Below are 56,613 nucleotides of genomic sequence, written 5' to 3'. Positions count from 1 at the left end.
CGGTGATTGTTTCGGTGTTGAATGCTATCACAGACCGGCATTTACGCTGGGGCTTTCCTAAATGTTTTAATCGTATCAGAAAGCTCGGCTATCAATGGAATCATAAACGGGTATATCGGGTGTATTGTGAATTAAAGCTTAATCTCAGGGTAAAGCGTAAAAAACGCATTCCTCCACGATGCCCGGAAAGGTTATTAGTCCCCAATAAACAAGGTGAATGTTGGTCAATGGATTTTATGAGTGACAGTAGTCGTAATCAACGTCGCTTTAGGACATTCAATGTTATCGATGACTTTAATCGTAAGGCGTTAGGTATTGATATTGCAGTAAGCTTACTGGCAGGAAGGATTACCCGTTACTTAGATAAACTGGCCGAATATCATGGTTATCCATTAAAAATACGGGTCGATAATGGGCCAGAATTTACAGGAAAAACCTTTATAAACTGGGCTAAATCACATGATATAACCATTGATTATATCCAGCCCGGTAGCCCATATCAAAATGGCTATATTGAACGATTTAATCGTACCTATCGCACTGAGGTACTCGATTTATATCTTTTTAACAACTTAGCTCAAGCAAGGAGAATAACCGAAGAATGGTTAACGATTTATAATACCGAAAGACCGCATGAGGCATTAAATAACATGACACCGATTGAATACAAAACACTAAAACAAGCAGCTTAATTTTCTACGTGAGTTGTGTACTAAGTTTGGGGTATTTACACTTGAATTATGGCATCTGACTTGATGGAATGAATATAACGAGCATTTAATTTCAATGCTGCCGCAGCTAAATAAGCATTCTGACTCATTGCGCCAACAGCAGTATAATTAAAGTGAGTACTTTCTTCGGGATTTATATCAGCCAATACATTAGCATCTGACACAAAAATTAATGAATAGGCGGCTCGCTTAGTAAAATTTTGCAAACCAATGTCGGCGCGAATATCTTTATTATTAATTTCTCTTAAATAATGACCTTCCCACTCATATAAAAAAGTGCCTTTTTCACCAGCAATATAAATTCGTACATAAGGTGGCTTACCTTTAACCATTGGTACTGTCCATCCTGTTTTACCTCGGTTCAACCCACTTGCTGCCCAAAGCACTTGTGAAAGTTCCTCATCAGAAATCTTACCAGTAGGAAACCCGCCACCAGATGTTGAAGCACGTTTTTTTAAGCTTTCAAATAAGCTCATTCCATCTTTTATTTGTGGCTTAGGTAATGAAATATCGGCATAACATAACGCGAAAGGAATCAACGATGATAATAGAATTAAAGCTAATTTTCGTACATAACACGACATAGTAATACCTAATTATTTGACATTATTGGCGATATCTTATTGCTAACGGTTTCAATTATCAACATCAAATGCTAATAATTATCATTTGATATATGAAAAGTCTGCTTTTGCCATTAGCACTTTTCAAGTTAGGCTATGAAGATAATGTGATAAATTAAACAGCATTAAGCGATATTTTTATTTTTTTATGTATTGAGTATATACTTTAGCAAAATTGATTTTTGAGAAATTGAGTAACAAATCTTATGCCATTATCGACATTCATTGTTTTACCTCTTTTTATTATCACAATTGTTTTTGCCTCGCTCTTTAAAAAGAAAAAATGGCAATTTTTAAACGTAACTTTATTAACGATTTTTATTGTAATGGAGCTAACTTCTATCTACTTTAGTGGTGGATTTATTGATTATCAGTTTTATGTGAATTTAAATATAAATGATATTATAGAAGGGCTATTTATTTTTAAATTGCAAGCCGTTCTGGTCATTGTAGTCTTTTTTTCTTTCATTTTTTTACTATTAAAACTCGCTAATTGGTGTAAAGGAAAATACCGATTATTGCCTCGCATATTACTCGCTGTTATCGCTATATTTTCAATTAGTTACCACAATGGACCATTAAGCCGGTTATATGAAATATATCAGGTTACTAGTGCTCCGCGCGAACCATTTGAGCAAGCATTGCAATCACTCAATATGACTAATTACATCAATAAAAACCAGCTTGTTAGCCAACAAGGTAAAAATATTATTGTGTTATCATTAGAATCGTTTGAACAAGGTTTTCTCGACTTTGAAGATATTACACCTAATTTACGACATCTTTGCCAAGATTATACTTTTTTTGCCAATATGCCAATGAGCACTGGAAGCACTTGGACGACTGCTTCCATGTATACTTATATGACCGGCATGCCATTTTTAATTGGCGGTTACACAACATCCCCATTAATGCGTGCAAACCAAACAAACTTAGTTAGTTTGGGTGATGTGCTAAAACAAGCTGGGTATCAAACCCGTTATGTGATGCCTAGTCCTGATTTTGCTGGTATTGGGCATACTGCTGAGCTTTTGGGTATGCAAGTCATTTCGGAAAAAAATTACGTTGGGCAATACCCAACAGCACCATTTGGATTATATGACAAAGATATTTTTGATGTTGCGCAAAAACAGATTACGCAAATGCGTCAAAATAACCAACCATTTGCCTTATTTGTATCAACCGTTTCAACTCATGCTCCAAATGGTTTTGATGACGAAAGAATGAAATCAATTATTTCACCCAAACCAGATAATATGTCTTTTGTTGCTGCTTCATTAGATCATAATTTAGGGTTATTTATTCAACAATTAAAAGATGAAGGGGTATTAGAAAACACTGTATTTTATATTTTCCCAGATCATTTAATGATGGGATCTGGCACGCCAACCATTAATCGCCTTTCACAAAAAGAGCGCAAGCTTTATCTATTAACTAACGCAAGTATACAAGATCTACAAAAAACACCCGATCAAACCATTTACCAAATTGATTTGCCTCGTTTAATTTTAAATGGGGCACAAGTTGCAAGTAATGGCAAATTTCTAACTGACTATTTATCTGCCCCTAATTTTGATAAAAAACAGTTTATTGAAAAAAATAAAGCCAATATCGCAACGATCAATAATTCAGCACAGGTATTTAAATAGGTACCGAAAATGGAGTTGGATACATTGCTTTTAGTTGGCTCGACCTGTTTTTTGGGGATGATTCCGTCTGGACCTGATTTCTTTTTAGTGTTAAAAACAGTTTAAATTATCGCCGAAAAACAGCATTATTTACTTGTTTAGATGTGATCACTGCTATTTTGATTCATATGAGCTATTGCGTTGCTGGTCTTGCGGTGTTGATTGGCACCATTCCATTGCTCTATAACACGCTATGCTATGCCAGTGCCGCTTTCCTTATATGGCTTGGCTTTAAAGCATTATTTGCCTCTAATGCGACCACTTGCTTAGTTGGCAAACAACCAATTAAGCAGCTAATTTCAACAAAATTGGCTTTTACGCAAGGTTTTTTATGTAATTTACTTAACCCTAAAGCAACGTTATTTTTTCTAGCAATTTTTACGCAAATGCTTGATGCTGAATCATCAACGATTGGTAAACTTATCATTGCATTTATCATTTGGATTGAAGCCTTTTTTTGGTGGCCTTTTGTGGTGTTTGTTTTTCAAAATCAAACAATACAACGGCGTTATTTTAAAATTCAAACTATTTTCGATAAATTATTAGGTACCATTTTAACTACATTAGGCGTAAAAGTTGCTTTCGGACTTTAAGTTACTCTAATGTTGTGAACTCATATTTACTTTCAAGCACCTGTTTACCTGAAAAGTTTTGATAAAAAGACTTTCTTTTTTTGAATATTCGATCGTTAATTGTTAAACTGATAATAGTTTAGCTTTTATAATCGATTACTTTTATTTACCGATTATACATTCACTGGACACTGATTTTTTTATTCGACAGGCTAATTGAAAATGGATAAATTATTACAATATGGTCGAGAAGTTCTTGAACTAGAGTTACAAGAAGCGGAAAAGTTACCTAATCGGCTTGGCAAAGATTTTATTAATGCATGCCAACTTATCTTAACCACCAAAGGTAAGGTTGTTGTTTCAGGTATTGGGAAATCAGGACATATTGGGAAAAAAATTGCTGCATCGTTAGCAAGCACGGGCAGCCCCGCTTTTTTTATGCATCCTTCGGAAGCATTGCATGGCGATTTAGGCATGGTAACAGCCAATGATGTGGCTATTTTAATTTCTTATTCCGGACGGGCAAAAGAATTTAATATTATTCTGCCGATCCTCGCTACAATGAATGTACCCGTAATTGCAATTACGGGCGGAGTTGATTCGCCATTGGCTAAATCAGCTCAAGCTATTTTAAATATCTCGATAGAAAAAGAAGCATGCCCAATGGGATTAGCGCCAACATCAAGTTCAACCAACACATTATTGATGGGTGATGCGCTAGCGATTGCTGTAATGCGAGCTCGAGGCTTTAGAGAAGAAGATTTTGCTCGCTCCCACCCAGCAGGTAGTTTAGGTGCTAAATTACTTAATCATGTCAGAGATGTGATGCGAACAGGCGATCGAATACCTAAAGTTCCACAAACAGCAACGGTTCTTGATGCTATGCTAGAATTAAGTCGAACAGGTGTAGGTTTAGTTGCAATCTGTCAGAATAATAATAAAATAATTGGAGTATTTACCGATGGCGATTTACGTCGGTTATTATTGAAAAATGGTACATTACAAGATAGTATTTTGGATGTTATGACCAGCCCAGGATACCTTATCCCTGATAATTGGAAAGCGGTTGAAGCATTAAAATCCTTTAATGATCACAATATTACCGCTGCACCAGTCGTTAACAATGAGGGTGAATTAGTCGGTGCTTTAAATATTCATGATTTGCATCAAGCTGGTATTAGCTAAAACTATTAATAAATACCTATTGCCAAAAGGTGCTATCTATTGAGATAATTACCGACCTAAATTTTTGTCGTTAGACGGAGATCAAAGGAAAAGTTACACAATTGAATTTTGTATGATTTTTAATCAACTAAAATTGATGTTGTGTTGTATATTTTAACCAAAATTAATAGATGATGAAACTACAATGGCAGAAAAGCGAAATATCTTTCTAATTGGCCCTATGGGGGCAGGAAAAAGCACAATAGGCCGACAAATTGCGCAACAGTTAGGCATGGATTTTTTTGACTCAGATCAAGAGATTGAGAAACGTACTGGAGCCGATATTGCATGGATTTTTGACCTAGAAGGAGAAGAGGGATTCCGTGCCAGAGAAGAAAAAGTCATTAACGAATTGACTGAAAAACAAGGCGTAGTTCTGGCAACTGGTGGTGGTTCTGTCTTATCAAAAGAGACACGCAACCGATTGTCAGCACGTGGAATTGTTGTTTATCTTGAAACAACCATTGAAAAGCAAATGGCAAGAACACAAAAAGATAAACGCCGTCCATTACTGCAAGGTGGTAACACACCTCGTGAGCTTTATGAAGAACTTGCAGGTGAACGTGAACCTCTTTACAAAGAAATTGCCGATATTACCATTAAAACTGATGAACAAAGTGCCAAAGGTGTTGCCAGTTATATTATTGATAAAATAGAACAGATTTAAGCAACTTATTTTGGATGTAATAGCTATTAATGAAGTAATAAACCTTTTTATAGGTTAAGGAGTAAGTATGCGTGTAGATAAAGATGACCGTTATATTTTAGAGCAACCGAGTAAGGACTCTACGCCTTCATTAAAGTTGCTAAACCTTCTTCAAAATTTTCCAAAGAAAAAATTAGTTATCTTCGGTTCGGTAGCCATTATTTTTCTATTATTGCTTGGCTTGATTATTTTTTACTCTTCTCGCAAAAATGAAGTAACAGCATTAACATCACCTACCGTTAATGATGTTACGACAACAGAAGAAACTAACAGTTTGATTTCAAATGGGCAAAGTGGCGCAGTTGTTAATGGATCTCAAACTGAAAGTTCTGATAATACAGATGATAGTTTAAGCTCAATAGATAATCTAAATTCTGAGGTTAAGGGACACTCTAATACTATTACAACACAAAATAGAAGAACTAACGCTAGTATTTCTAATAATATAAATATTTCACAATCAACTAATACTAAGAAAAATAATAATGATCATGATAAGAAAACAGTTAATCGTAAAGAAGAAAAAGCTGATTTAGGAAAAAAAATTAAAATAAGTAATGATCATTATGTTATTCAGCTAAGTGCATCCAAATCAGTTGAGGGGTTGAAAAAATTTATTAAACAAAACAATATAACTAATTACCATATATATAAAACTGAATATAGTTCAGGAACGTGGTTTATTTTAGTAAAAGGTGATTATTCATCAGCTAATGAAGCACGTAAAGCTATTAAATCTTTACCATCAGCACTCTTAAAAGATAAACCATGGGTTAAATCGGGTGCGGTTGTTAATAAAGAAAAAATAGAAAAATAATAAGTAATATCGTTTATTTATCCAATCAACGACAAATAGGAGTATCCGTTGAAGAAGCAACGAGCCTTTTTAAAATGGGCTGGAGGAAAGTATGAGCTTGTGGACACAATCAAACGGTATCTTCCAGAAGGCGATCTATTGATTGAGCCTTTTGTCGGAGCTGGTTCTGTGTTTTTAAATACAAACTACGAAAACTATATTTTAGCGGATATCAATCAAGACTTAATTTCACTATATACCTTGTTACAATCAACTCCAGATCAATTTATTCGTGATCTCAGATTGCTTTTTACTACTCAAAATAATCAACCTGATGCGTTTTATCAGCTTAGAGATGTATTTAATCATAGTAAAGATCGATATTTTAGATCATTATTATTTGTTTATTTAAACCGACATTGTTATAACGGCCTATGTCGTTATAACAATAGTGGATTATTTAATGTGCCATTTGGGCGTTATAAAACCATTTATTTTCCTGAAAAAGAACTTTATTTTTTTGCAGAAAAAGCACAAAAAGCGAAATTTATTTGCGCACCTTATCATGAGGTCATGAAGAAGGCAGAAAGAAATTCGGTTATTTATTGTGATCCGCCCTACATACCCCCAAATCAATCAGTAGGGTTTACAGCTTATTATTCAAATATTTTTGGATTTGAAGAACATAAAAACTTGTCGAAATTGGCTGAAACTATAGCATATAAAAAGAATATACCCGTGCTAGTATCTAATCATTATACTGATTACACAATGACTCTTTATAGCAAAGCAAGCGAGCTTTATCGCGCAGAAATGCGTCGTTCAATTAGCTGTGCAGGTGAGGGTCGTAAAAAAATTGATGAGATTTTAGCTCTCTATAAAAAGTCATAATCAGGCTTGAATATAAAATGGGTTATCATGAGGTAGGTTATGAAAAAATTTATTATTGCTCCATCAATATTGTCAGCTGATTTTGCGCGCCTTGGTGAAGATGCGCAAAAGGTCATTGACGCCGGAGCCGATGTTATCCATTTTGATGTTATGGATAACCATTTTGTACCTAATCTAACAATGGGGGCGATGTTTTGTAAAGCACTGCGAGATTATGGCATTAGCGTACCTATTGATGTGCATTTGATGGTATCCCCTGTTGAAGAGCTAATAGCCTCATTTGCTAAAGCTGGTGCTACTAATATCTCTATTCATCCAGAAGCGACGATTCATTTAGATCGCTCATTACAATTAATTAAAGATCATGGTTGCACGGCAGGTATTGTATTAAATCCAGCCACTCCGCTGGATTATTTAGATTATGTCATGGACAAAATTGATATTATTTTGTTGATGAGCGTTAATCCTGGCTTTGGGGGGCAATCTTTTATTCCCGCAACCTTGAAAAAATTACACCAAGTTAAACAACGTATAATTGCATCAGGATTAAATATTCGTTTAGAAATTGACGGTGGGGTAAAAGTAGAAAATATTGCTGAAATAGCTAAAGCAGGTGCAGATATGTTTGTTGCTGGCTCCGCCATATTTAGCCAGCCTGATTATAAAACCGTCATTGATGCCATGCGTAAAGAGTTAGCAGGAGTGATACATGAATAAACTAAAAGATATTCAAGCAATCGCATTTGATTTAGATGGTACATTGGTTGATAGTGTGCCGGGACTGGCACTGGCTACACAAAATATGTTGGCAGAGTTGAATTTACCAACGATCAGCAATGAGCAGATCAAAAATTTCGTTGGTAATGGCATTGATATCATGCTAGAACGCGTTTTTAAAGCCATTACTATTGAGCCATCAAAAGAACAATTTGCCAAAGCCAAGATATTATTTAACCAACATTATGATAAAGTTATTGATGTCGAAACTAGGCTGTTTCCGAATGTTAAAGAAACTTTAAAAGTGCTTTATGATAATCATTATCCACTTGCATTAGTGACCAATAAGCCAGCCCAATTTTTACCTGCATTACTAGCGTCACTAGGCATAAAAGAGTTCTTTTCGCTAGTACTTGGCGGTGGCGATGTGATCAAATTAAAACCACACCCAGCTCCTTTGTATCAAGTAATGGCGAAATTTGGATTGTTTAGCGATCAGTTACTTTTTGTTGGTGATTCGAAAAACGATATCACTGCTGCGCAAAATGCTAACTGCCCAACTGTTGCCTTAAGCTATGGCTATAACTATGGCGTTTCAATTGCTACTAGTAATCCCGATTTTTTATTTGACGATTTTAAAGATATATTAACAATTCTACCTCAGCCAAAAGCTGATGCAAAAAAATAATGAGTATAAATTAGGAAGAAATTATGAGTAAACCGATTGTATTTAGTGGCGCTCAGCCATCAGGGGAACTAACACTTGGCAACTACTTAGGTGCTTTAAAAAATTGGGTGTCTTTGCAAAACGAATATGATTGCGTTTATTGTATTGTTAATCAGCATGCAATTACCGTACGTCAAGATCCAAACAAATTACGTAAAGCCACATTAGATACACTAGCCCTTTATTTAGCTTGTGGTATTGATCCGCAAAAAAGCACTATTTTTGTACAATCGCATGTGCCTGCACATGCAGAGTTAGGCTGGGCTTTAAATTGCTACACCTATTTTGGTGAGCTTAGCCGTATGACGCAATTTAAAGATAAGTCATCACGCCATTCAGAGAATATCAATGCAGGGCTATTTGATTATCCTGTACTTATGGCTGCTGATATTTTACTCTATCAAGCAAACTTAGTTCCTGTTGGTGATGATCAAAAACAGCATCTTGAATTATCGCGTGATATTGCTATGCGTTTTAATGCGCTTTATGGTGATATTTTTACTGTTCCCGAGCCGTTCATTGCCAGGGTTGGTGCGCGCGTTATGTCATTGCAAGAGCCGACTAAGAAAATGTCCAAATCAGATGAAAACCGTAATAATGTGATTGGTTTACTCGAAAATCCAAAAGATATTGAGAAGAAAATCAAACGTGCAATGACTGATTCTGATGAGCCACCAGTAGTACGCTATGATGTTAAAAATAAAGTTGGTGTTTCAAATCTACTTGATATTTTAACTGGTGTGACAGGTAAGCCTATTGCCGAGCTTGAAAAAGAGTTTGAAGGTAAAATGTATGGTCACCTCAAAACAGAAGTTGCAACGCAAGTCATTGATATGTTAACTACCTTGCAAGCTAAATATCATGAGTATCGTGACGATGAACATTATCTATTTTCAATCATGCAAGATGGAGCTGAAAAAGCACGTTCAAAAGCCGAGCCAACGTTGAAAAAAGTCTATGATGCAATCGGGTTTGTATAATTGCAAAATCAATAACAGATTGCGACTAAAAAATGAATGATATGCAATGGCTTTAATATACTAAGTAAATGGATAATGGTTAAAGCCATCTAAATATATAGGCTAGTTATGAAGATTATTATTCTTGGTGCAGGACAAACAGGTAGTGCACTTGCGGAATATCTTGTTACCGAAAAACAAAACGATATTACTGTGGTGGATGAAGATCATGATAGATTGCAATCGCTACAAGAGCGTTTTGATTTACAGGTAATTTGTGGAAAATCATCCTATCCTCAGGTATTAGAAAGTGCTGGCGCTGAATCGGCCGATATGCTTGTTGCTGTAACTAACTCTGATGAAGTCAATATGATGGCCTGCCAAATTGGTCATGTCTTATTTAGTATTCCACAAAAAGTGGCTCGCATTAGAGCGCCTGAATATAATGATGAAAATTATCCTTTTTTCAATAAAGACTGTATTAATATCGATCATATCATTGCCCCAGAAAATCTTATCACCAATCATATAAGTCAATTAGTTCAATACCCTGGCTCATTGCAATTTGCTTCTTTTTATGATAACCGAGTGTGTCTAGTGGCGGTAACGGCTTATTATGGCGGTGCTTTAGTTGGCAGTGAATTATCCGAGCTCAAAGAACATTTACCTCATGTTGAAGCGCGAGTGGTTGCTATTTATCGTAAAAACCGCTTTATTCGTCCGCTTGGCTCAACCTTGGTTGAAGCGGGAGATATGGTGTATTTTATTACGCCACCAGTTAATATCAAAGCTGTAACCAGCGAACTACAACGATTAGAAAAACCTTATAAGCGAATCATTATTAGTGGTGGTGGTAGTGTTGCTGTCGCTTTAGCAAAGCGTTTGGAAAATGATTACCAAGTCAAGTTAATTGAACGCAATGCTGAGCGAGCCGAACTCATTGCCGAGCAACTGGTTAATACCACAGTGTTGCATGGTGAGTCATCTGATCAAGAATTACTTTCACAAGAGCAAGTTGAGCTTACCGATCTTTTTATTGCAGTCACAGGTGACGATGAATCCAATATCATGTCATCTATGCTTGCCAAAAGAATGGGCGCAAAAAAAGTGATCGTACTAATTCAACGCCAAGCCTACCTTGAATTGATTAATGATAGTGTGATTGATATCGCAATATCGCCACAACATGCCACCATTTCAGAACTATTAAGTCATGTAAGACAAACTGGTATGGTTAAAGTCGTTTCGCTAAGGCAAGGCGAATCTGAAATTATCGAAGTGGTTGCCAAAGGCAATAATGATACATCAAAACTGGTGGGCAAAAATATTAATGGCTTAAAACTGCCTTCAGGTGCAACAATTGGAGCTGTTGTTCGTGGTGAAGATGTGATTATTATTAATACTGATTTGATGATAGAAGATAATGATCATCTAATCATCTTTTTGCCAGACAGAAAGGCAATAACAGATATTGAAAAGTTATTACAATAGTTTGTTAAAAACTGATAGTCAGTTCATAATGGATGAACAAATTTTGACTCGGGGTGTTTTTTGTTTTGACAAAAAACTGAGATTTTACCCGTTGAACCTGATCTGGGTTATGCCAGCGTAGGGAAGTCTAAGCCATCTTAGCTTTAATTTGGCAAATTCTTCCCAATATTTTAGTTCTAAAATAACAGGGAATAAATATGTTAGAAAACAAACCATTTCAATTAGTACAAGCAACTCCTTTTATCTATCATGTAAAACAACAAAACCCATTAGTGCATTGTATTACAAATGATGTGGTGCAAAATTTTACCGCAAATGTGTTACTCGCTATTGGTGCATCACCAGCAATGGTTATTGCCAAGCAAGAGGTGGAGTCATTTATCACCATTGCGGATAGTTTATTGATTAATATTGGCACCATTCACAGTAGCACAGCCAAAAGTATGTTGTTAGCAACAATCCAAGCTTTGCAAACACAAACTCCATGGGTGCTTGATCCTGTCGCTGTGGGGGGGGCGCTTAATTATCGAACTGAAATTGTATGTCAATTACTATCATTAAAGCCAACAGTCATACGCGGTAATGCATCAGAAATATTAGTACTAAATGGTGAAAATGGATCATCGAAAGGACCTGATGGTCAAAACTCAACGACATCTGCTGTACATGCAGCCAAAGCACTTGCACAAAAATATCAAACGATTGTTGCAATGACGGGGGATATTGATTATATCACTAATGGCAACATCTTATATAGCATCACTGGTGGCGATATTGCTTTAACAAAAGTAACAGGAACAGGCTGTGCACTATCTGCTATGGTAGCTGCTTTTATTGCCAATTCATCAGATCCTTTATCAGCTACCGCCTCAGCTTGTTTTATGATGAAAAAAGCAGGTCAACTTGCCAATAAACAGCAAGGATTAGGTACCTTTGCGGTATCACTACTAGATCAACTATCTCTGTTTAATTCATTGCATCAATAAGGAACAAGATGAAAAAGCAATTAGATTTAACTCTTTATTTAGTCCTTGATCCATTATTATGTGGTGGTATTAGTGGCATGGTAAATACCACAAAAATTGCTGTTTCTAATGGGGCAACTGCAGTACAGTTAAGATCTGAACATAAGTTTAGCGGTAAAGATTGGTATTATGCCGCATTAGCATTGAAAGAAGCGCTGAATGAAACACCCGTACCACTGTTTATTAATGATCATGTCGATATTGCTTTAGCGGTTGACGCCGATGGTGTACATATTGGACAAAGTGATCTTCCTGTTGATGTTACTCGTCAATTAATTGGTAGAGATAAATGGTTAGGGTTTTCGATCGCTAATCGACGTCAACTTGATAGCGTTCCATGGCATAAGGTCGATTATATTGGTATTGGTCCTATCTTTCCAACCGCAACGAAAAAAGATGCAGCAGTAGCACTGGGAACCGAACAATTAATTGAACTAATAGAACTAAAGCAATGTCCTGCTGTAGCTATTGGCGGTATTGATGAAAATAATGTGACTAACGTTATTCAAACAGGTATCGACGGCGTTGCTGTGGTTTCAGCTATTTGTGGTAAACAAGATATTGAGCAAGCGACGTTATCGCTCATTACTCAAATCAGGAAGGCTAAATAGGGCATACATTATGACAACAATTGCATTAACCATTGCTGGGTCAGATCCCAGCGGTGGCGCAGGAATTCAAGCCGATTTAAAAACTTTTTCGGCACTCGGGGCTTATGGCATGTCAGTTATCACTGCATTAACGGCACAAAGCACACGAGGGGTTGATGCGGTATTAGCCATTACCCCTGAATTTGTTGCAGCTCAATTCAATACGCTATATCAAGATATTCAAATTAATAGTGTAAAAATGGGAATGCTAATGAATAAAGAGATAGTCATAGCAGTTCACCATCTTCTTATCACAAATGCTATTCCTGCTATCGTCTTAGATACTGTAATGATAGCTAAAGGAGGACATCCCCTGCTCAAATCTGATGCCATAACTGCTATTCGTGAGTTATTATTACCCTTAGCAACCATTGTTACTCCTAATATTCCTGAAGCAGCAGCACTACTTGATTGTGGTGAGGCCAAAAACGAAGATGATATGCAAAAGCAAGGGGATGAATTACTCAAATTGGGTTGCAAAGCGGTTTTAATGAAAGGCGGGCATTTGTCAGGTAGTCAAAGCCCTGATTATTTGATAACCCAAGATAATGTAATAAGAATAACTTCTCCACGAATTCAAACTAAAAATACTCACGGAACAGGTTGCACACTATCTGCAGCAATTGCCGCATTATTACCCAAATATAATTTAGTAGAAGCTGTAATGCAGGCTAAAAATTATTTGCAAGGAGCCATTAGCCATGCTGATAATTTAAATATTGGTAACGGAATTGGCCCAACACACCATTTTTACCGTTGGTGGTGACAGCACAATAAATAGTCTAAAAGGGATTTAAGTTGTCAGCTATTACATATAACAACAAATCCCATATTTCAACTAATGCAAATCTTTTGCTTCACTTGTGCTACAGGTAAGTGTTCCTTTTTTTCCTTGTTCATCTTCAAAATAATCAGCCCAACAACTTTTCATTGATAAATCAATTTTTTTTATTAGCTCAATTCTACTGCCATTATAAGAGCAACTAACATAATAAGGTTCAACATCAGCTTTAAAATCGACTTCCCATATTAACTCATGTTTCTTACCTTCAACCCATCCTTTTGCTGGTTTTAAACTGACCTTTCTAGAAGGCTTACCGTGATAAACAATCATGCTACTAAACGATATAGTTAAACTATTTATATCATCAGAAACCTCCCACCCATTAGGCCTGTTTTCAACTTCTTCTTTAGCCTTGATGTTTTGTGGGCAATCAATTTGATAGGCATTAACAAAAAAACTGCACCAAACCAAGCCATAATAGCTAGAGTAACACTCAATATTTTCCTTTTCATATTATCTATCCTTCTAACAATTACCTATTAATAAAAAGATAAAAGTATTCTAAGATTTCAAAAAATCATGCTAATATCTTAAATAAAAACAATTATAATTATTTATAAGTCATTAAGCTATTTTCACCATGTTATCTAAATTAAACGAGTTTTTTATTATTTCTGTTTTGGAGTAAGTTTTTAGCAAGATAGCATAACGGAGATATCGCCAAAAAAGCTCTATACCATAAAATAAGACTCATCACTATCATACAAAACTCAAACTAAAAATATCCACGATACGGATTGCACACACTTTACCAAAATTGCAGTATTATTTCCCCAATGTAGCAATCTAGAAGAAGCCATAAAACATTTGCAAGGGGGCAATTAATTTAACCATTGGCAAACGTATTGAGCCTACACATTATTTTTATCAATGATGGTAATAAATAAATGATTAGCATTAAGTTGATTTAAGACGTTTTATATAATTCTATGAAAAGTATTATTAGAACATTAATGTAACTATCCCCTAAAATAGTACAGCAAAAAAGTAGAAAATTCTCTATGATACAAGTAAAGGGGATTTAATTATGAAAAAAATGACTGAACATCAAATCATCGCTATTTTAAAAGAAGCTGAAGCGGGTATTCCCGTTAAAGAACTGTGCCGTAAATATGGCATGGGTAATTCAACTTTCTATAAATGGCGAGAAAAATACAGCGGAATGGAAACGTCGGATATCAAACGCTTAAAGGAGCTGGAGGCTGAAAACCGCAAGCTTAAACAGATGTTTGCCGAACTGAGCTTAAGATCCCAGCTTCAGGAAGAAATCATAAAAAAGCTTTAGTGCCCAACAGGGGCACGTAAAACGTGGGCACAGCAACTACAACAAAATCATTCAGTTACTATTGCTATGAGTTGTGCCATTGTTGGTTTAAGCCGTTGTGCTTACTATTATCAAGCTAAGTTACAGGATGATTCGGCGATTGTTTCGGTATTGAATGCTATCACAGATAGGCATTTACGCTGGGGTTTTCCTAAATGTTTTAATCGTATCAGAAAGCTCGGCTATCAATGGAATCATAAACGGGTATATCGGGTGTATTGTGAATTAAAGCTTAATCTCAGGGTAAAGCGTAAAAAACGCATTCCTCCACGATGCTCAGAAAGATTATTAGTCCCCAATAAACAAAGTGACTGTTGGTCAATGGATTTTATGAGTGATAGTCGCTGTAATCAACGTCGCTTTAGAACATTCAATGTCATCGATGACTTTAATCGTGAGGCGTTAGGTATTGATATTGCAGTAAGCTTACCAGCAGGAAGGATTACCCGTTACTTAGATAAACTGGCCGAATATCATGGGTATCCATTAAAAATACGGGTCGATAATGGGCCAGAATTTACAGGAAAAACCTTTACCAACTGGGCTAAATTACATGGTATAACCATTGATTATATCCAGCCCGGTAGCCCTTATCAAAATGGCTATATTGAACGGTTTAATCGTACCTATCGCACTGAAGTGCTCGATTCATATCTTTTTAACAACTTAGCACAAGCAAGGAGAATAACCGAAGAAGGGTTAACGATTTATAATACCGAAAGACCGCATGAGGCATTAAATAACATGACACCGATTGAGTATAAAACACTAAAACAAGCAGCATGATTTTCTACGTGAGTTATGTACTAAGTTTGGGGGTATTTACATAGCCGATTTGCACGCTCGGCGGGTAGTGAGTTATAGCGTATCAGATAAAGCCGATAGTTACTTAGTGATTAATGCATTAGGCATGTGGTCTCTACGAGGTAAAGCCAAGGGCTTTAATGTTCCATTCTGACCACGGTTGCCAGTATTTATCAGCTGCATTCAGGCATCGCCTTAGTCGTTGTGGAATAGTGCAAAGTGTTAGCTGTTGCGGTAATTGTTTGGACAATGCACCCACTGAACGCCTGTTCCGTAGTTTGAAAAGTGAATGGATCCCCAAGGCTGGTTATCGTCGTTTAGCTCAAGCCAAGTCAGACATGTTCTGTTACTTATTCGATTATTATCACCAAAGACGACCACATAGTTTTAACACTGATTTACCACCGGCTGTGGCAAAACAACCTAAATTGGTGATTAAAATACTTGACCATTACAGTTTAACGCTTTGGCTTAATAAGGGATTTAAACAATTTGGTGCTTTATTTATAATAATTCATTAAACAATTGAATTTAAAATAATTTCATGCTGAAACGGTATAGATTCCTGAATATTTTTTACAAAAATGATTTTATTTTTGCCCCAATAAAATAGGAAAAAATATGAAGAAAGATCTAAAAGAAATAGAACAACAAGATCAATTAATAGTAGTTTATTTATCTCTAAAATAATTGGCTAATTCGTCAATTTTTTTAGATTACCCACGGCAACCAAACAGCTATCATTCATGACTTAATAGCATTTTTTTGCTATAGTAGGCGCCATTTTATTTAATTTGGATGAATCTTAATTATGGAATCTATACCTAATTGCCCTGTTTGCCAATCTGAACACACTTATCATGATGGCAGCTTTTGTGTTTGCCCTGAATGTGCCCACGAATGGGATCCAAACGAGGCTGTGTCTTCTGATGATGAATTACAAGTAAAAGACAGTAATGGTAATTTACTTGCTGATGGTGATGATATTATTTTAATTAAAGATCTTAAGTTAAAAGGATCGTCAACTGTGCTGAAAAAAGGCGCTAAAGCCAAAGGCATTCGTTTAGTAGACGGTGATCATGAGATCGATTGTAAAGTCGATGGTATGAAAATTATGCTTAAAGCTTGCTTTGTGAAAAAAGCTTAGCTAATTATAATATGTTGTGCTGATTTTATCAGCATTACATATACATTATTTTTCTCTCATTTTACATAACATCTTTATTAGCAATAGCCATAACCTATGAAAATGCTACCGTTGCCGATAAAAATCAGCAAAAGGGAATATTTAACGGCATTCCCTTAATTGTTAATCTTAATTTTCAAAAACCAATGTTGCTTCTTCAAGTTATAAGTAAAACGATATAAAATATAAACTCATTTAACCTTTGCAAGCAATATAGTTAATTTGTCCTATCTTATTTTCATAACCACCATATCCCACGCCACCATTGACAGAATGCACAACAAAGTATAGTTCGGATGAATAGTTATCTCTTGTCCAATAATGAGCATCACGCCATTCAGAGTTTGGGTAGCTTATTTTATTCATTGGCCCCCACTCAGCGGTCAGCCCTTCACCAATTGCTCGAGTATAATTGTTATCTTTAAACTGCCAATACATTGGTGCTTTTCTTTGTGGAGAGTTAGTCAATTCGCCTCGAGAAAGTACGTTAAAAGCACTTCCACATTTTGTTTGAGATACATTCCAATATCCCTTAAAATCGCCCTGTGGAATAGCCCAAATACTTGTTGGATTAAAGCTATAATCATGTTTAACTGATCTATCTCTTTTTAATGTCGCTTGCACTATTACTTGATCTGATGGTTTTTTCTTTAAGGTAATTGATCCTAATGAATCAACATCAACAACATCTTTCGTTTGAGTAATAACTGAAAATTCATAATCCGTTTGTGCACCAGTCATCACTAATTGAAACTGAGCCCCTGGAAAGCCCGTTGTTGGGAATGTTTTTGATGAATATGTTGGTTTAGCCTTAAAGCCAAAATCCAATACATAATCACTTGTGCGACCTCCTCCATACTCAGGACTTATTATGCTATTTTCAAGATTCCATTTTTGAGAATTACCGTTTTCATCAAAACCATGCCATTGAGCATTTTGATAAACAACTGTGGCATTCGGTTTAGCATAACAAATTTGCGATTTTGGTGCTATTTGGTAGGTTTTAGCTAGGGTAATCGGCTCGCCTTCATCAGGAATTCCGTATGCCGAATGGGCTCTAACATTGGTTTTAATGATGAGTTTTAATGGCATTGAAAAACCACTTCCACAACCTATAATTTTTTTCTTATCATCACCGATTATTCTTACGCCATTATTGTCATACCACCAATAATTAGTCATTTCCACTTTAAATGGTTGCTGAGGATCAGCATTATCACCATCTATATCACTGTAATTTTCAACTTTATCTAAATTTGTTGAAGTATAAATCGCCACTTTAAAATCGTTAAGCGTTAAGTTACCATCAAATTCTTTCACTTCACTAGATTTTATAGTGCCACTCGCCTCACTGTAAAAAACACCATTAACAGTAAAACCATGTTTATCTGCACTCGATAACGCAACCACTTGCGGTGTATTCCCAACAATAACCTGACTTGAAGTCGCTGTTAGTATTGCATTAGCTGAGCTAACGTGTATCCATTGTGATAATAAGATTAAACTCATGACTTGAGTAGGTTTTGGTTTTAAGTGAGCTGTCAGTGCCGTTATTTTGGTAGCAAAGTGAGATTTGCAATGGAAGTGTTTAAAACAAAAAGGTAACGCTAAAGATAAAACGTTTTGTTGTAATATTAAAGTTGAAATAAAACGATTAACAAATAATAATATGCCCGATGCCCGATGCCCGATGCCCGATGCCCGATGCCCAATTATATTTTATCATAATTTTTTTATTCATCACACTTACCCTCTTAAATTTGTTTTTATAAAACAAATGGTTAATGTTATTTTTAGTAATTTTAGCATAAAGTAGTATATAGTTATGCTACTCTATTTTAGAATAAAAACCTCGTTTTTCACCTGTTTTTTTGTAAAGTTTTGTTAAGCTCCTTCTTTAATAAAAGAGCATTCATTGCTCTAAATTTTTTAATAATATGAGATAGCGAGTCTAATTGAAAGTATGAAAATAATACTTAGATAGATCATTATTTTTATTTAAGTACTTATTATCTTTTTTGAGTAATTTATTTCTAAATCAATATGATAGAATAGTAATTTCACCTAATACCCACAAAAAGCAAGTCAAGTTGAATAGGTTAATTAAACACGACTGTGTGATCAATTTATGTCACAGAGTTAAATACCATAAGATACTAGAAATTTGTTCAAACATTTGTTCAAAGACAAATGTAGCAAAGGTGGGCAATGCTGAAATTAAGTAAGTTAGCATGAGCAATCCTAATAATAATGTAGCTGGATAGCCGACAACAAAAATCGAGAGTTGTGGCGTTATTCTATTAAGTAGCCCTAATGATATATTGACGATTAACAACAATGTCATTAAGGGAAGTGCTAACATTATCCCATTGATAAATAATAGTTTACTGACATCAATTAAAGCTAAGTATCCGTTTGCTTGTAATGGTGTTACTGCGATGGGAATAATATCAAAACTGTTTGCTATGCCGTATAACAACCATAAATGACCATCGATACTAAGAAAGATTAGCAGTGCAATAATGTTAATTAAGCGTGACAATACCGATGTAGATGGACCGCCAATAGGATCAAAAAAAGTTGCCATTCCAAGTCCCATTTGCATACCAATTAATTCGCCGGCAAATTGCACCGTCATAAATGCTAACTGCATAGTAAAACCAATAAGCACGCCAATCATTATTTGCTGTGCAATCATCCATATGCCAATAAAAGAGTATATTTTAATATGTTCATCAAGATGTGGAAGTGGCAAAGCAATTGCAATAAGTAATGCTAAGCTTATTTTTACGCGGTTGGGGATCTCTTTTTCTCCCAAAATAGGGGCAACCATAATCAACGCTAAGATGCGCACAAAGGGGAAAAAGCCGTCTTTAGCCCAAGCAAAGAAATCAATATTAAATAAAATATTACTATTAAAATCCATTTGATTTAACGGGTTAAATTAGGAATATCGGTAATGACCGTTTGCATATAATCAATCATGGTTGATAGCATTGATGGTCCCCATATGATTAAAACCACAACGACCGCGATAATTTTGGGAATAAATGATAATGTCATTTCATTAATTTGCGTGGCCGCTTGTAATAAGCTAATGATTAATCCTGTTACTAAAGCAACTAATAATAACGGTCCAGCCAGTGATGCAGCGACTTTTATTGCTTGTATTGCTAAGGTGCTAATATATTCGGGCGACATAGTGTGATTCAACTAAAAAAGCTTTGTGCTAACGAACCAAGTAATAAGTGCCAACCATCGGCTAACACAAATAACATTAACTTAAATGGTAAAGACACCGTTGCTGGCGGTACCATCATCATGCCTAATGCCATGAGCGTGCTTGCAACCACGAGATCTATCACTAAGAAAGGAATAAAAATGGTAAAACCGATTTGAAATGCTGTTTTTAATTCACTGACAACAAAAGCCGGAACCAGTACTTTTAAAGGGACATCTTCACGTGTTTGAATATCATTTTGGTGAGACATGTTAACAAATAATGCTAGGTCCGTTTCTCGTGTTTGGGCAAGCATAAATTGTTGTAATGGTTTAGCCGCTTGAGTGAAGCCCTCTTGCATGGTGATTTGATTTTGCGAATACGGCACATAAGCATCTTGATAAATGTTATCAATCACGGGGGACATAATGAAATAGGTCATAAATAGGGCAATGCCCAAAATAACTTGATTGGGTGGTGCCGATTGCGTACCAAGTGCATTACGTAACAGACCTAATACAATAATAATACGTGTGAAACTGGTCATTAGTAACAAAATTGCTGGAATGAAGGTAAGCAATGTCAAAAAGACTAAGGTTTCAACAGGTAATGACCAATTTTGCCCACCACTCGTGGGTTGGGATATGGTAGGTAACGCAGATAAGTCAGCATGGCATGATAAACTTAGTAACAATAAGCTGAGCAAAATAGTAAAATTTAACCGCACTAGTTGTTACTCCTTTTTTGCTTTTAAAGCGGATTGTAATATCTGCTGAAATACGTTACTTTTCACACAAGTGGTATCTGTCATATTTTGCGAAAGCAGTGCTTGAGTGCGTTGTTCATTGATAGTATGTAATAACGTCATTTGTTGAGGTGTAACCCCAATCACTAATAATTGGTTATCAACATGAACCACAACCATACGCTCTTTGGGGCTAATGCTATATGTGGCTTTGACATCGATCCATTGATTGGTCTTTTTTTTCCAGCCCATTCGTTTGGCAAGCCAACCTAACAATAAAATAAAACCAATGACAACGATAAGCGTTGATCCTATTGAGGATCCTACTTCAGTATAAATATTTAACGGAGAAGATGACGGAGCCAACGTTTTGGCGTTTGTTAACGTTTTGGTGTTTGCTATAGTATCCACAGGTTCAACCAAATTAGTTTGCTTCATTACTATTAACGGCTCAATCTTCACTGTTAACGGCTCAGTCTTCGTACACGTTCTGATGGGGTAATAATATCGGTGATACGCACACCATAGTTATCGCCCACAACGACAATTTCACCTTGAGCAATTAAGTAACCGTTAATCAATATATCCAATGGTTCACCAGCTAGCCCATCTAATGCAATTACAGATCCCTGTGTTAAATTTAATAGATCTTTAATTGCTATCTTGGTTCGACCAAGCTCTACACTTAAATCAACAGGAATATCTAAAATCAGATTAATATCTTGCTTTTTTTCTTCCGTTTGTTGCGGTGATAATGTTTCAAAAATAGCCTCTTTAGTGATGAGTTCATCACTCGTTACTTTTTCTTCTTGGTCTTCGTCGTTATTTGGTATAATGTCAGTCATTGAACACTCCCTCATTCAGTTGTTCTATTACAGGATTAATGACCTGTTCTACTTGAATTGCATATTGTTTATTTACTTTACCGTAATGGCCTTTTAATACCGGTACACCGCCAACTGTTACATCTATATTTGTTGGTTTTTCAATTGTTAAAACATCATCAACTTTTAACGCTAACAGTTTTTCAACGGTTGTATGAATATGGGTAAAATTGGCAACTAATTCGACAGATGATTGTTTAATTCCAGTGGTTAATGAACTCATCCAGATATTATCGTCTTGATAAGTCTGTTCTTCGATAGGCGGTTTTATTAGCAACTCTTTGATTGGTTCGACCATAGAATAAGGAATACAAACGCAAAATGTTGCTTTGCTATGACCCACTTCAACTTTAAAATTGGTTGTTAACACGACATCGTCAGGTGAGCTAGTAATGTTGGTAAATTTACTTTGTATTTCAGAACGAATATATTCGGTTTCAATGGCGTAAATATCAGCCCATGCATTTTGATAAATAACTAATGTTAACTCGAGCACTCGTTTAATGATTTGCTGTTCCGTGTGCGTAAATTCCCGCCCTTCTGTTTCTATTTGGGAAAAATGTCCATCACCGCCAAACAATGAATCCACAATAATAAACACTAGCTCAGGTGAGAATGAAAATAAACAAGTTCCTCTTAATGGGTTAAGGTGCACTAAATTCAAATGATTTGCTGATGAAATATCAGAAAACTCTTTAAACGTATGAGACTCAACGGGAGAGGCAATTACATCAGTATTACGGCGTAATTGATTAAATAATCCAATTCGAAATTGCCGAGCAAAACGTTCATTAATGATCTCTAATGCCGTTAAACGTTCAGGGATAAATCGATGTTTGACTGATAAATCATAAGGTCTAACATCGGTCTTTTTTCCTGTAGGTAACGAGGCACCCAAAGCATCAATATTGCTATCATCTTCAGCTACAACAAAATTATCAGGGGTTAAAGCATCACTGCTTTCGTTTATGTCTTGTTTCGGCTCACGCTTATCAGGCATAATCATCACCGTATAATAAAATCAGTAAATAAAACTTCATCAATATTTACCCAATGTTTTGCATTATATTTTCGCGATAACGTATTTTTTATCTGTTCTTGTAAATCGATTTTCCCTGCTTCTTGCTTTAGCTTATTAATATATTGCTTTGAAGTAAGGAGGAGGATATCGCTTCTTACTTCGGGTAAATAATCCAATAGCACTGTTTTTTGATTTTCATCATTAACACGTAATACCACCCCGACATAAAGGATTTTAGTCATCTCAATATTATCTTCAGCAACAGGCAATGAAATAGTAAACGGTTTTAATGTTAAAAATACTGGCGAGACGATTTCAGGCTCTTCTTGCACTTTAGTTGTGTCTTTTAGATAGCCTTGAAACCACAAATAAGCTGCGGCACTTATTGCTGATAGGGTAATAAGAATAAGGATTAAATTTAAAGCACTTACTTTTTTGGACGTTGTAGGCATATTTACTCTTGTCTCTATAAAAATTTAAAAAGATTTATAATCCATTAATTGGCTATAGTGACGAGAATAATAAATCATATTTTTAAAATTGATTTGAAGAATAGGCAACAAAACATGACCTATTTAAACGTTTCATCTTCTCTAATCCCCAATTTGTATAATAAATAGTAATTTTAATCGTTAAGCAAATATACTGAGTGCCGATTTTTGTGGGCTATTTTCAACACGTACTTGTTCAACATTGATATCGTTTGTCTCTGGATCTAACGTTAGGGCGTTATGTGACTGATTGTGTTTGGTTTGCTGATACATAGCAGATTGTTGCGAATCACTCATCATCGAAAAGTCACCAATATCTGCTTGTTCTAGGGTAATGCCTTGATCGGCTAATGATGTTTTTAAGAAAGGCAGTGCCGATTCTAACAGACCTTTAACAACACCATGTGCTGCCATCATATGAAGATTCATCTTATCATCGCTCATCGCAAGTTTAATGTGTAATGAGCCTAATTCTTGTGGGTGCAAATTTATGTTGGCAGATTGAATACCTTGCCGATTAAACATAATAATTTGTTCTGTTAATGAATTTTGCCATTGCGTAGTATTTGCTTGCATCGACATATTTAGTGTTGCTGATGTCGTGCTAGTATTAACTGACGGTACTAATGCATTTTGCCCATTGGCATGGGTCGTTAAAGCTGATTCGGGATTGATATGCAAAATCGCACCTTGATCGTCATTATTTATTATAAATGGTGTTTGATCTGCCATCGCTTTTTGCCTAATGTCGCTAGCATTTTGTGTATTATTCGTTTGATTAAAATGCGTATTACTCACATCATTTTTAATTCTTGTGGCTTTTTTATGCACCAGATCAGTGGCTATCGCTTGGTGATTGTCCGACAATGGCATGACATCTGTTTGCTGTTTTGCTTTATTGATTAAATTCTCACTGTCATAAATAGAGGCCAGTAGCTGTGTTGGCTGATCATTAATTAACGTTTCTGACGATAAATTATCGAATAAATCCGCATTTAAAATGTCAGTATTTAGATGATTTGTCATCGATAAATTGGGCTTGGTTTTTGCCTCACTATTTTGTTTTGCGCTTACAACATCTTGTTTTTCTTGTTCAATAGTTTGTATATAAAAAGGATTGATAGCCATAATGATCATATCAGCATCATGATCTTCGTGTGTATCATCGATAACATTTAACTCAGCATTAATGATTTTTTTGCCTTGTTGGCTTTGCTTTTCACTCTGTTGCAATAATTGTTGAAAACCATCATTATCACTTGCAATTACATCCGTTTCAACTGATTGCGATTGATGAGATGGGGTAAGATTTAAATCATTAATAAGATTAATATTCATTTAATACTCTCCTTGCTAGTTGTAGCTGTGCAAATTCATCAGTCAGTTTTTGTTGCAAACGGCTTTGTTGCTGTAACCGTTTTTTATATTGCTTGTCTAATAATGTTGTATAAGTGTTCAATTTTTTTTGTGATTGATTAAGTTGATGGGTTATTTGCTTTTGCTTAATATCTAACGATAACAATACTTTTTTTTGCTGCTCAATGCCTTTTTCAAGGGTTGAAATAAATGCATTAAAATTACTTAATTGGCATCCATTAATACCATGAGATAAGGCATTATTTAATTTTTGTCGGTACTCATCATAATAATCATTTAATACATTCAGTTGTGATTGTGCATTACGATGATTTTCATGGGCTTTTTTTAACTTAAGTAAAGTATCGTCTACCGATTTTTGCGCCAATTTTTTTAGTGTTAAAAAAGCAAATTGCCCAGAATTTTTATTTACCATTACTCAGTCCTAACTAGCTAATTTGGGTTCGACAATATTTACTAATTGTTGATAAGCATCTTGATAACTACAATGCTCATTAATTCCTTGCTGTAAAAATTTTTGCATAGCAGGAAACAGCATAATCGCCTTATCCAATAAAGGATCGGTGCCAGACACATAAGCACCAACATTAATCAAATCGCGGTTTCGTTGAAAACTTGAAAATAACTGTTTAAACAACCGTGATTTTTTTTCATCCTCAGGTGCGGTAAGATCGGTCATCACTCGACTGATTGAGGCCTCGATATCAATAGCGGGGTAATGACCAGACTCAGCAAGTGAGCGTGACAAAACAATATGCCCATCAAGTATGGCTCTAGCTGAATCAGCAATCGGATCTTGTTGATCATCACCTTCAGTTAATACCGTATAAAATGCCGTAATTGAGCCTTTTCCTTCTTCATCATTGCCTGCTCTTTCAACTAATGCTGGTAATTTGGCAAAGACCGACGGAGGATAGCCTTTCGTTGCTGGTGGTTCTCCTATAGCTAACGCAATTTCACGTTGTGCCATGGCATAACGCGTTAAAGAGTCCATAATCAGTAACACATTAAACCCTTTATCGCGGAAATTTTCGGCGATTTTAGTCGCATAGGCAGCGCCTTGTAAGCGTAATAATGGCGAGACATCCGCTGGTGCGGCAACAACAACCGCTCGCGCTAATCCCTCTTCACCTAAAATATTTTCGATAAAATCTTTAACTTCTCGCCCCCGCTCACCGATCAATCCGACAACAATAATATCGGCTTGGGTGTAACGTGCCATCATGCCAAGTAAAACGCTTTTTCCAACGCCAGAACCAGCAAATAACCCCATTCGCTGTCCTTTACCAACCGTTAATAACGCGTTGATGGCTCTAACGCCAACATCAAGCACTTGGTGAACTGGCGTGCGCTGTAATGGGTTAATCGATTTATGAGATAATCCACCAAATTCAACATCTTCTGGTAACGGTTGACCATCTAACGGTTTACCCATAGCATCAACAACTCGACCTAACAAACCCATTCCCATGGGTAATACTTTATGACTAAAGTGCGCTAAATCATATTGCTTGGTATAAACACGAGCGCCTAATAAAATACCGTCAGTGGATTCAAATGGCATTAAGTAAAGCGTTTTATCACTAAATCCAACTATCTCGCACTCAACAGGCTCAATTCGACCGTCGGTTTGTCGTTCAACCAAGCAGTTAGATCCCAAAGGTAACTTTAGTCCAGTAGCTTCTAACACAAGTCCCGATGCTTTAACCAATCTTCCGTATTGGCGGATTAGTGATAATGATTCAAGTTGTTGTTTAGCCTGATCAATTTTACTTAGCCATTTTGCAGAATATCTCATGTTAATGATTGTCCTCTTTTAGGCTATCAGACATTATTTGCCAGTGTTGACCGACATTTGCGTCAATTTCATTAGTTTCGGTAAATATCTTACATCCACCCTGTTCTACGTTAGAATCGGCAATAAGTTGCCAATGATGTTGACTGATTTCATCATTCAGCATGGGTTCTAACCATAGCAAATCAGCCGGATTAAAATGCAATGCAATAGGTTCAGACAAGATTGAACACTGTTCAACTAATGTTTTTATGGTATAAATAAGCTGTTTTTGCTTAGCTTTTGGTATCGTACCTACTGTTTTTTGCGCAGCAATCAATGCTAAATCAAGCAGTTTAGGAACAATTAATTCATTGATTTCGTTAATCGAATTTTGAAAATTAGTCATTAAATTAGCTATAGCTTGAACGGCATTTATTTTTTCTTTATTAAGTTGTTGTTTAATGAACTGGCGCCCTTCTTGCTCGCCAATTCGATATCCTTCATCATAACCAGTCTGTTTACCTGCATTGAAACCTTCTTGTTGACCTAAATTAAAACCTTCCTGATAAGCCTGTTTTTTTACCTTTTCTTTTAACAGCTCTAACTGTTGTGCCTGATTTAACTCTGGTTCAATTGCAACATTATCTATCTCGGTAGCAGTTAATTCTGTTTCAGGCTCATCAATTTCAACGTTTATAGTAACTTCATTTTTACTTAATTTCGGTAATTCTGATAAAGAAAAATCTTGAAAAATTAATGGTTTCCAATTTGATCTATCTAGCCGGTTACACATATTCATCATCACCGCTACTTAGGATCACTTCACCACTTTCTGCTAATCGACGAGCAATCGCCAATATTTTTTTCTGTTCGGTTTCAACTTGAGATAAACGTACAGGTGGCCTATTTTCTAAATCTTCACGTAAAATAGAGGCTGCACGCTGTGACATATTACTTAATAATTTGTCACGTAACTCAACCGTTGCACCTTTCAATGCAATGATTAACATTTCATTATCGATTTCTTTAAGTAAGCGTTGAATACTTCTATCATCCACTTCAACAAGATTTTCAAACAAGAACATTTCATCAATAATTTTTTGGGTTAATTCTCCATCATAATCACGCAATGCATTAATAACTTGCTCTTCTTGCTGTGTTTTCATTAAGTTAATAATTTCTGCCGCAGTACGTATACCACCAAGATTATTAAGTTTGATATTTTGACCATGTAGTAAAGTCGATAGTGAGGTTGAAAGCAATTGAAGCGCTGAAGGCTCAACCCCCCCAAATGTTGCAATACGTAACATAACATCGTTTCGTAATTCATCATCAAATAAGTTTAGAATTTCTGCCGCTAAATCGCGATTTAGATGAACAAGAATCGTTGCTATAATTTGAGGATGCTCTTTCTTCACTAGATCAACCGCTCTTGTTGCATCAATATAATTGAGCATTTCAAGACCATCGGTAGCTTCTTCTTGTTCAGTTGATAAAAGTTCATCAAGTAAACGTTCCGCTTTTTCACTACCCAGTGAACGCCCCAATATTGATCGTAAATAACCATTGGGATCAGTATTTAAAACAGCGCACTCTTCAAGTGCAACTTGGCACTCGTTAAGTATGCCTTTCAACTGTTCTTGAGAAAACTGAGGCAACGACATCATAGCACTACTAATTTGTTGTACTTCTTTTTGGCTAAGATGCTGCATTACTTGCGCCGCCAGCCCTTCGCCTAATACCATTAAAATGGCAGCCGCTTTCTGAGATTCACTTAAAATCATTGGTTAGTGTCCTCCCTACTTATCCAGCTACGAATAATTAATGCCATTACGCGAGGCTCTTTCTCAACAATTTTTCGTATGTGCTGTTGTTGTTGCATATTATCTTCAAACATTTTGTGTTGCTGTTTACTGTGTGCTTTATAATCTAATTTTTCTTCCGCTGATAGCTCAATATCAGATGTTTGACCATTACTGTTAAGAAGCTGTCTTTGTAATTTTATCCAGAACGATCGTAATACCTTACGCCACATAATCCAGAAAATAAGAATATAAATTAAATATTTAATCCCTGTTTTGACAGAATCATAAAATTCATTGGTTTTCCAAAATGCGATATCGTCATTGCCATCAAGTGCTTGATCGGTAAATTTCAAATTTGCAACCGTTAATGTATCGCCACGTAAATCAGAAAAGCCCATTGCTTGGCGTGCTAATGCTTCAATATTTTTCAGCTCATCGTTATCTAACTTTACCCATTGTTCTGTTATAGAAGATGACTTGCTGTCATCATCAGATTTAGCCTCATCTGGCTCAATGGTGACAAATTTATAATTAACCAAAACAGCCACCGATAAACGTTTAACCCGTCCTTCCGGTATTTGGCTACGTATAACCTGTCTATTTACTTCAAAATTAACGGTATTATTCGATTGTAAGTTGTAAGGTTGTTGTTTATTATTTTTTTCAATCGATTCATCGTTTTCATCGATTGGTGCACTAGGTGTTGGTACAGGTTGATTAGATAACGCACCTGGCACTCCGCCAATACCATAGCTTGTTGCTGATTGATGATTTTCGACTTGCTGTTTACTACGAATGGTTTGATTCGCAATATTGCTATTAGGATCATACGTTTCTGATGTCGATTCTTGGCGACTAAAATCAACATCAGCATTCACTTGTACTTTGACGTTATTTTTACCCAAAATAGGAATAATAATTTTTTCTACTCGCTCACGAACGCTGTTTTCAATCCGCTCACTAAACTCCAACTGCGCAACATTCGCGCTTCTGTCACGATAGCTTTCACCAGTTAATAAATTGCCTCGCTGATCAATAATTGTGACTTTGTCGGGCTGTAATTCCGGTACACTACTTGAAATCAAATGAATAATGCCATCAATTTGACCTTGCGATAATGAGCGACCTGGGAGTAATGTTAATGCTACTGACGCTGAAGGAAATTTGCGTTCTCTAACAAACAAAGAAGGTTTAGGCATAGCTAAATGCACTCTCGCATCATCAATACTACTAATGATAGCAATTGTTCTTGATAATTCGCCTTCTAAAGCGCGTTGATAATTAACTTGCTCATTGAATTGGCTCATACCAAAACTTTCTTTATCAAGCAATTCAAAACCAACTGCACCACCTTTAGGCAACCCTTGTTGGGCAATCCGTAAACGGGTATCGTAAACTTTATCTTCAGGAATTAAGATAGTCGTGCCAGAAGAGGAAAATTGATAAGGAATATTCATCTTATCAAGCTGGCTAATAATTTCGCCACCATCTTTATCATTCAAATGACTAAATAGAACTGCGTAAGGCTCATCTTTAGCCCATAAATAGACAAAACTCATCATTGCGATTGTAATGACACCAGCAATTAACAATGCCATTTTTTTGTTTTGTTTTAATTGATTGACAAAAGGTAACTTATTTAATATTGATTGACCTTTATTATTGACTGTTTGGCTAGTCATAGGCATCCTGATTCTAAACTATTTAGATTTACTCTGTCGTTTATTATCCATGTATTTAGAAAATTCAATGGCTAGAAAAGCGTATAGTTTTCCCCTTACTTAAACCCTTTGGCTTTTTATTTTTATGATAAATTTAATGGCACATTGACAAAAAAATACAAGACGTAATTATCAACATGAATACAATCAATACGTTAAATTCAATTCAATTCGCTAACTTAAATCAATTAACAGAAACTTCACAACAATCAACTTTTTCTGATAAACAAAATTTTGGTTTAGCGCTAAAAAATGCGTTAGATGGAATAAGTCAGCGACAAATACAAGCACATAATGACGCTAAAGCTTTCGAAATGGGCGATCCCAATACGTCATTAAATGAAGTGATGGTTAATATGCAAAAATCATCGGTTTCATTGCAGTTTGGTATTCAAGTGCGTAATAAACTGGTTGCCGCTTATCAAGAAATTATGAATATGAATGTTTAATTAATGGCATCAAATATCATTCCTATATCCTAAATTTTGCATTTTACTTTTACCGATAACCATTAATTCTGATCTAAATGCGATAATCAACGCACCACACCATTCAAGTTTAAAATAAGCATCGTTCATATTTTTGATGCTTGTTTTTCTACGCAATATATTATTTTTGTTATCAATTGATGACTCAAAAAACTTTACCATTTTTACTCTGCTATTAAAAAATAACGACATAATGCGATTTTTTAATAAAAAAACAACCAATGAAATACATAAAAGATTCAAGGTGATAATATTCAAAAAACAATATTATTCACTGGTCTATTACTCAGCATAGTATCAATCAATTGCCATGCGCAATTCCCTGTTGTGAGTTGCCCTACAACTTTTTCTGATGGACAGAATGTTTACCAGCTTAATAACGCTAAACTATTTGCTGGACCAATCTGTAATAAGGTAGATTTAGTACCCGAATTTAAAAAAGAAAAAGTAATATGGTAACTTATCCCACAAATAACGCCTTATTTAGTTTGCGGATATGCTGAAACCAACCATTACATTGTTTTTTATGCCAAGGGAGCAACTTATTGCGAAAGATACGCAGCACCAGTGTAAGCACATTGTATGCCGTAGCTATTTTACAATAGCATTCTTAGACGTTTTTCAATTATCCTGAAAAAAATTAATCATTGGCAGTATCATCCAAACCAAAAATGCCAATGACACAGTTATCTTTTATGAGAAAGAAGAAGATAATCAAACAAAAAACGGTTTATTTTAAATAGATATGTTTGTTAAAACGAGTTGAATAAACATATTGGCTTGAGCTTTATCTGATAAATAAAACTCAAACCAATCAGTTTGCAAACTCACATTAATTTTGCCATTTCTTGATAGTTGTCTATTTTATTTTGATAATCAACATGCTCGCCGATCATCTTTCTCAGCTGAGCATGACGAGTAATAATCAATTGAGTTAATTGTTGTTGATAACTTAAAATGTTTTTTATATACATCTGAATGATATCGCGATGTTGTTTTGGCAATGTATCCATGCGGATAAAATCGCCTGTTATTATAAGATTTTCAGACAATTGTTGATATTTTTCCTGCCAACTGACTAATGATTCCCAATGTTCATCGTGTGCATTAATCAACATTTGTTCAACGACATAATTCAATTGTTCATATTGTTCTAATAATTTATTTCCTTGCATAAGCATCCTTTTTTATTTTGCAATTTCACGCCAAGATTCGGCAATATTGTTTAACAGATCATAACAAGTTTGTAGCTTTTCTTTGTCATTATGTAAATTAGCTAAAACTAACTGTTGGCTAATATAGCGATAGAGACGATCTAAATTTTCGGCAATTTCTCCGCCCTTTTCTAAATCTAGACAGCTTTTAAGCCCATTATCAACAATATTAATCGCTTTAGAAATTGCATTACCTTTACCGACAATATTACCTTTTTGAATATACAAGCTAGCTAATTTAATTGCGTTAAGCGCACCATCAAATAATAATACGATCAATTGATGAGGTGATGCTTGGCTAACTCGCGTTTCTAAATTCACTTGCTCATAGGCCTTAGAACCTAATTGGTACATTATTTACTCCCTATTTTTTTAAATTTGCCATCATGTCAAATTGGGTTGTTAAATAATTACTCATGCTATCTAACTCGTTAATTAAAATATCTAATTTGGTAAATTGCACTCGATAACGTTCAATAGTTTGTTCAATAGAATTGCTTACTTGATCATGGCGTTTCTCTAATGATTTTAAGGTAGAATTTAACCCATTAGTTGCTGAATCAATCATGCCATCGCTATCAATAAATCCACTCACTTTGGCAAAAACTTCGTTAGCAATACCCGTTTTTTCACCATCACCAGTAAATAATATCATTACCGCATCGCTGTTTTCATTGAGTGCTTTTTTCAGCTCATTTTCTTTGATCGTTAACTGGCCACTTTTGTCCATATTGATGCCTATTTGCGACAAAACAGCAAATTCGCCTGATTGTCCTTTGGCAAAGATAGAACGGATACTTTGGTCAATATTGCGTAATGTCGCATCACCAACAAGTGGACCATTACTACTATTTAATTCCTTTGAATTTTTATCTTCTGTGGTGAATTTAGTTAACGTTGATATTGTTGACTGTAATTGATTAAATGCTTCGACCCATTCTTTAATGGCTTCTTCTGTTTTTTCGTTATCTGCACTTATAGTAAGATTTTGGCTGGTTGTCGTAATCTCTTTTAACGTAATATCAACGCCATCTATTACATCTTTAACGGTATTTGAAGTGCTGGTTATCGCAATACCATTAAACGAAAACTTGGCATCTTGCGCTTTTGCAACTTCAGACATAGGACTATTGCTCGCCTGATTAATGTCAAACCCAATAATATTGTTTAACTTATCATCATCGGATGAAATAGAGGTAATGGCTTGTTGTTCTCCCGTTTCTTTCGACGTAATCACTAATTGATAGCCATCGGTCCCCGAACGAACAATCGCCGCATTCATTGTCGAAGGACTTGTTGTGCCATCCTCATTAACCACTTGAGCATTGTTAATAGCATTTGCTATTGATTCCAAAGATGTTTCATCTTTAGATAAAGTCACATTTAGTTTATTACCATTGGCTTGCTCAATGGTAATCGTGCGAGTTTCATTGTCATTACCCAATTGAGCACTTTTATCATTGATTGCCGATGTGGCAATACGATGAGAAGTTGCTAATTGATCAACTGTAACCGCATAATCACCTAAAACCGCTTTGCTATTTGTCTTTACTGAAAAATAATCGTTATTACTTGTCGCTATACGGCTTTGAAATAACTCTTTTTTTTGGAGTTTTGCCGTTGCTGTATTAAATGTTGTTAATGCACTTTTTAACTTACCAAAACCACTAATTTTGGCATTAATCGCTTTTTGTTGAGTAGTGATTGGTGTTAAGCGTGTCTTTTCTGCCGCTTCTAATTGATTTAAAATTTCACCAAGATCGATCCCCGAACCGATTCCCAATGCGCTCATTGCCATGATTTAGTCTACCTATAACAATTATTCAATATTGTTTATATCGGCTGATAATTAGAAAAATTTAGTCTTCCTTTAAATATTTATCTAATAAATTGATAATAATCTATTCTTTCGAATAAAAAAATCATTAGAAAATTATTTCCAAAAAATAATACTATGATTATATTTAATAATATCAGTTTAATTTACAACTAAATTGCTGCTATAAAAAAATAATCATCAAAAAGATTAAAGTTCCCTATTTTGTTACCGATAAGTTATTTGTCAGCAAGAATTATGAATTAAATTTAAATATCTTGTTGATTTTAATATTTATATTATTGGAGATAAAAATGGCACAAGTAATTAATACAAATACAATGTCTTTAATGGCAAAAAATAACCTTAACAATTCTCAAAGCGTTCTTAGTACTTCTATTGAGCGTCTTTCATCAGGTATGCGTATTAATAGCGCAAAAGATGATGCAGCAGGTCAAGCAATTGCTAACCGTTTTTCATCAAACATTAAAGGCTTAACGCAAGCGGCACGTAATGCAAATGATGGTATCTCCCTTGCACAAACTACTGAAGGTGCGTTAAACGAAATCAATAACAACGTACAACGTATTCGTGAATTAACTGTTCAAGCAGCCAATGGCACCAATTCTGAAAGCGATTTAGTATCAATTCAAAATGAAATCGATCAACGTTTAGACGAAATCGATCGTGTTTCTAAACAAACTGATTTCAACGGCTCTAAAGTATTATCAGAAGATAAAACGCTTAAAATTCAAGTGGGTGCAAACGATGGTGAAACTATTGAAATCCATTTGAAAAAAATTGATAGTACTGAACTTGGTTTAGATGGATTTAAAATTTCAGGTGAAGACCTAACCACAGATCCATTAAAAACAATTGATGAGGCATTATCAAACATTGATGCATTACGTGGCCAACTTGGTGCGGTACAAAACCGTTTCGAATCAACAGTAAACAACATCAATAATACTGTAAACAACTTAAGTTCTGCGCGTAGCCGTATTGAAGATGCTGATTATGCAACAGAAGTTTCAAACATGACTCGTGGTCAAATCTTGCAACAAGCAGGTACTTCAGTACTAGCTCAAGCTAACCAAGTACCACAATCAGTACTTTCTTTATTACAATAATTGTAATTACCCATTTTTGATCATTCAAAATTTACACATAGTCATAACAGTATTTTTATAATGTTGTTATGGCTAATAATTATAATTAACTATTTTTTCGCCCTTTATTCTGCCCATTAAATTCATTAACTATCGTCATAATACTATTCGGCATTTTTCTTAACATTGGTTCAAAAAATGGATGATAGCTTATATAACTCATATGGTGTAATAAACCAAATCGATTGGAAACAATATATTCATTTGGTACGTAATGAAGCTTTAAAATTAGCAGTTCGTTTGCCGACAACGGTTGAGCTAGACGATTTATTACAAGTTGGCTATATCGGTTTATTAGATACAATCAAACGTTATGATGCCACTCAAGGTAATACTTTTGCGACCTTTGCTATTCCAAGGATACAAGGGGCAATGTTAGATGAGCTACGTAGCCGAGATTGGTTACCAAGACAAACTCGCAAAAAAATAAAAGATGTCACAGCGGCAATCAATGAATTAGAGAAAACATTAGGCATCACTCCTAACGATCATCAGATCGCCGAGTATTTGCAATTATCCCTTACTGAATATCATAAAATTTTATTAGATTCGAATTATAGCCAGATATGCTCATTTGATGAGATCCAACTAAAGTTAGGAGATAACATTGATGCCATCATTGAGCATGGCGAGGATAACAATCCTTTTTCGGCAATTATCAGCGATGAAAATTACACCATTATTAACCAACAAATTGAAAATCTACCAGAAAAGGAAAAACTTGTCCTAGCGCTTTATTACCAAGAAGATCTTAATTTAAAAGAGATTGGTAAGGTAATGAATATTAGTGAATCAAGAGTAAGCCAATTGCATAGCCAAGCAATAAAAAGAATACAAAGTAAAGTTTCTTGTTAGAAGAAATAGAAAAAAATTTAAATAAATCGTAATCAATCGAAAATAAATTGAAATGATTTTTTTATTGACCTTTCGCATTTAAAAATGTAACTTTAGGCGCAAAAAAATATTTAACTTTAATTTTACTAATTTTCGTTTTTTTATGCGAAAAAACAGATATAGGTTGGTGACTAAATTGGGAAACACACTAGATGACGATATTCTTAAATGCATACATCATTTAAATCTTTCAACACTACTGTTAAGCCAGCGTATGCTTGAGAAAGATAAAGTAATGGCAATGTATCGATTAGGTATTGATGAACAAACCGCTGACATACTTAGCCATTTAAGTACTGCTCAGATGTTAGTTTTATCCGAAACCAATCAGCTCATATTTCAGCTAAGATTTGAAAATGCAGAAATGATGAAAAAGCTAACAGAAGAATCGCGCGTCAGAGATATAAAACAGATGCATACAGGAATTCTTTTATCAAGTTTGCTATTAGATTCAATCAATAAGTAGCTAAGGAATGATGATGACAGGTACAAGTATTATTCAAAAATATAAAGAAACCCAACTCGCTATCAAATTAATTTCCCTTGGTGGCAGAATTCAAATGTTAGAAAGCGAAACTAATTTAAGCCGAAATAAACTGATAAAACTGTATAAAGAGATTCAAGGTTGCCCACCGCCTAAAGGTTTATTGCCTTTTTCAACATCGTGGTTTATGACTTGGGAACCCAATATTCATGCCAGTATATTTTATAATGCTTATGCGTTTTTAGTGAGAAATGGGCTCAAGTCAGGCATTCAAACTATTTTAAAAGCTTATCAACTTTATTTAGAACAATGTCAATGTTCGCATAAAGAAGAACCTGTTTTAGGGCTGACTAGAGCTTGGATTTTAGTCAAATTTGTCGAAAAAAAGGTGATGCAACAATCCTGTTGCACGGAATGCCGTGGGCTTTTTATTACTCATGCTTATCATCCTCGAAATACTTTTACTTGTAGCTTATGTCAACCACCATCAAGAGCGGATAAAAATAATAAAACCCAAAAAGAAAATGACGAAAGATGCATGAAAGTGTTATCAAGACCAAGTTATTTAAATTCATCAACTACTAGACAGATCACTGCTTAAATAAGTATTAAAAATAAGTATTAAAGCAATTTAGCTGTTATTTTATGGAGAAAGAAAAAAACCAATGCTAATCATTATAGGTTATATTGTCGTTATCGCCTCGGCCCTACTTGGTTATGTGCTAAGTGGCGGTTATTTAGCTGTGCTGTTTCAACCACTCGAATTGTTAATTATTGGAGGCGCAGCAGTTGGTGCTTTTATTGTCAGTAATGAAAAGAAAGTCATCAAAGCCACGCTGCAATCTTTAGGACAATTATTTAAAACCTCTAAATATAATAAAGCGCTTTATTTAACATTAATTAATTTAATGTACAGCGTATTAACGAAGATCCGACAAAGTGGAGGATTATCCATTGAGGCTGATATTGATAATCCGCATGAAAGTGAATTATTTAAAGCCTATCCACAGATTTTAGCTAACCCTAGAATCTGTGACTTTATCACTGATTATTTACGACTTATGATTAGTGGCAATATGGATGTATTTGAGATCGAAACACTCATGAGCGAAGAAATTGAAACCTTCGTTCATGAACTCGAAAAACCCGTTGATGCCATTTCAAGTATTGGTGATGGTTTACCGGCATTTGGTATTGTTGCCGCGGTCATGGGTGTCATTAATACCCTAGCGCAAGCAGATCGACCAGCAAGTGAACTTGGAGAACTTATTGCCCATGCGATGGTGGGAACTTTTTTAGGGATCTTACTTGCCTATGGTTTCGTGTCACCGCTAGCAGCCTTATTGAAGCAAAGAAACGCTGACGTGGTCAAAATGTTAGAGTGCACCAAAGTGATTCTTATTGCCAGTATGCATGATTATGCTCCTCAAATTTGTATTGAATTTGGCCGAAAAACACTCTTCTCTCATGAAAGACCATCATTTTTTGAATTAGAACAATACATACAAGAAGTTAAAGACAAAAACACTAATCCAAATGAAAATAATTAATAATGAAAGATAAGTCTGTAAGAATAATTGTCCGAAAAAAATCGGGGCACGGCGGCGGGCATCATGGCGGTTCGTGGAAAATCGCTTACGCCGACTTTATGACCGCAATGATGGCGCTATTTTTAGTTATGTGGCTAATTTCTACATCAACGCCCCAAGAATTAAAAGGTATTGCTGAATACTTTAGAACGCCCTTAATTCTTGGCTACAATGGCGGGAAAAATATTAGCGACAGTGAAAGCCCGATCCCTGGTGGTGGCGATGATGTGAGTAAACAAATCGGCGAAGAAAAAACCCATATGTTAAATGCATTACAAAATGAATATGAACAGCTACATATTGAAAGAAATCTACTTCTTGAAGCTGCACGTAAAATTTATGAAACGTTTGAGATAGATAATCGCCTTAAAAGCTTAGCGCCTAATCTTATTATTGAATTAACTGAGCTGGGATTACGGATTCAAATTTTAGCTTTCGATGATAAACCCATGTTTGGTATTGGTAGTACATCCATTGATCCCAATATGCAAGAAATTTTGCATGCACTAGCACCTATTATTAATTCATTACCGAATAAAATCACTTTATCTGGCCATACCGATGAGCGGCAATATATAACAGGGGATCGTGGTTATAGTAATTGGGAATTATCGGCGGATAGAGCCAATGCATCAAGAAGAGAACTCATTGCTGGTGGCTTAGATTCCAATAAGATTATTCGCATTATTGCGTTAGCTGATACAGTAAGCTTAAACAATCCTAACTACAGCAAAGATGCCAATCGTCGCATTAGTATCTTAATTTTGAATAAAAATGCCCAACAATATATTGAAAATGAAAATAACATGACAGGTACTGATTTTTTAAAACAATCAAAAACCATTATCGAGCAATAATCAAATAGTCAAATAATTTCAAAAATCAAAACACATTACCTTTTGGATAGTGAAATCAGACAAACTATCCATTAATGGGTTGAAAAAATCATTAAAGTTTTGAGAAATTGCGCCGATATAGAAAACAGCCCTTTCTTTTAATAATCACGTTATTAACTGAAACTATATATTATATTTAGGAGTTTTTATGACAAATTCATTGATGAATACGGGAATTAGTGGATTAAATGCAGCGCAAAATATGCTTAATGTGATAAGTAATAATATTAGTAATGCCCATACAATCGGTTACAATCGCCAACAGCAAGTTTTACGTCAAGCAAATGGAACTCAACATAGTTTTGGTTTTGTGGGTAATGGTGTTTCAGTATCATCCGTTAATCGCGCCTTTAACCATTTTGTTGTAGGACAGCTACGTCAATCACAATCGCAAGATGGATCGATTAAAGCTTATTATAATGAATTATCGAAGGTAGATAATTTATTAGCAGAAAATGATAATAGCATTTCATCACAATTCAATAACCTCTTTGCTAGCTTAAAGAAGCTTGCTTCAAATGCAGGTGATGCTGCTACAAAGCAAACCGTTATTAGCGATCTAACCTCATTGACGAATCAATTTAATAAAACAGAAAAAAACCTAAAAAATCAAATTGCCAATGTGAATACCGAATTAAGCAGTAATATTGATAAGGTTAATACTTATACTCAGCAAATTGCCGAACTTAATCAAAAGATTTCACACTTACAGGCGGTGGGAAATGGGCTTGAACCCAATGCATTGCTTGACCAACGCGATCAATTAGTTAATGAATTAAGCGAAATCGTTGGCATAACCGTTACTGAACAAAATGGGCAATATAACCTTTCACTTGCTAATGGCTTGAATTTAGTCCAAGGCTCTTCGATTAACCTATTATCGGTACAACCATCGCAAGACGATCCTACATTAAATACCATTATTTATACGCATCATTCAGGTGCAACGCAAGAGCTGACTAGCCAAAATATTATATCAGGCACATTAAACGGATTATTAACTTTTCGTGACGGGCCATTAACTGAAGCTCGTAATCAATTAGGTTTAATTGCCTTAAATTTGGCGGAACGTTTTAATGAAGTGCATATGTCAGGCGTTGATATTAATGGTAATCAGGGTGAAAAGTTATTTGACTACAATCCCCCTAGTTGTATAACCAATATAAAAAATCAAGGTAATGCCTCGGCAAAAATCGAATTTAACTCAGTTTGCGACGTAAAAGCTTCTGATTATAAAATTGAATTTGATGGTGACAATTGGGTTGTTACCCGATTATCTGATCATAAACAAATCACACCAGAAATTGAAGATGGTAAGTTAATTTTTGATGGGCTTTGTATTGAGATCAATGGCAATGCAATGCCTGGTGACTCGTTTATGATAAAACCCGTTGCCGATATTGCCTCATCATTACAATTACAAATCAAAGACGTTAATAAACTCGCAACGGGTATTAATGATGAAGAAAATGGCGCAGGCGATAATCGTAATGTTGCCAAATTACTAGAAATTCAAAATGAAAAGCTGGTTAATGGTACAACAACCTTAAAAAGTGCTTACACAAGTTTAGTCAATTATATTGGCAGTGAAACCCAAACGGCTAAAATATCTGCCCAATCAAGCAAAAATATTACTCAGCAAATTTATGAACAAAATCAATCTATATCCGGAGTGAATATTGAAGAAGAATATATCTCTATGCAGGTATATATGCAGTATTACCAAGCTAATGCAAAAGTGATAGATGCGGCAACAACAATATTTGATACCATTTTAGGTTTAACTAAATGATAAAAGGATAAAAAATGCGCCTTAGTACAAACTCACTTTATCAAAAAAACTTACAAAGTATTTTAAATACCAATAGCCGATGGCAAAAATCTGGTTTGCATTTAGCCACGGGCAAAAAGATCTTATCGCCGTCTGATGATCCAATGGGCGCATCACAATCATTGATAATAAAACAAGCTCAAGCGCAAAATGAACAGTTTCAAGCAACCCGTGAAAGCGCCGATAAATTACTTAGCCGTCAAGAAACGATTTTAGCGGAAACCAATACCGTTATCCAAACAATTCAAGAAACATTGATTTATGCAGCAAACGAAACATTAAATGAAGAAAACAGATTAGATCTTGCCAACAAATTACAAGCTTTAAAAGATCAACTGTTATCATTAGCCAACTCAAAAGATACTAATGGCAACTACCTTTTTGCTGGCAAGAAAAACGACACCCCACCTTTTGTTGTAAACGAATCTGGCGAAGTGAGTTACGTAGGCGGCACAACATCGGTTAACGTTTTTATTGATGACTCACGAGAAATCGCACTCAGTTTTACAGGCATTGAAGTATTCATGACGGGAGCAAATGTTAAACAAGCTGATGGAACTCCCGCAGAAAGTAATATTTTTGCAAGCATAGATTATGCAATTGAAGCGTTAAAAATGGATTTAGACTATGACAATGAAGAGACTGTCCAACAATTTAGGGATGGATTATCAAAAGCGCGTCACGGCATAGACAATTCATTTAATAATATTTCAACACTGAGAGCAGAAGGTGGTTCGATATTGGCCGAAATTGATAGATTAACCGCACTAGGTAAAACATTAGATATTGAATTTCAAACTCAAATTAGCCAGCTTGAAGATGTTGACTGGTACGAAACAATCTCAGAATATGTCATGCTACAAGCTAATTTACAAGCGGCGCAATATACCTTTATGACCATGCAAAGTATGTCACTGTTTCAAATGAAATAAAGTGTAGAAAAACACCGAGTTGTTTACACTTCATAATTAAAATAATTCACTAAAAACGCATAAGGCATTTTATCAAAAATCGCTTTATGCGCTCACCTTATTATATTGATTATATCAAGCAGTTAATCTTCAACCCCTATCTTTGTAACCACTCAATATTTACGGATGATACCTCACGATTAAATGACATATTACACTTTCTACTTTCCCCTGGCTGTTTGAATGGATTTACTATTTATATAAGGATTTTATATAAACATTATCCCTCCTATTTTATTGGTACAAAAATACAATCATTTTTTGTAAAAAATATTCATGAATCTATACCGTTTCAATATGAAATCATTTTAAATTTAATAGATTAATAAATTATTATTCATAAAGCATCGAATGGCTTACAGCCCTTATTCAGCCAAAGCATTAAATCGTTATCACTTACTGGTTTAACTAATATAACACATTAATATTAAACACTATTATTAACCAATCTTAGCCAAAAACAAGCCGTTAAAATCACATTAATAGGTCAAATAAGTGCAGATTCATTACAAGGCATTTTGATAACTGAAGAACTAGCCGAAGCAGTTTATTCGGTGATGAACAATAAAACGCTACCAGCCGATATCAAATTATCTAAAATCTCTGCACTAATCAAGCGAGGCATTATTGATGGGGTACTTATCACAGTAAGTATTCACGGAAGCAAAAAAAACCTTACTGCATTAAAGAATGATCCGTCTCCCTCTAAAACCACGATGAGCCTGGAAAAGATAGATCGATATATTTCAGGTGAAGAACATTTCCCAAAACCGGGTATTGAAAATTCGCTCTCTGAGATACCAAGCAACATACCGAGCCAAAAAACAGAGTCATCCCCAGTACCCAATAGAGTGGAAACACAAAATCAGGTATTACCTGCTTCGCCTAATACGGTATCAAATATTGCTGATGAGATCCCCAGTTTAATGCCATACACAAAAGATACGCAATATAGCAAAATACTTTCAGCCCAAATTACTGATGATAACGGCGTAAAAAAAATGTTATCTGCTATATACCCACAAAAGTGGGAACTATTAAGTATGGAAAACAAAGCAAAAGCGGTACCGGGTGAATATTTTGATACAGTATTGAATAAAAATTTAACTAAAGGTAAAGAGCGCTCATCATTAAATGAAAAAAAGAGGGCAATTACCGACACAACCGATTTAGATTCAGGTACAAGAAAATCGAACACAAGTGAATCCGAAAGTAAAACTACGGTTTATACCAACCATGCAAATAAAAAGAAAGGTCAGAAAGAGTTAGAAGATGAGTTAAATGCTTTAAAAAATAGTGGAATGAAACCTAAAGATATCACAAAGCGTGTAGCTTTAGCTCAAACCCGTTGTGAGGTGGAAGGAATTGTTTCGCAAGCCAATTTTTATAATTTAGAAGTGCCATATTATAAAGAGTTAAAAAATGGTAGAGTGAAACTTGTTGAAGCGATCGATGCAACTTATTACCGATTTATTGATGCAGACGCATATATGACGTTATTGAAGAAGTCTTATCAAGATTCGAGTAGCTTATATCCTAATGTTACCCCAGCCTTTGCTGAAATGCATCCAATCACTGAACGATTAATTAGAGAATTTATTGATAATAATCAACAGTTTCGTATAATTGATGGCTTGCCGGGAATGCATGCTGAAGTGCTATCCACCAATAATGTATTTCAACAATTAGAGGCAAAAGGGAAAAATGTTGAAGAATATCTAGACAAAATTGAAGTGTATACCATTCGCTTAACCGAATATGAGCAAGGTAAAGCATTCCCGGCCTGCCGACACTGTAGTGGTATTCTATCCAAATCAAAAGGCATTCACATTCCAACCGGAAGGGTTGATGATTAAATAGAGTAAAAAATTAAGGAATCCATATTATGATAGTCAGAATAGAACTCAATCAACTAGAAAAGCGCAGTAATTACTACTTTTATAACGATACGCCATTTAATGGCGAAGCTTATGATCATCGTGACAATCAGCTTTATCAGGTATACGAAATCACCGATGGCGTTATTACAGGTAGTCGAGATTACGGCTTTTTTGAGGCTAACGGTCAGCCAAAAGTCGATTATGAATTGCTACATAGCGGTGACTTTGATTATGAAATGAATGATATTCCTTATACTTATCAAGGAAAACCTTTTACTGGTTTATTTTATGATTACTCTTCAGGATTCCTATTGGGTGAATCTCTATGCATTAACGGTTGGATTGTAAAAGATATTAGTTATTATCCTGATGGTACAGGACGGATAAGAAAGTACGAAGAAAAGCATATCGATATTACCGAAACAATCGGAGATAGAGAGTGGTTATTGGAGTGGGAAAATAATGCATATAAAAGGATTGAATCTCGCTATTTAGATTATGCAGGAACAGATCATTCAGGCAACATAAAATTATATTTCAACGAGCAAAAACAGATCAGTCGTGCAATTATTGAGGATGATTATGCTTATGTCTCACTATTAGTGCCTCGAGATGATTTAGGTCTTGATTTTAAAACCTTTGATGATTTATTGGCAAAACAAGATATATTTGCCGATAACCTATCTATCTGGTCAATTGAGGATTCATTATTTAACCAATGCTTAGATCGTGGGCTTTTAAATAAGGTTAAACAGCTTGAGTTATGCTATGCAAATATTGAGCTTTCAACCATTGCAAGATTAGCTGAATTACCATCTTTACAAACATTAAATTATCGAGAGATTTCAGTATATCAAACGAACCTCGTTTATGCTGAAAAACAAAACCAGCAATATCGAGCACAAGCGCTTGCCTTATTTGCCCTACAACAAAATAGCAATATCAAAATAACCTTTAATGACGGCAGAATTGATTATTTTCAGGCATTTTTACCGGATGATTTAAAACAACAGCTTACTTAACAGATTAAAAAATCATGATAGTCAGAATAATGGTTATATTGAACGATTTAATCGTACTTATCGCACTGAATTGCTCGATTTATATCTTTTTAACAACTTAGGATAAGCAAGGAGAATAACCGAAGATGGGTTAACGAATAACATTGAAAGACCACATAAGGCGTTAAATAATATGGCACCGATTGAATATAAAATACTAAAACAGGTAGCTTAATTTTCAATGTGAGTTGTGAACTAAGTTTGGGGTATTTACACTATCTTTTTCAAAATCTACAATTCAGAGGCGGGAGAAAATGAAAACAGCAGTGTACTTAACACTATCAAGTTATACAACTTAAGTGGAATTAGTTTTAAAATTAAAAAATCGGCAAAACATTAGTCTTTGTTTGCTAATAACCTATAATTTAAAAAAAGTTTATTAGAATTAAATAGAGTACTATAATAATTGGCAAAAGATAGTTTTTGGAGTATATCTTTTGTTAAAAAACAATGAAGTGCTAAACAAAACGGTAATCCCTATTAAAATTATTTCAACCGGTATTGCTTTACCGCCAAATAAACTTGATGCGGACGAATTAGATAAAAGGCTGAATAAACCTGCTGGTTATTCGCTTAAGCGTTCAGGTATCCTTTATCGCTATCACGCTGATCAGCAATTGAGTCAAGCCGATTTAGCCGCCCAAGCGATTAATGATGCTATAATGCGTTGTGATATAGACGCAAAATCGATTGACTTATTAATTTCAGCTTGTGCACTTCCTATCCAAGCCCTACCATATACCGCAACCCATATTCTAAAAGCCAGTTCACTTTCCAAAAATATTACCTGCTTTGATGTTAATGGCAGTTGTGTGAGCTTTATTAGTGCGTTACAAGTTGCTGCTGGGCTATTAAATTCTGGTGCTTATAAGCGAATCGCTATTGTTTCGGCAGATTTGGCTTCACGAGGGTTAGATTGGCAAGATGAAGAATCTTCATTTATCTTTGGTGATGGAGCTGCTTGTGCTATTGTCGAACAAGGTGATGGTCGCAGTGGTATTCTTTCTTGTTTGTTAGAGACTTATACCGATGGTATTGATCTATGTGAAATTCGCGGTGGAGGTAGCCGCCGAAATCTTAGAACAGGGATGGATGAAACTGATTGCCTTTTCCATATGCAGGGTAAGCCGTTATTTAAACTGGTATCATCGTTAATTGAGCCATATTTAGCTCGCTTATTAAATCGAGCTGGTTTAACTCTTGCCGATATTGCCACGGTTATTCCTCATCAAGCTAGCCATTTGTCTTTGGAACATATGCGTAAACGACTTAATGTTTCAAGTGACGTGCTAATTGATATCTACCGCTTTCGCGGTAATCAAGTGGCCGCTTCGATACCTAGTGCATTGCATGAAGCAATAATAACTAAACGATTTAATTCTGGTAAACCTGCCATGTTAATAGGTACTGCTGCTGGGGTTACTTTAGGGGGAATGATTTTATTGCCATGAGATTTTTAGTTACTGGTGCGACCAGTGGTTTAGGTCGTAATGCAGTTGAGTGGTTGCTTAAACAAGGTCATCAAGTGCATGCAACAGGGCGCAATAATGAGGTGGGGAAGCAACTTGTTGCGCTAGGTGCTACGTTTACTCAGCTTGATTTAGTCACGGCGAGCAAAATGGATTATCACCAATTATTGAGAGATTGTGATATAGTTTGGCATTGTGCTGCGTTATCATCCCCTTGGGGTAACTATGAATGGTTTTATCAGGCTAATGTTTTAGTGACCTCACAATTAGCCGATATTGCAGGTCAACTTGGGATTAAGCGCTTTATTCATGTATCCACACCATCGATCTATTTTGATTTTAAATCCCACCATCATATTTCTGAAGAATATCAAGCTAAACGCTTTGCTAATCATTATGCTGATACCAAATATCAAGCCGAACAGCATATTCAAACATGTGTTACACGCTATCGTGAAACTGTTTATCTAATATTAAGACCGAGAGGTATATTTGGACCACATGATCGTGTGATTATTCCTCGTATGCTTGCATTATTAAAACGTACTGGCGGTATATTATATTTGCCAGCAGGAGGGCAAGCTTATTTGGATCTTACCTTTGTGCTAAATGTAGTTTATGCTTTATTTGTGGCCTCAACTCAGCAGCAAGTATTGTCGGGTGAAGCCTTTAATATTACCAATCAACAACCATGTCAGCTTAATCAATTATTAAAGGCGTTGTTAACTGATCAATTGCAACTCGATTATAAAATTCGCTCACTCCCTTATCCACTACTTTACGGTATCGCTACTGTGCTTGAGGGGGTATCGGCTTTAACTCATAAAGAACCACTACTAACGCGTTATAGCGTTGGTACATTATATTTTGATATGACTTTAAGCCAACAGCAGGCGATTAAACGTCTAGGTTATCAACCTTTATATGATCTTAATGAAAGCATTGTGCTGACAGCGCGCTGGTTGCAGGAAAGTGGAATGGTATAAGATGGCTAAAATAATCCCATTTAAAGCTGGATACTGTACTCATATTGCGTGTATGGTTATGCGGGGGGCTGGATTTCATGTTTGCCAGTTTCCGGCACGTGCTTGGCTAATTGAGGTTGATGGCTATCGCTGGTTGTGGGATACTGGATATGCTGATTATTTTCAACAATATACCCAATCTGGCATATTCAAACTTTATCAAAAAACCACCCCAGTTTATCTAAAGCAAGACGAATCATTAAAAGCGCAATTTGTGACTTTGGGTATTGATCTTGCCAGTATACAAAATGTGATTATCTCACATTTTCATGGTGATCATATTGCGGGATTGAAAGATTTTATTCACAGTCGTTTTATTTGTTCCCAAAAAGGTTGGCAAACGGTCAAACCGCTACATGGCTTTTTTGCCCTTAAGCAAGGTTTTGTTCCCGATCTTATTCCTGATAATTTTGAACAGCGTGTTAGTTTTTTAGAACAATTTGAGTGTTGCACTTTAGCACCTGAATTATCTCCTTTTACGCATGGCTATATTTTACCTAATAGCAAAAGGCAGGTAATTTTAGTGCCTTTACCTGGTCATGCAGTTGGTCACATTGGCGCATTTATCTTGACTGATGAGGGGTGGACACTTTTGGCTAGCGATGCTGCATGGGTTAAAGCTAATTATAAAGAGTTAAAAAAGCCGTCTCGTTTGGCGCAACTCATTATGGACGATCCACGCGCCTATCATCAAACCCTTAATCAACTACACCAACTTTCTTATCAACCTAATGTTACCATTTATTTAAGCCATGAGGATGAACAATGAGGCTACTAAAAATACTTTGGTATTATTGGCGCACCAAACGCTTAACATTTAGCTGCCGAGCTGATCTTGAAGCATATCAACGTAAACAATTAGAAAAATTTAAACAGCGTGTATTAAGCAAAAGCCCTTACTTTAGTCGATTTATTGAACAACCCTTTGATACTTGGCCACTGATGAACAAACAATTGATGATGGCGAATTTTGATCAAATGAATACCGCAAATCTTAATAGCCAAGCGTTATTGGCATTAGCCCAACAAAGCGAGCAAAAGCGCGATTTTAGCGCCAAAATGGGTAAGTTTAGTGTGGGATTATCTTCAGGAACTTCAGGGCAACGAGGGATTTTTGTGGTTAGTCCAAAAGAACAACAAATTTGGGCTGGAGGCATGCTGGCAAAAATGTTGCCACGCGGGCTATGGAAAGAAGAACGTGTTGCACTGTTTTTAAGAGCTGATAATCATCTTTATCATAGTACTAATAGTCATCGATTGACCTTTCGTTTTTACGGGTTGTTTGATAATTTTCAACAACAGATCCAATCGCTGGATGACTATCAACCAACTATTATTATTGCCCCTGCACAGGTACTGCGCGCTCTTGCAACCGAAAAACTCAACGACAAGTTAACTGTCAATCCTATTTTAGTCATATCTGTCGCAGAAGTGCTCGAAGAACAAGATAAAAAACTTATCAAACAAGCGTTTAATCAGCTCGCTGAAGTTTATCAAGCCACCGAAGGATTTCTTGCTGCAACCTGTCCACTAGGCACTTTGCATTTAAATGAAGAGTTTATCTATATTGAACCTCATTGGTTAGATGAAGATCGTTTTATGCCAATTATCACCGATTTTACTCGTCAAACGCAGCCTATCGTACGTTATCAATTAGATGATATTTTAGTTCGTAGCCAAACGCCATGCCAATGTGGCTGGCAAGGAATGGCGATTTCACATATTGAAGGACGATGTGATGATCAGCTTGTATTAACAGATCAACATGGGAAACCATTAACCATTTTTGCTGATTATTGCAGTCGAGTAATAGCCAATACCTTACCGCTAACCTGTGATTACCGCCTGATTCAGCACAACGATCAATGTATTGAACTCATTGGCAGTTGCTCAAAAGAACAGTTAAGCCAGTGTCAGCAGGCATTAACGGCTCATTTTATTCAACAAGGTGCCAAGGTTGACGCGCTAATCTGGAAGCTTACGCCAGTTGTTACACTACCCAAAGACTTTGCACAAAAAAGACGGCGGATCATTCGTGAGCGAGGTAGCCAATGAAGTTAATGAAGTCTTGTCTTATACGATTAGCTTATTTATTGCTCGGATGGCTTAGTGTGGGGGTATTTTACCGTAGTGCGGGTGAGCTACAAGGCGAGCCGACATTACTTACCCCTTCGATAATTGACCAATCGATTGCCTTTACACCTCATGCTATTTGGTTTTATCTTTCGTTCTTTTTGATCATCCCAATTTGTTTTTTAGTCGCTCCTTATCATCGCTTACTTTGGATGTCTATCTGTTTTATATTAAGTGGCTTTCTTGCAGGGATTTGTTACCTTATTTTTCCGACCTCGATGGATTTTCCTGTCGATACTGGTACTTCAATCAGTTCTTGGCTATTAGCTAAACTGATTGATATTGATGTTCCTGTTAACTGCTTTCCTTCGTTACATATTACTTTAACCTTGCTTGCAATTTGGGGGAGTTTAGATAAGTGTCATCCTCAGCGTAATATATTATTGGTATTGTGGGGCATTGCAATTGCTTTTTCAATTATCCAACTTAGGCGGCACTTGTTTGTTGATTTTCTTGGTGGGATCGCATTAGCGTTGATGGTGGGATATGGTGTGCGTTACGGATCTTCTTATTTAATTAAACAAAATTTAGAACAATAGGAATCTTATTATGTTGGATTTAGTTTTACCTTTTGTGATAATGTTAATCTTGATTGTTGCAGAAGCTTTCGTTTTACAATATATAAAAAAAGTAACCGTTAACTGGTCTGATATTATTTTTAATTTAAACTCAGGGCATTTAATGCTTTGGTTGTTTCGTGGGCTTGAATTAGTCTGCTACCATTTTTTTTATACGCATTTTAGTTTTAATCTGTTTATCCATGTGCCGATCATTTTAACTTGGATATTTACCTTATTGGCTTGGGATTTTGGTTTTTATTGGGAACACCGTTTACATCATAAAATACCACTATTGTGGGCAATTCACATGGTGCATCATCAAGGCGAACATTTTAATTTATCTTTAGCTATCCGTAATTCGTGGTATTCATCGCTTACTTCAATCCCATTTTTTGCCTTATTGGCTATTGCAGGTGTTCCAACACCAATTTTTATTGCCGTGTCGATCTTTCATTATTCGATTCAATTTTTTAATCACAATGCTGTTACCCCACAATTAGGTATATTAGAAAAGATTTTGGTTACTCCAACGCATCATAAAGTCCATCATCTTAAAGACTATTATTATGCTAATCATAATTTTTCAGGGTCATTTATATTCTGGGATAAGTTTTTCGGTACGTTTGAAACAACGCCTGTCGATAAAACGATTACCTATGGTAGCCATGGCATTATGTCACAAAACCCTTTTTGGGCTAGCATGTTACCTTTTATGGCATTATTCAACATTCCTTATTCCCCTAGTTTATCCCGTTATCGCTTACCGCATGGTTTATTAGTGAGTGGTGGCTTATTTCTATTTGGCTTGGTATTAAGCTACGTCTATGATTATGGCTACGGTTACCATAATGTTACCATGACGCAGTATCTATTATTTGGCTGTTTGGTATTGGGTAGTATTGCCTTAGGAGGCATGGCGGAAGGCAAACACTGGGGAATAGTTAGTTGGTTTGTCTTGTGCTGGTTGATCCCTCTATTTTTTGCCATCTTTTGGCAATGGCCACCATTTTACTGGCTATTATTTGCAGGCTTGATGACAATACATGGCTCAATCACTTATGTTACGTGGCTTATAGGAAAATATCATGCCAACTAAACCATCACCTAAGTTGCACTACACCAATAATGATGAACCATTTCATCAAGAATTAATGGCAGAAGCTGAAGCTTATTTGGCTCAAAAAGGCGATCATCGTTTTGCTAATAGCTCATTATTGTTTAAGAATTTCTTATTATTATTCCTTTGTGCTGTATGTTATTTCTTCAGCTTACATCAAGTGACTATCGGGTTATTTGCGCTTTATTATTTTGGTTTTGTTATGTCAGCCATGCTAGCCAATATTAATGCACAACATGATGCTTGCCATAATGTTTTTTTTCGAACTCGACTAGCAAATCGCATTTTTGGGCGATTGGTGACATTACCTTTGGGTATTGATCCACATTATTGGCAAGTTAGGCATGTTGATTATCATCATATTTATCCTAATATCGACAAATACGATCTTGATATGGAAGAGAATGGTGTCTTTCGCCAATCGCCATTTCAAAAATGGTACCCACACATGCGATTTCAGTCGTTTTATTGGCCTTTTATTGCTGGGTTATCATTACCTTATATTGCCTGGGTATTTGATTGGTCTGATCAATTAGGTAAAACTGCGCTAGCATCAGACAAAAAAAACTTAACCAGTCTCACAGGATGGGGGTTATTTTTAGGTAGCAAAATTTTGCATTTCATCATAGCCCTAATGCTACCGATACTTATTTTATCTTCGGCGGATATTAGCTGGTATGGTGTACTATCGGTTTATCTTATCACACAAATGCTTTCATCTTTAATTGTTGTATGCTTACTCTTAGGGACACATTGGGTCGATCCTGCATTTTATACAGCACCCAAAGATGGCAAAATAGAGCATGGTTGGTATTACCAGCAATTTACTACCTGTTGTGACTGGTACCCATCCCCCAAAATATTTAACGAATTATTAGGTGGGGTAAATTTACATCTTACTCATCATCTGTTTCCTGGGTGGAGCCATCGCCACTATCCAGCATTAATGCTAATTGTTGAACGATTAGCACAAAAGTATCAATTACCTTATCGCAGGTTAGGCTATCTTGAGTTACTCACTCAACAGCAACAATTTATCCGTAAAATGGCACAAAATCCGAATAAACAAACTTCCTATTCAGAGTCAGACTAATGCAAAAGCCACAATCACAGCCGCAACCACAATCACAACATCCCACACTACGGTTTAGTAATGAGCAAGATATATTATTGCGAGAAGCATTAAATACGGCAGCAAAAGATTATTTACTTTCCCAAAATGATCATCGTTATGCAAATAGTGGCATGTATTTAAAGTTAGGTTTACTCTTAGTTCTGTGTATAGGATTTTACTGTTGCGCGCTTTTTCAACAATCAGCATATCTATTCTCTCTTTGCTATTTTATGTTTAGTTCGCTCGCCCTACTATTAGCGGTTAATGTGGTGCATGACGCATCACATAATGTATTTTTTAAATCAAGCAACGCAAATACTTGGCTTAATCGACTAATTACCATTCCACTTGGGATTGATCCAGAATGCTGGCGTATTCGTCATGTTGTGCAGCATCATCCTTTTACTAATATTGAACATTATGATCTAGATATTGAGTATAATGGCGTGCTTAGGCAAACACCTTTCCAAGTGCACCATTGGTTTATGCGTTATCAGCATTATTACTGGCCATTAGTGGCAGGAATGACCTTTCCTGCAATTATTTGGTGGTTTGATTGGCAAGATCGGTTAGGCTTAAATTTTAATAAAAACAAATTTACCCATCATGGCATAGTTGGTTGGTTTGCCTTTTTGGTTATTAAGGCTTTACATGTTAGTTTGGCTATTGTTATTCCAATATATATTTGTCCTCAATTTAGTTTATGGTTTATTCTCATTGTCTATGGTTTAAGTCAATTTTTTGCTTCACTGATTTTTGTCATACTGATTCTTGGCACCCACTGGGCAAAAGCGACTTTTTATCAAGCGCCCGAACTTGGTCTTATGCCACATGGTTCGATACAACATGTATTTAATACTACGCTTAATTGGCGATTAAAGTTTCCCATTTTAGAATATTGGTTAGGTGGATTAAATTTACATCTAACTCACCATATATATCCTGGTTTCAGCCATCGTCACTATCAACACCTGACGAAAATTATTCAACAAATTGCCAAGCAACATCAGATTGATTATCACGAAATTACTTTGTATGAACTATTTGTACAACAGCAAGTCTTTTTAAAAAAAATGGGAAAAGCACAGCGGATGGATTGATTGTAACTTTACATAAACATTTGATTTTATTATTAAAATGCCAAAATAAAAACTTCAATAAAATCAATGGGTTTTCTGACTGATTTTTAAACGGAAAATAAACTTATTTTGTAAATTATGTTGTTTTAGGTGTTTTAGCATTTGTTGTTATCAATAACTTTTTTTACCAGCAAAATTTAAAATACTCAAAATACAGCTATTTTAACCTATCCTAATACTAGAAAAATCACGAAAATACAAAAGAACAAATCGGCTTCTTTTTTCTATTTTTTTACAAAAAAGCACCCAAAGCACTAGCCAAGATTTTTTTTTGCAGTTATACTTTTATCGATTAAAAAAGCTCATCAAGTGAGCAGATGATTCTAAAAAAGTGAAAGAAAACAAAAATTTAATTGACGGGCGGTACAAAATGCAGTATCATCTTTGGCATCAGGCATCAGGCATCAGGCATCAGGCATCAGGCATGTCAGTTTTATGCCTTAAATCTCTCAAATAATCACAAAATCCGAGTTTTTAAACCTAACTCATTTAGGTTACCAAACCTTACGACTAAAGCGACGTCGTTTTTCACAAGCTTGAAGCCTAAACTAACTAAAAAAACAACATTGTTTTTATTCTCACAACTAGTGATTTCTAGCTATGCTCATTCGGCACTTAGTGCGACCACAACTCATGTTATTATAGGCAATGCGCCTGAGGTTATCGCGTTATCCAGTGCAGATAAGCAAGGTTTTACGGTGAATGGTATTTTTTATAGTGAAGCCAGTGGTAATATAAAAGCGAGTGAAATTAAAGAGTTTGACGGCAATTTAACGTTTAATGATTTTACTATTTCAAAATATGATTCCAAGAATTTGGATAAAGTGAAAAATTACCGTGATATTGATGGCGATAATGCCGATCCGAGCGTTCCGTTTAAATTAGAAACGACCTATTATTGGTGGTATGACAATACAGGAAAACGGATAGAGGGTGATGATAAGAAAAAAATCATAGGTTGTGGCAGTGGTTATGCAATGCCATTAAAACTCATCATTAAAACTAATGTCAAAACGTATTCAGCGTATGGGATCCCAAAAGAAAGTGAACCTATTGCTCTAGCCAAAACGTATCAGATAGCGCCCATATCACAAATTTGTTATGCAAAACCAAATTCCACAATTGTTCACCCAGAATATCAATGGATTGGAATGGATTTAGCAACTGGCGCCTATTATTTTAATCGGCCCGAATATTCCAGTAGACATCCACTTGTGGGTGGTGGTTATACTCAGGATTATGTACCAAATTATGGTTTTAAAGCAAAACCTACAGTTTCATTAAGCACTTTCCCAACAACAGGGTTTCCAGGTGCAAAATTTCAGTTAGTTATGATGAGGGCTCAAACAGACTATCGTTACCAAGTGGTGAGTAATTCAGGTGGAGCCGTTTCTATTGATCAAGATGGTATAGTAAAACTGAATAATAAGCCTTCGGGGCGTGTTACAGTAAGAGCGATCTTAAAAAGAGATACATCAGTCATTCATGATTATCATTTTAACCCAACTTCTATTTGGGGGGTGCCACAAAATTTTAGCGGAGAATTTGAAACTGTGAAACAACACTGTGGAGGATTACAAAATATGTTGAGTCGTGCTCAATTAACTAATTCTCCTCGATATGATGGTGATACCGCAAAATTAGGTTTTGATAAACTTACTCATTCTAATAGTTATACTCGAGCAATAGGTGATTCAATTTTTAGTGAGTGGGGATGGACGACAAAATCGTCTTATCCTGATTCAGAATGGCAAGAATATTATGCTCCGCCTAATTTTACCTCTAGATACTGGACCTCTGATTCACAGGTAGTTGACGGAAAGCTAATTTCCCATGTTGTACATAATCATGATGGTTTTATTGGTATGCTTGAGGATCATTTGAAAGGTTATGCCGTTTGTAAAGAATAAAAACATTTTGAATATGATATAAATAGAATGATATGTAGAATGTTTCGCTAACAGTGAAAGTGAAAGAAACGCTAAAATTCCAACGCAATTATGGCGGTGTGCTGTTGTTCCATGAAGAATTTTTTTGCACGCTAATAATCAATCAACATATATTTTAACGTAAATACTTAAGCATAAATAAAAACTAAAATTTTATGATGCTAAGGATGCGCTAAAAATAGGTTGATTTTGGTGTATGCATTTCTTTATGCGAGTATAAGCAAGCGTTTGTTAGAAGTTGAAAAAAGCTGGTTTGGGCTATTAGCTTGTTGGCAATTTTAACTTAATAATTTATGAAAAATAGTTATATCGACATACCACGAAGGACGCTTAGTGAACGCAGCGGAAAAATGAGGTAATTAGCTTGTTGGTAGCGCACGATCATTCGAAGTTAATAAAGAATACTAGAAAAGCAACTAATGTTTATTTATGATTGATTATAAATATAGCTAATCTTGGTAATAGGGGATCTTTTCGAAAAGAGCTGATTTTGGCTTTATCGGAAGTTGAAACAATAGGTTACATCTTTTTTATAAAATAAATAGCGGTTATCCAAAAAGTGCACACTGTGCACTTTTTGTTTGATGGTAAAGAGTAACAGTTGGTTACTCTTTATAGTAGCAGGCAGATTACTTAATAACTTTAGCAACCACACCAGCACCAACAGTACGACCACCTTCACGAATCGCAAAACGTAAACCTTCAGCCATCGCGATAGGGTGAATTAATGATACTGTCATTTTGATGTTATCACCAGGCATTACCATTTCTACGCCTTCTGGTAATTCAATCGTACCTGTTACGTCAGTTGTACGGAAGTAGAACTGTGGACGGTAACCTTTGAAGAATGGAGTATGACGACCACCTTCATCTTTACTTAAGATATACACTTCTGATTCAAAATCAGTATGTGGAGTGATTGAACCTGGTTTTGCAAGTACTTGACCACGTTCGATTTCTTCACGTTTTGTACCACGTAGTAATACACCAACGTTTTCACCCGCACGACCTTCGTCAAGTAATTTACGGAACATTTCAACACCAGTACAAGTGGTTTTAGTTGTTGGTTTGATACCCACGATTTCAACTTCTTCACCCACTTTGATTACACCGCGTTCAACACGACCAGTTACCACTGTACCACGACCTGAAATTGAGAATACGTCTTCAATTGGTAATAGGAATGGTTTATCAATATCACGCTCTGGCTCTGGAATATAGCTGTCTAATGCTTCAGCTAATTCAACAATTTTGTCTTCCCATGCTGCTTCGCCTTCTAATGCTTTAAGCGCTGAACCACGGATTACTGGTGTGTCATCACCTGGGAAATCGTATTGAGATAGAAGTTCACGGACTTCCATTTCAACTAATTCTAATAACTCTTCGTCATCAACCATATCACATTTGTTTAAAAATACGATGATGTAAGGAACACCTACTTGACGACCTAAAAGGATGTGCTCACGAGTTTGTGGCATAGGACCATCAGTTGCTGCTACGACTAAGATAGCACCGTCCATTTGTGCCGCACCAGTGATCATGTTTTTAACATAGTCAGCATGGCCTGGGCAGTCTACGTGCGCATAGTGGCGAGTTGGTGTATCGTATTCAACGTGTGAAGTATTGATGGTGATACCACGTGCTTTTTCTTCTGGTGCGTTATCGATTTGATCGAATGCACGAGCTTGACCGCCGTATTTTTTAGCAAGAACAGAAGTAATTGCTGCAGTTAAAGTTGTTTTACCATGGTCAACGTGGCCGATTGTACCAACGTTAACGTGGGGTTTTGTACGTTCAAATTTTTCTTTAGACATC

The 56,613-nt window shown here is 35.7% G+C and carries 57 protein-coding genes, 3 pseudogenes and 1 riboswitch; of the genes and pseudogenes, 39 read left to right on the top strand and 21 right to left on the bottom strand.

Features of this window, described 5'->3' with window-relative positions; translation table 11 throughout:
- On the top strand, positions 1-692 hold a 692-nt coding region (locus A9G40_RS04800; RefSeq protein ID WP_176700431.1), incomplete at its 5' end, for an IS3 family transposase.
- 35 nt (positions 693-727) lie between these two features.
- Here A9G40_RS04800 and A9G40_RS04795 read toward each other — a convergent pair.
- On the bottom strand, positions 728-1,315 hold the full coding sequence (locus A9G40_RS04795; protein WP_065581480.1) for a nitroreductase family protein: 588 nt from the start codon (positions 1,313-1,315) through the stop codon (positions 728-730).
- Positions 1,316-1,560: 245 nt separating this feature from the next.
- Between A9G40_RS04795 and A9G40_RS04790 the strand changes: the two genes are divergently transcribed.
- The 13 genes and pseudogenes from A9G40_RS04790 to thiD all read left to right on the top strand — a co-directional run bounded on the left by A9G40_RS04790 (position 1,561) and on the right by thiD (position 13,566).
- On the top strand, positions 1,561-3,003 hold the full coding sequence (locus A9G40_RS04790; protein WP_065581479.1) for an LTA synthase family protein: 1,443 nt from the start codon (positions 1,561-1,563) through the stop codon (positions 3,001-3,003).
- Between the two features lie 9 nt (positions 3,004-3,012).
- Positions 3,013-3,635: pseudogene (locus tag A9G40_RS04785) on the top strand (LysE family transporter).
- 201 nt (positions 3,636-3,836) lie between these two features.
- Entirely contained in the window at positions 3,837-4,799 is a 963-nt protein-coding gene (gene gutQ, locus A9G40_RS04780) for an arabinose-5-phosphate isomerase GutQ (protein ID WP_065581478.1), read from the top strand.
- 184 nt (positions 4,800-4,983) lie between these two features.
- Positions 4,984-5,505: a shikimate kinase AroK gene (aroK, locus tag A9G40_RS04775; RefSeq protein ID WP_065580715.1), complete on the top strand. Its 522-nt coding sequence runs from the start codon at positions 4,984-4,986 to the stop codon at positions 5,503-5,505.
- 67 nt (positions 5,506-5,572) lie between these two features.
- A complete protein-coding gene (locus tag A9G40_RS04770; protein WP_065581477.1) occupies positions 5,573-6,361 on the top strand; it encodes an SPOR domain-containing protein in 789 nt (262 codons plus the stop codon).
- A gap of 48 nt (positions 6,362-6,409) precedes the next feature.
- Complete coding sequence (locus tag A9G40_RS04765; protein WP_065581476.1) at positions 6,410-7,231, top strand: Dam family site-specific DNA-(adenine-N6)-methyltransferase; 822 nt, start codon at positions 6,410-6,412, stop codon at positions 7,229-7,231.
- Positions 7,232-7,270: 39 nt separating this feature from the next.
- Entirely contained in the window at positions 7,271-7,948 is a 678-nt protein-coding gene (rpe, locus tag A9G40_RS04760; RefSeq protein ID WP_065581475.1) for a ribulose-phosphate 3-epimerase, read from the top strand.
- Positions 7,941-8,636, top strand: coding sequence for a phosphoglycolate phosphatase (locus A9G40_RS04755; protein ID WP_065581474.1), 696 nt, complete (start codon positions 7,941-7,943; stop codon positions 8,634-8,636). The genes rpe and A9G40_RS04755 overlap by 8 nt, the downstream gene beginning before the upstream one ends.
- Positions 8,637-8,659: 23 nt before the next feature.
- Positions 8,660-9,655 carry a tryptophan--tRNA ligase gene (gene trpS / locus A9G40_RS04750; protein WP_065581473.1) on the top strand — a complete coding sequence of 332 codons (996 nt, stop codon included), beginning with the start codon at positions 8,660-8,662 and terminating at the stop codon, positions 9,653-9,655.
- A gap of 108 nt (positions 9,656-9,763) precedes the next feature.
- Entirely contained in the window at positions 9,764-11,125 is a 1,362-nt protein-coding gene (gene trkA / locus A9G40_RS04745; RefSeq protein WP_065581472.1) for a Trk system potassium transporter TrkA, read from the top strand.
- A gap of 39 nt (positions 11,126-11,164) precedes the next feature.
- A riboswitch (TPP riboswitch) is annotated at positions 11,165-11,266 on the top strand.
- Between the two features lie 56 nt (positions 11,267-11,322).
- Positions 11,323-12,111: a hydroxyethylthiazole kinase gene (gene thiM / locus A9G40_RS04740; RefSeq protein ID WP_065581471.1), complete on the top strand. Its 789-nt coding sequence runs from the start codon at positions 11,323-11,325 to the stop codon at positions 12,109-12,111.
- Between the two features lie 8 nt (positions 12,112-12,119).
- Positions 12,120-12,761 carry a thiamine phosphate synthase gene (gene thiE, locus A9G40_RS04735; RefSeq protein WP_065581470.1) on the top strand — a complete coding sequence of 214 codons (642 nt, stop codon included), beginning with the start codon at positions 12,120-12,122 and terminating at the stop codon, positions 12,759-12,761.
- Positions 12,762-12,771: 10 nt separating this feature from the next.
- Entirely contained in the window at positions 12,772-13,566 is a 795-nt protein-coding gene (gene thiD, locus A9G40_RS04730) for a bifunctional hydroxymethylpyrimidine kinase/phosphomethylpyrimidine kinase (protein ID WP_065581469.1), read from the top strand.
- A 72-nt stretch (positions 13,567-13,638) separates the two neighbouring features.
- Here the strand turns inward: thiD and A9G40_RS04725 are convergent, their stop codons facing one another.
- Positions 13,639-14,055, bottom strand: a complete 417-nt coding sequence (locus A9G40_RS04725; RefSeq protein WP_065581468.1) for an STY0301 family protein — start codon at positions 14,053-14,055, stop codon at positions 13,639-13,641.
- A gap of 616 nt (positions 14,056-14,671) precedes the next feature.
- Between A9G40_RS04725 and A9G40_RS15750 the strand changes: the two genes are divergently transcribed.
- The 4 genes and pseudogenes from A9G40_RS15750 to A9G40_RS04705 all read left to right on the top strand — a co-directional run bounded on the left by A9G40_RS15750 (position 14,672) and on the right by A9G40_RS04705 (position 16,919).
- Positions 14,672-14,929: a transposase gene (locus A9G40_RS15750; protein ID WP_065581369.1), complete on the top strand. Its 258-nt coding sequence runs from the start codon at positions 14,672-14,674 to the stop codon at positions 14,927-14,929.
- Between the two features lie 42 nt (positions 14,930-14,971).
- Positions 14,972-15,754, top strand: a pseudogene (locus tag A9G40_RS04715) (IS3 family transposase); the annotation flags it as partial.
- 158 nt (positions 15,755-15,912) lie between these two features.
- The gene (locus A9G40_RS04710) at positions 15,913-16,293 is read left to right on the top strand and encodes an integrase core domain-containing protein (protein WP_081302150.1); all 381 of its coding nucleotides are present in this window, start codon (positions 15,913-15,915) and stop codon (positions 16,291-16,293) included.
- A 290-nt stretch (positions 16,294-16,583) separates the two neighbouring features.
- Entirely contained in the window at positions 16,584-16,919 is a 336-nt protein-coding gene (locus A9G40_RS04705) for a zinc ribbon domain-containing protein YjdM (RefSeq protein ID WP_065582117.1), read from the top strand.
- 234 nt (positions 16,920-17,153) lie between these two features.
- On the opposite strand, the gene A9G40_RS04700 is transcribed toward A9G40_RS04705, so the two are convergent.
- The 14 genes from A9G40_RS04700 to fliF form a co-directional block, all read right to left on the bottom strand.
- Positions 17,154-18,467, bottom strand: coding sequence for a hypothetical protein (locus A9G40_RS04700; protein ID WP_065582116.1), 1,314 nt, complete (start codon positions 18,465-18,467; stop codon positions 17,154-17,156).
- 622 nt (positions 18,468-19,089) lie between these two features.
- Positions 19,090-19,884 carry a flagellar biosynthetic protein FliR gene (gene fliR / locus A9G40_RS04690; protein ID WP_065582114.1) on the bottom strand — a complete coding sequence of 265 codons (795 nt, stop codon included), beginning with the start codon at positions 19,882-19,884 and terminating at the stop codon, positions 19,090-19,092.
- Between the two features lie 5 nt (positions 19,885-19,889).
- Positions 19,890-20,159 (bottom strand): flagellar biosynthesis protein FliQ, encoded by a 270-nt coding sequence (gene fliQ, locus A9G40_RS04685; RefSeq protein WP_065582113.1) that lies wholly within the window; start codon positions 20,157-20,159, stop codon positions 19,890-19,892.
- Positions 20,160-20,167: 8 nt separating this feature from the next.
- Positions 20,168-20,905, bottom strand: a complete 738-nt coding sequence (gene fliP / locus A9G40_RS04680; protein WP_065582112.1) for a flagellar type III secretion system pore protein FliP — start codon at positions 20,903-20,905, stop codon at positions 20,168-20,170.
- Positions 20,906-20,911: 6 nt separating this feature from the next.
- Positions 20,912-21,361, bottom strand: a complete 450-nt coding sequence (gene fliO / locus A9G40_RS04675; RefSeq protein ID WP_141671952.1) for a flagellar biosynthetic protein FliO — start codon at positions 21,359-21,361, stop codon at positions 20,912-20,914.
- Positions 21,362-21,387: 26 nt separating this feature from the next.
- Complete coding sequence (gene fliN / locus A9G40_RS04670; protein ID WP_065582110.1) at positions 21,388-21,768, bottom strand: flagellar motor switch protein FliN; 381 nt, start codon at positions 21,766-21,768, stop codon at positions 21,388-21,390.
- Complete coding sequence (gene fliM, locus A9G40_RS04665; protein ID WP_081295554.1) at positions 21,761-22,807, bottom strand: flagellar motor switch protein FliM; 1,047 nt, start codon at positions 22,805-22,807, stop codon at positions 21,761-21,763. Before fliM ends, fliN begins: the two co-directional genes overlap by 8 nt.
- 5 nt (positions 22,808-22,812) lie before the next feature.
- Complete coding sequence (locus A9G40_RS04660; RefSeq protein ID WP_065582109.1) at positions 22,813-23,280, bottom strand: flagellar basal body-associated FliL family protein; 468 nt, start codon at positions 23,278-23,280, stop codon at positions 22,813-22,815.
- Positions 23,281-23,460: 180 nt separating this feature from the next.
- On the bottom strand, positions 23,461-24,657 hold the full coding sequence (locus A9G40_RS04655; RefSeq protein WP_065582108.1) for a flagellar hook-length control protein FliK: 1,197 nt from the start codon (positions 24,655-24,657) through the stop codon (positions 23,461-23,463).
- Positions 24,647-25,111: a flagellar export protein FliJ gene (gene fliJ / locus A9G40_RS04650; RefSeq protein ID WP_065582107.1), complete on the bottom strand. Its 465-nt coding sequence runs from the start codon at positions 25,109-25,111 to the stop codon at positions 24,647-24,649. Before fliJ ends, A9G40_RS04655 begins: the two co-directional genes overlap by 11 nt.
- 9 nt (positions 25,112-25,120) lie before the next feature.
- On the bottom strand, positions 25,121-26,494 hold the full coding sequence (gene fliI, locus A9G40_RS04645; protein ID WP_065582106.1) for a flagellar protein export ATPase FliI: 1,374 nt from the start codon (positions 26,492-26,494) through the stop codon (positions 25,121-25,123).
- Between the two features lies 1 nt (position 26,495).
- Positions 26,496-27,272 carry a flagellar assembly protein FliH gene (locus A9G40_RS04640; RefSeq protein WP_065582105.1) on the bottom strand — a complete coding sequence of 259 codons (777 nt, stop codon included), beginning with the start codon at positions 27,270-27,272 and terminating at the stop codon, positions 26,496-26,498.
- Positions 27,259-28,257, bottom strand: a complete 999-nt coding sequence (gene fliG / locus A9G40_RS04635; protein WP_065582104.1) for a flagellar motor switch protein FliG — start codon at positions 28,255-28,257, stop codon at positions 27,259-27,261. Before fliG ends, A9G40_RS04640 begins: the two co-directional genes overlap by 14 nt.
- The gene (gene fliF, locus A9G40_RS04630) at positions 28,254-29,960 is read right to left on the bottom strand and encodes a flagellar basal-body MS-ring/collar protein FliF (RefSeq protein ID WP_065582103.1); all 1,707 of its coding nucleotides are present in this window, start codon (positions 29,958-29,960) and stop codon (positions 28,254-28,256) included. Before fliF ends, fliG begins: the two co-directional genes overlap by 4 nt.
- A 176-nt stretch (positions 29,961-30,136) precedes the next feature.
- Here fliF and fliE point away from each other — a divergent pair, with 176 nt between their 5' ends.
- The gene (fliE, locus tag A9G40_RS04625) at positions 30,137-30,448 is read left to right on the top strand and encodes a flagellar hook-basal body complex protein FliE (RefSeq protein ID WP_065582102.1); all 312 of its coding nucleotides are present in this window, start codon (positions 30,137-30,139) and stop codon (positions 30,446-30,448) included.
- Between the two features lie 9 nt (positions 30,449-30,457).
- Here fliE and A9G40_RS04620 read toward each other — a convergent pair whose 3' ends face one another.
- The 4 genes from A9G40_RS04620 to fliD form a co-directional block, all read right to left on the bottom strand.
- Positions 30,458-30,649, bottom strand: a complete 192-nt coding sequence (locus A9G40_RS04620) for a hypothetical protein (RefSeq protein WP_065582101.1) — start codon at positions 30,647-30,649, stop codon at positions 30,458-30,460.
- Positions 30,650-31,314: 665 nt separating this feature from the next.
- The gene (locus A9G40_RS04615; protein WP_065582100.1) at positions 31,315-31,662 is read right to left on the bottom strand and encodes a hypothetical protein; all 348 of its coding nucleotides are present in this window, start codon (positions 31,660-31,662) and stop codon (positions 31,315-31,317) included.
- A gap of 12 nt (positions 31,663-31,674) precedes the next feature.
- Positions 31,675-32,055 carry a flagellar export chaperone FliS gene (fliS, locus tag A9G40_RS04610; protein WP_065582099.1) on the bottom strand — a complete coding sequence of 127 codons (381 nt, stop codon included), beginning with the start codon at positions 32,053-32,055 and terminating at the stop codon, positions 31,675-31,677.
- A gap of 10 nt (positions 32,056-32,065) precedes the next feature.
- Complete coding sequence (gene fliD / locus A9G40_RS04605) at positions 32,066-33,499, bottom strand: flagellar filament capping protein FliD (RefSeq protein ID WP_081302147.1); 1,434 nt, start codon at positions 33,497-33,499, stop codon at positions 32,066-32,068.
- Positions 33,500-33,831: 332 nt separating this feature from the next.
- Here fliD and A9G40_RS04600 point away from each other — a divergent pair, with 332 nt between their 5' ends.
- From A9G40_RS04600 to A9G40_RS04510, 20 genes and pseudogenes are all read left to right on the top strand, one after another.
- Positions 33,832-34,647, top strand: coding sequence for a flagellin N-terminal helical domain-containing protein (locus tag A9G40_RS04600; RefSeq protein ID WP_065582097.1), 816 nt, complete (start codon positions 33,832-33,834; stop codon positions 34,645-34,647).
- A 177-nt stretch (positions 34,648-34,824) separates the two neighbouring features.
- Positions 34,825-35,541 (top strand): RNA polymerase sigma factor FliA, encoded by a 717-nt coding sequence (locus A9G40_RS04595; RefSeq protein WP_065582096.1) that lies wholly within the window; start codon positions 34,825-34,827, stop codon positions 35,539-35,541.
- A gap of 175 nt (positions 35,542-35,716) precedes the next feature.
- Positions 35,717-36,046 (top strand): flagellar transcriptional regulator FlhD, encoded by a 330-nt coding sequence (gene flhD, locus A9G40_RS04590; RefSeq protein ID WP_065566401.1) that lies wholly within the window; start codon positions 35,717-35,719, stop codon positions 36,044-36,046.
- Positions 36,047-36,059: 13 nt separating this feature from the next.
- A complete protein-coding gene (gene flhC / locus A9G40_RS04585) occupies positions 36,060-36,665 on the top strand; it encodes a flagellar transcriptional regulator FlhC (RefSeq protein ID WP_065566402.1) in 606 nt (201 codons plus the stop codon).
- 64 nt (positions 36,666-36,729) lie between these two features.
- Entirely contained in the window at positions 36,730-37,614 is an 885-nt protein-coding gene (gene motA, locus A9G40_RS04580) for a flagellar motor stator protein MotA (RefSeq protein ID WP_065582095.1), read from the top strand.
- 2 nt (positions 37,615-37,616) lie between these two features.
- Positions 37,617-38,510 (top strand): flagellar motor protein MotB, encoded by an 894-nt coding sequence (gene motB / locus A9G40_RS04575; protein WP_065582094.1) that lies wholly within the window; start codon positions 37,617-37,619, stop codon positions 38,508-38,510.
- Between the two features lie 187 nt (positions 38,511-38,697).
- On the top strand, positions 38,698-40,341 hold the full coding sequence (gene flgK / locus A9G40_RS04570) for a flagellar hook-associated protein FlgK (protein WP_065582093.1): 1,644 nt from the start codon (positions 38,698-38,700) through the stop codon (positions 40,339-40,341).
- Positions 40,342-40,355: 14 nt separating this feature from the next.
- Positions 40,356-41,312 (top strand): flagellar hook-associated protein FlgL, encoded by a 957-nt coding sequence (gene flgL, locus A9G40_RS04565; protein ID WP_065582092.1) that lies wholly within the window; start codon positions 40,356-40,358, stop codon positions 41,310-41,312.
- Positions 41,313-41,869: 557 nt separating this feature from the next.
- On the top strand, positions 41,870-43,207 hold the full coding sequence (locus tag A9G40_RS04560; RefSeq protein WP_065582091.1) for a YwqJ-related putative deaminase: 1,338 nt from the start codon (positions 41,870-41,872) through the stop codon (positions 43,205-43,207).
- A gap of 29 nt (positions 43,208-43,236) precedes the next feature.
- Positions 43,237-44,253, top strand: coding sequence for a hypothetical protein (locus A9G40_RS04555; RefSeq protein ID WP_065582090.1), 1,017 nt, complete (start codon positions 43,237-43,239; stop codon positions 44,251-44,253).
- 19 nt (positions 44,254-44,272) lie between these two features.
- Positions 44,273-44,467 (top strand): annotated as a pseudogene (locus A9G40_RS15440) (integrase core domain-containing protein); the annotation flags it as partial.
- Positions 44,468-44,729: 262 nt separating this feature from the next.
- Positions 44,730-45,743, top strand: coding sequence for a 3-oxoacyl-[acyl-carrier-protein] synthase III C-terminal domain-containing protein (locus tag A9G40_RS04550; protein ID WP_218057940.1), 1,014 nt, complete (start codon positions 44,730-44,732; stop codon positions 45,741-45,743).
- Positions 45,740-46,747, top strand: a complete 1,008-nt coding sequence (locus A9G40_RS04545; protein WP_065582089.1) for an NAD-dependent epimerase/dehydratase family protein — start codon at positions 45,740-45,742, stop codon at positions 46,745-46,747. Before A9G40_RS04550 ends, A9G40_RS04545 begins: the two co-directional genes overlap by 4 nt.
- Before the next feature lies 1 nt (position 46,748).
- Positions 46,749-47,555 carry an MBL fold metallo-hydrolase gene (locus A9G40_RS04540; protein ID WP_065582088.1) on the top strand — a complete coding sequence of 269 codons (807 nt, stop codon included), beginning with the start codon at positions 46,749-46,751 and terminating at the stop codon, positions 47,553-47,555.
- Entirely contained in the window at positions 47,552-48,841 is a 1,290-nt protein-coding gene (locus A9G40_RS04535) for a F390 synthetase-related protein (protein ID WP_065582087.1), read from the top strand. The genes A9G40_RS04540 and A9G40_RS04535 overlap by 4 nt, the downstream gene beginning before the upstream one ends.
- The gene (locus A9G40_RS04530) at positions 48,838-49,458 is read left to right on the top strand and encodes a phosphatase PAP2 family protein (RefSeq protein ID WP_218057820.1); all 621 of its coding nucleotides are present in this window, start codon (positions 48,838-48,840) and stop codon (positions 49,456-49,458) included. Before A9G40_RS04535 ends, A9G40_RS04530 begins: the two co-directional genes overlap by 4 nt.
- A gap of 10 nt (positions 49,459-49,468) precedes the next feature.
- The gene (locus tag A9G40_RS04525) at positions 49,469-50,575 is read left to right on the top strand and encodes a sterol desaturase family protein (protein WP_065582086.1); all 1,107 of its coding nucleotides are present in this window, start codon (positions 49,469-49,471) and stop codon (positions 50,573-50,575) included.
- Positions 50,565-51,689: a fatty acid desaturase family protein gene (locus A9G40_RS04520; protein WP_065582085.1), complete on the top strand. Its 1,125-nt coding sequence runs from the start codon at positions 50,565-50,567 to the stop codon at positions 51,687-51,689. Before A9G40_RS04525 ends, A9G40_RS04520 begins: the two co-directional genes overlap by 11 nt.
- Positions 51,689-52,810, top strand: coding sequence for a fatty acid desaturase family protein (locus A9G40_RS04515; protein ID WP_065582084.1), 1,122 nt, complete (start codon positions 51,689-51,691; stop codon positions 52,808-52,810). Before A9G40_RS04520 ends, A9G40_RS04515 begins: the two co-directional genes overlap by 1 nt.
- 605 nt (positions 52,811-53,415) lie before the next feature.
- The gene (locus A9G40_RS04510) at positions 53,416-54,759 is read left to right on the top strand and encodes a hypothetical protein (protein WP_141675189.1); all 1,344 of its coding nucleotides are present in this window, start codon (positions 53,416-53,418) and stop codon (positions 54,757-54,759) included.
- A gap of 668 nt (positions 54,760-55,427) precedes the next feature.
- Here A9G40_RS04510 and tuf read toward each other — a convergent pair.
- Positions 55,428-56,612, bottom strand: coding sequence for an elongation factor Tu (gene tuf, locus A9G40_RS04505; protein ID WP_065582082.1), 1,185 nt, complete (start codon positions 56,610-56,612; stop codon positions 55,428-55,430).
- Position 56,613 lies beyond the last annotated feature (1 nt).

It is taken from the genome of Gilliamella sp. Nev3-1 (assembly GCF_001690435.1).
Taxonomy (GTDB): Bacteria; Pseudomonadota; Gammaproteobacteria; order Enterobacterales; family Orbaceae; genus Gilliamella; species Gilliamella apicola_C.
Note: the sequence above shows the minus strand (reverse complement) of the source record. Positions and strands in the feature narration are given on the sequence as shown.

Bases quoted from the DNA above. Each gene is read 5' to 3' on its own strand.
- A9G40_RS04795 (WP_065581480.1), bottom strand. From the start codon at position 1,315: ATGTCGTGTTATGTACGAAAATTAGCTTTAATTCTATTATCATCGTTG.
- A9G40_RS04790 (WP_065581479.1), top strand. From the start codon at position 1,561: ATGCCATTATCGACATTCATTGTTTTACCTCTTTTTATTATCACAATT.
- gutQ (WP_065581478.1), top strand. From the start codon at position 3,837: ATGGATAAATTATTACAATATGGTCGAGAAGTTCTTGAACTAGAGTTA.
- aroK (WP_065580715.1), top strand. From the start codon at position 4,984: ATGGCAGAAAAGCGAAATATCTTTCTAATTGGCCCTATGGGGGCAGGA.
- A9G40_RS04770 (WP_065581477.1), top strand. From the start codon at position 5,573: ATGCGTGTAGATAAAGATGACCGTTATATTTTAGAGCAACCGAGTAAG.
- rpe (WP_065581475.1), top strand. From the start codon at position 7,271: ATGAAAAAATTTATTATTGCTCCATCAATATTGTCAGCTGATTTTGCG.
- A9G40_RS04755 (WP_065581474.1), top strand. From the start codon at position 7,941: ATGAATAAACTAAAAGATATTCAAGCAATCGCATTTGATTTAGATGGT.
- trpS (WP_065581473.1), top strand. From the start codon at position 8,660: ATGAGTAAACCGATTGTATTTAGTGGCGCTCAGCCATCAGGGGAACTA.
- trkA (WP_065581472.1), top strand. From the start codon at position 9,764: ATGAAGATTATTATTCTTGGTGCAGGACAAACAGGTAGTGCACTTGCG.
- thiM (WP_065581471.1), top strand. From the start codon at position 11,323: ATGTTAGAAAACAAACCATTTCAATTAGTACAAGCAACTCCTTTTATC.
- thiE (WP_065581470.1), top strand. From the start codon at position 12,120: ATGAAAAAGCAATTAGATTTAACTCTTTATTTAGTCCTTGATCCATTA.
- thiD (WP_065581469.1), top strand. From the start codon at position 12,772: ATGACAACAATTGCATTAACCATTGCTGGGTCAGATCCCAGCGGTGGC.
- A9G40_RS15750 (WP_065581369.1), top strand. From the start codon at position 14,672: ATGAAAAAAATGACTGAACATCAAATCATCGCTATTTTAAAAGAAGCT.
- A9G40_RS04710 (WP_081302150.1), top strand. From the start codon at position 15,913: ATGTTCCATTCTGACCACGGTTGCCAGTATTTATCAGCTGCATTCAGG.
- A9G40_RS04705 (WP_065582117.1), top strand. From the start codon at position 16,584: ATGGAATCTATACCTAATTGCCCTGTTTGCCAATCTGAACACACTTAT.
- A9G40_RS04700 (WP_065582116.1), bottom strand. From the start codon at position 18,467: ATGAGTTTAATCTTATTATCACAATGGATACACGTTAGCTCAGCTAAT.
- fliR (WP_065582114.1), bottom strand. From the start codon at position 19,884: ATGGATTTTAATAGTAATATTTTATTTAATATTGATTTCTTTGCTTGG.
- fliQ (WP_065582113.1), bottom strand. From the start codon at position 20,159: ATGTCGCCCGAATATATTAGCACCTTAGCAATACAAGCAATAAAAGTC.
- fliO (WP_141671952.1), bottom strand. From the start codon at position 21,361: ATGAAGCAAACTAATTTGGTTGAACCTGTGGATACTATAGCAAACACC.
- fliN (WP_065582110.1), bottom strand. From the start codon at position 21,768: ATGACTGACATTATACCAAATAACGACGAAGACCAAGAAGAAAAAGTA.
- fliM (WP_081295554.1), bottom strand. From the start codon at position 22,807: ATGCCTGATAAGCGTGAGCCGAAACAAGACATAAACGAAAGCAGTGAT.
- A9G40_RS04660 (WP_065582109.1), bottom strand. From the start codon at position 23,280: ATGCCTACAACGTCCAAAAAAGTAAGTGCTTTAAATTTAATCCTTATT.
- A9G40_RS04655 (WP_065582108.1), bottom strand. From the start codon at position 24,657: ATGAATATTAATCTTATTAATGATTTAAATCTTACCCCATCTCATCAA.
- fliJ (WP_065582107.1), bottom strand. From the start codon at position 25,111: ATGGTAAATAAAAATTCTGGGCAATTTGCTTTTTTAACACTAAAAAAA.
- fliI (WP_065582106.1), bottom strand. From the start codon at position 26,494: ATGAGATATTCTGCAAAATGGCTAAGTAAAATTGATCAGGCTAAACAA.
- A9G40_RS04640 (WP_065582105.1), bottom strand. From the start codon at position 27,272: ATGAATATGTGTAACCGGCTAGATAGATCAAATTGGAAACCATTAATT.
- fliG (WP_065582104.1), bottom strand. From the start codon at position 28,257: ATGATTTTAAGTGAATCTCAGAAAGCGGCTGCCATTTTAATGGTATTA.
- fliF (WP_065582103.1), bottom strand. From the start codon at position 29,960: ATGACTAGCCAAACAGTCAATAATAAAGGTCAATCAATATTAAATAAG.
- fliE (WP_065582102.1), top strand. From the start codon at position 30,137: ATGAATACAATCAATACGTTAAATTCAATTCAATTCGCTAACTTAAAT.
- A9G40_RS04620 (WP_065582101.1), bottom strand. From the start codon at position 30,649: ATGGTAAAGTTTTTTGAGTCATCAATTGATAACAAAAATAATATATTG.
- A9G40_RS04615 (WP_065582100.1), bottom strand. From the start codon at position 31,662: ATGCAAGGAAATAAATTATTAGAACAATATGAACAATTGAATTATGTC.
- fliS (WP_065582099.1), bottom strand. From the start codon at position 32,055: ATGTACCAATTAGGTTCTAAGGCCTATGAGCAAGTGAATTTAGAAACG.
- fliD (WP_081302147.1), bottom strand. From the start codon at position 33,499: ATGGCAATGAGCGCATTGGGAATCGGTTCGGGGATCGATCTTGGTGAA.
- A9G40_RS04600 (WP_065582097.1), top strand. From the start codon at position 33,832: ATGGCACAAGTAATTAATACAAATACAATGTCTTTAATGGCAAAAAAT.
- A9G40_RS04595 (WP_065582096.1), top strand. From the start codon at position 34,825: ATGGATGATAGCTTATATAACTCATATGGTGTAATAAACCAAATCGAT.
- flhC (WP_065566402.1), top strand. From the start codon at position 36,060: ATGACAGGTACAAGTATTATTCAAAAATATAAAGAAACCCAACTCGCT.
- motA (WP_065582095.1), top strand. From the start codon at position 36,730: ATGCTAATCATTATAGGTTATATTGTCGTTATCGCCTCGGCCCTACTT.
- motB (WP_065582094.1), top strand. From the start codon at position 37,617: ATGAAAGATAAGTCTGTAAGAATAATTGTCCGAAAAAAATCGGGGCAC.
- flgK (WP_065582093.1), top strand. From the start codon at position 38,698: ATGACAAATTCATTGATGAATACGGGAATTAGTGGATTAAATGCAGCG.
- flgL (WP_065582092.1), top strand. From the start codon at position 40,356: ATGCGCCTTAGTACAAACTCACTTTATCAAAAAAACTTACAAAGTATT.
- A9G40_RS04555 (WP_065582090.1), top strand. From the start codon at position 43,237: ATGATAGTCAGAATAGAACTCAATCAACTAGAAAAGCGCAGTAATTAC.
- A9G40_RS04545 (WP_065582089.1), top strand. From the start codon at position 45,740: ATGAGATTTTTAGTTACTGGTGCGACCAGTGGTTTAGGTCGTAATGCA.
- A9G40_RS04540 (WP_065582088.1), top strand. From the start codon at position 46,749: ATGGCTAAAATAATCCCATTTAAAGCTGGATACTGTACTCATATTGCG.
- A9G40_RS04535 (WP_065582087.1), top strand. From the start codon at position 47,552: ATGAGGCTACTAAAAATACTTTGGTATTATTGGCGCACCAAACGCTTA.
- A9G40_RS04530 (WP_218057820.1), top strand. From the start codon at position 48,838: ATGAAGTTAATGAAGTCTTGTCTTATACGATTAGCTTATTTATTGCTC.
- A9G40_RS04525 (WP_065582086.1), top strand. From the start codon at position 49,469: ATGTTGGATTTAGTTTTACCTTTTGTGATAATGTTAATCTTGATTGTT.
- A9G40_RS04520 (WP_065582085.1), top strand. From the start codon at position 50,565: ATGCCAACTAAACCATCACCTAAGTTGCACTACACCAATAATGATGAA.
- A9G40_RS04515 (WP_065582084.1), top strand. From the start codon at position 51,689: ATGCAAAAGCCACAATCACAGCCGCAACCACAATCACAACATCCCACA.
- tuf (WP_065582082.1), bottom strand. From the start codon at position 56,612: ATGTCTAAAGAAAAATTTGAACGTACAAAACCCCACGTTAACGTTGGT.